The sequence below is a fragment of the Nonomuraea sp. NPDC050536 genome, assembly GCF_044457685.1.
Taxonomy (GTDB): domain Bacteria; phylum Actinomycetota; class Actinomycetes; order Streptosporangiales; family Streptosporangiaceae; genus Nonomuraea.
In genome coordinates this window covers 504,230-554,716 of the sequence record NZ_JBITHD010000005.1, presented here as the reverse complement: position 1 = coordinate 554,716, position 50,487 = coordinate 504,230, and the positions used below count along the sequence as shown (strand labels likewise).

General features: G+C 70.2%; 44 protein-coding genes and 1 tRNA gene (1 of these 45 running past the window's edge). 19 read left to right on the top strand and 26 right to left on the bottom strand.

What is annotated here, in order from left to right; genetic code table 11:
- Together ACIBHX_RS18590 and xerC are read left to right on the top strand one after the other, a co-directional pair.
- Positions 1-839: transposase (locus ACIBHX_RS18590; protein ID WP_397068322.1), on the top strand; the 839-nt coding region annotated here is incomplete at its 5' end.
- Positions 840-3,116: 2,277 nt separating this feature from the next.
- Positions 3,117-4,682, top strand: coding sequence for a tyrosine recombinase XerC (gene xerC, locus ACIBHX_RS18585; RefSeq protein WP_397068321.1), 1,566 nt, complete (start codon positions 3,117-3,119; stop codon positions 4,680-4,682).
- 208 nt (positions 4,683-4,890) lie between these two features.
- On the opposite strand, the gene ACIBHX_RS18580 is transcribed toward xerC, so the two are convergent.
- A tRNA-Arg gene (locus tag ACIBHX_RS18580) sits at positions 4,891-4,964 on the bottom strand.
- 231 nt (positions 4,965-5,195) lie between these two features.
- On the opposite strand from ACIBHX_RS18580, the gene ACIBHX_RS18575 reads away from it, so the two are divergent.
- From ACIBHX_RS18575 to ACIBHX_RS18565, 3 genes are all read left to right on the top strand, one after another.
- Positions 5,196-5,978, top strand: a complete 783-nt coding sequence (locus ACIBHX_RS18575; protein WP_397068320.1) for a phosphotransferase — start codon at positions 5,196-5,198, stop codon at positions 5,976-5,978.
- A 139-nt stretch (positions 5,979-6,117) separates the two neighbouring features.
- The gene (locus ACIBHX_RS18570) at positions 6,118-7,032 is read left to right on the top strand and encodes a cobalamin biosynthesis protein (protein WP_397068319.1); all 915 of its coding nucleotides are present in this window, start codon (positions 6,118-6,120) and stop codon (positions 7,030-7,032) included.
- A 237-nt stretch (positions 7,033-7,269) separates the two neighbouring features.
- Positions 7,270-8,892 (top strand): long-chain fatty acid--CoA ligase, encoded by a 1,623-nt coding sequence (locus ACIBHX_RS18565; RefSeq protein WP_397068318.1) that lies wholly within the window; start codon positions 7,270-7,272, stop codon positions 8,890-8,892.
- Between the two features lie 3 nt (positions 8,893-8,895).
- On the opposite strand, the gene ACIBHX_RS18560 is transcribed toward ACIBHX_RS18565, so the two are convergent.
- The gene (locus tag ACIBHX_RS18560; RefSeq protein ID WP_397068317.1) at positions 8,896-10,422 is read right to left on the bottom strand and encodes a hypothetical protein; all 1,527 of its coding nucleotides are present in this window, start codon (positions 10,420-10,422) and stop codon (positions 8,896-8,898) included.
- A 126-nt stretch (positions 10,423-10,548) separates the two neighbouring features.
- Entirely contained in the window at positions 10,549-11,418 is an 870-nt protein-coding gene (locus ACIBHX_RS18555; RefSeq protein WP_397068316.1) for a DNA-3-methyladenine glycosylase family protein, read from the bottom strand.
- 253 nt (positions 11,419-11,671) lie between these two features.
- On the opposite strand from ACIBHX_RS18555, the gene ACIBHX_RS18550 reads away from it, so the two are divergent.
- Complete coding sequence (locus ACIBHX_RS18550; protein ID WP_397068315.1) at positions 11,672-12,961, top strand: NAD(P)/FAD-dependent oxidoreductase; 1,290 nt, start codon at positions 11,672-11,674, stop codon at positions 12,959-12,961.
- Here ACIBHX_RS18550 and ACIBHX_RS18545 read toward each other — a convergent pair.
- Positions 12,958-15,453, bottom strand: a complete 2,496-nt coding sequence (locus tag ACIBHX_RS18545) for an ATP-binding protein (protein ID WP_397068314.1) — start codon at positions 15,451-15,453, stop codon at positions 12,958-12,960. The two genes, ACIBHX_RS18550 and ACIBHX_RS18545, sit on opposite strands and share 4 nt — an antisense overlap.
- Positions 15,454-15,526: 73 nt before the next feature.
- Here ACIBHX_RS18545 and ACIBHX_RS18540 point away from each other — a divergent pair, with 73 nt between their 5' ends.
- On the top strand, positions 15,527-16,639 hold the full coding sequence (locus ACIBHX_RS18540; protein WP_397068313.1) for an MFS transporter: 1,113 nt from the start codon (positions 15,527-15,529) through the stop codon (positions 16,637-16,639).
- Here ACIBHX_RS18540 and ACIBHX_RS18535 read toward each other — a convergent pair.
- Positions 16,591-17,217 carry a hypothetical protein gene (locus tag ACIBHX_RS18535; protein WP_397068340.1) on the bottom strand — a complete coding sequence of 209 codons (627 nt, stop codon included), beginning with the start codon at positions 17,215-17,217 and terminating at the stop codon, positions 16,591-16,593. The two genes, ACIBHX_RS18540 and ACIBHX_RS18535, sit on opposite strands and share 49 nt — an antisense overlap.
- Positions 17,218-17,237: 20 nt before the next feature.
- Here ACIBHX_RS18535 and ACIBHX_RS18530 point away from each other — a divergent pair, with 20 nt between their 5' ends.
- Complete coding sequence (locus tag ACIBHX_RS18530) at positions 17,238-17,405, top strand: hypothetical protein (RefSeq protein ID WP_397068312.1); 168 nt, start codon at positions 17,238-17,240, stop codon at positions 17,403-17,405.
- Here the strand turns inward: ACIBHX_RS18530 and ACIBHX_RS18525 are convergent.
- The gene (locus tag ACIBHX_RS18525; RefSeq protein ID WP_397068311.1) at positions 17,381-18,952 is read right to left on the bottom strand and encodes an ABC transporter substrate-binding protein; all 1,572 of its coding nucleotides are present in this window, start codon (positions 18,950-18,952) and stop codon (positions 17,381-17,383) included. The two genes, ACIBHX_RS18530 and ACIBHX_RS18525, sit on opposite strands and share 25 nt — an antisense overlap.
- A 210-nt stretch (positions 18,953-19,162) precedes the next feature.
- Between ACIBHX_RS18525 and ACIBHX_RS18520 the strand changes: the two genes are divergently transcribed.
- Positions 19,163-21,016 (top strand): nitrate- and nitrite sensing domain-containing protein, encoded by a 1,854-nt coding sequence (locus tag ACIBHX_RS18520; protein WP_397068339.1) that lies wholly within the window; start codon positions 19,163-19,165, stop codon positions 21,014-21,016.
- Complete coding sequence (locus ACIBHX_RS18515) at positions 21,009-21,377, top strand: DUF742 domain-containing protein (RefSeq protein WP_397068310.1); 369 nt, start codon at positions 21,009-21,011, stop codon at positions 21,375-21,377. Before ACIBHX_RS18520 ends, ACIBHX_RS18515 begins: the two co-directional genes overlap by 8 nt.
- On the opposite strand, the gene ACIBHX_RS18510 is transcribed toward ACIBHX_RS18515, so the two are convergent.
- A complete protein-coding gene (locus ACIBHX_RS18510) occupies positions 21,355-22,719 on the bottom strand; it encodes an MFS transporter (protein ID WP_397068309.1) in 1,365 nt (454 codons plus the stop codon). The two genes, ACIBHX_RS18515 and ACIBHX_RS18510, sit on opposite strands and share 23 nt — an antisense overlap.
- Positions 22,720-22,789: 70 nt before the next feature.
- Between ACIBHX_RS18510 and ACIBHX_RS18505 the strand changes: the two genes are divergently transcribed.
- Positions 22,790-23,254: a MarR family winged helix-turn-helix transcriptional regulator gene (locus tag ACIBHX_RS18505; protein WP_397068308.1), complete on the top strand. Its 465-nt coding sequence runs from the start codon at positions 22,790-22,792 to the stop codon at positions 23,252-23,254.
- Here ACIBHX_RS18505 and ACIBHX_RS18500 read toward each other — a convergent pair.
- Genes ACIBHX_RS18500 through ACIBHX_RS18470 form a run of 7 tightly spaced genes read right to left on the bottom strand, consistent with a single transcriptional unit; the run spans position 23,247 to position 30,902 of the window.
- Positions 23,247-24,122, bottom strand: a complete 876-nt coding sequence (locus ACIBHX_RS18500) for an ABC transporter ATP-binding protein (RefSeq protein ID WP_397068307.1) — start codon at positions 24,120-24,122, stop codon at positions 23,247-23,249. The two genes, ACIBHX_RS18505 and ACIBHX_RS18500, sit on opposite strands and share 8 nt — an antisense overlap.
- Positions 24,119-24,856 (bottom strand): ATP-binding cassette domain-containing protein, encoded by a 738-nt coding sequence (locus ACIBHX_RS18495; RefSeq protein WP_397068306.1) that lies wholly within the window; start codon positions 24,854-24,856, stop codon positions 24,119-24,121. The genes ACIBHX_RS18500 and ACIBHX_RS18495 overlap by 4 nt, the downstream gene beginning before the upstream one ends.
- On the bottom strand, positions 24,853-25,695 hold the full coding sequence (locus ACIBHX_RS18490; RefSeq protein WP_397068305.1) for an ABC transporter permease: 843 nt from the start codon (positions 25,693-25,695) through the stop codon (positions 24,853-24,855). Before ACIBHX_RS18490 ends, ACIBHX_RS18495 begins: the two co-directional genes overlap by 4 nt.
- On the bottom strand, positions 25,692-26,708 hold the full coding sequence (locus ACIBHX_RS18485; protein WP_397068304.1) for an ABC transporter permease: 1,017 nt from the start codon (positions 26,706-26,708) through the stop codon (positions 25,692-25,694). Before ACIBHX_RS18485 ends, ACIBHX_RS18490 begins: the two co-directional genes overlap by 4 nt.
- Before the next feature lie 3 nt (positions 26,709-26,711).
- Positions 26,712-28,313 carry an ABC transporter substrate-binding protein gene (locus tag ACIBHX_RS18480; RefSeq protein ID WP_397068303.1) on the bottom strand — a complete coding sequence of 534 codons (1,602 nt, stop codon included), beginning with the start codon at positions 28,311-28,313 and terminating at the stop codon, positions 26,712-26,714.
- Positions 28,314-28,335: 22 nt separating this feature from the next.
- Positions 28,336-29,850 (bottom strand): hydantoinase/oxoprolinase N-terminal domain-containing protein, encoded by a 1,515-nt coding sequence (locus tag ACIBHX_RS18475; RefSeq protein WP_397068302.1) that lies wholly within the window; start codon positions 29,848-29,850, stop codon positions 28,336-28,338.
- On the bottom strand, positions 29,847-30,902 hold the full coding sequence (locus ACIBHX_RS18470; RefSeq protein WP_397068301.1) for a DUF917 domain-containing protein: 1,056 nt from the start codon (positions 30,900-30,902) through the stop codon (positions 29,847-29,849). The genes ACIBHX_RS18475 and ACIBHX_RS18470 overlap by 4 nt, the downstream gene beginning before the upstream one ends.
- 132 nt (positions 30,903-31,034) lie before the next feature.
- On the opposite strand from ACIBHX_RS18470, the gene ACIBHX_RS18465 reads away from it, so the two are divergent.
- On the top strand, positions 31,035-32,279 hold the full coding sequence (locus ACIBHX_RS18465) for a hypothetical protein (protein ID WP_397068300.1): 1,245 nt from the start codon (positions 31,035-31,037) through the stop codon (positions 32,277-32,279).
- A gap of 172 nt (positions 32,280-32,451) precedes the next feature.
- Positions 32,452-33,315, top strand: a complete 864-nt coding sequence (locus ACIBHX_RS18460) for a hypothetical protein (protein ID WP_397068299.1) — start codon at positions 32,452-32,454, stop codon at positions 33,313-33,315.
- A 10-nt stretch (positions 33,316-33,325) separates the two neighbouring features.
- Here ACIBHX_RS18460 and ACIBHX_RS18455 read toward each other — a convergent pair whose 3' ends face one another.
- Positions 33,326-33,661, bottom strand: a complete 336-nt coding sequence (locus ACIBHX_RS18455; RefSeq protein ID WP_397068298.1) for a YbaB/EbfC family nucleoid-associated protein — start codon at positions 33,659-33,661, stop codon at positions 33,326-33,328.
- 47 nt (positions 33,662-33,708) lie between these two features.
- Positions 33,709-34,080 carry a hypothetical protein gene (locus tag ACIBHX_RS18450; protein WP_397068297.1) on the bottom strand — a complete coding sequence of 124 codons (372 nt, stop codon included), beginning with the start codon at positions 34,078-34,080 and terminating at the stop codon, positions 33,709-33,711.
- A gap of 184 nt (positions 34,081-34,264) precedes the next feature.
- Here ACIBHX_RS18450 and ACIBHX_RS18445 point away from each other — a divergent pair, with 184 nt between their 5' ends.
- From ACIBHX_RS18445 to ACIBHX_RS18435, 3 genes are all read left to right on the top strand, one after another.
- Positions 34,265-35,425: an amidohydrolase gene (locus ACIBHX_RS18445; RefSeq protein WP_397068296.1), complete on the top strand. Its 1,161-nt coding sequence runs from the start codon at positions 34,265-34,267 to the stop codon at positions 35,423-35,425.
- A gap of 168 nt (positions 35,426-35,593) precedes the next feature.
- A complete protein-coding gene (locus ACIBHX_RS18440) occupies positions 35,594-38,188 on the top strand; it encodes a Tex family protein (RefSeq protein ID WP_397068295.1) in 2,595 nt (864 codons plus the stop codon).
- Between the two features lie 58 nt (positions 38,189-38,246).
- The gene (locus tag ACIBHX_RS18435) at positions 38,247-39,167 is read left to right on the top strand and encodes a hypothetical protein (protein ID WP_397068294.1); all 921 of its coding nucleotides are present in this window, start codon (positions 38,247-38,249) and stop codon (positions 39,165-39,167) included.
- 222 nt (positions 39,168-39,389) lie between these two features.
- On the opposite strand, the gene ACIBHX_RS18430 is transcribed toward ACIBHX_RS18435, so the two are convergent.
- The 6 genes from ACIBHX_RS18430 to ACIBHX_RS18405 all read right to left on the bottom strand — a co-directional run bounded on the left by ACIBHX_RS18430 (position 39,390) and on the right by ACIBHX_RS18405 (position 45,329).
- Positions 39,390-39,821 carry a hypothetical protein gene (locus tag ACIBHX_RS18430; protein ID WP_397068293.1) on the bottom strand — a complete coding sequence of 144 codons (432 nt, stop codon included), beginning with the start codon at positions 39,819-39,821 and terminating at the stop codon, positions 39,390-39,392.
- A 96-nt stretch (positions 39,822-39,917) separates the two neighbouring features.
- Positions 39,918-40,292 carry an STAS domain-containing protein gene (locus ACIBHX_RS18425; protein WP_214323117.1) on the bottom strand — a complete coding sequence of 125 codons (375 nt, stop codon included), beginning with the start codon at positions 40,290-40,292 and terminating at the stop codon, positions 39,918-39,920.
- Between the two features lie 41 nt (positions 40,293-40,333).
- Positions 40,334-41,311, bottom strand: coding sequence for a phosphotriesterase (locus tag ACIBHX_RS18420; RefSeq protein ID WP_397068292.1), 978 nt, complete (start codon positions 41,309-41,311; stop codon positions 40,334-40,336).
- 326 nt (positions 41,312-41,637) lie between these two features.
- Positions 41,638-43,272: a class I tRNA ligase family protein gene (locus tag ACIBHX_RS18415; RefSeq protein WP_397068291.1), complete on the bottom strand. Its 1,635-nt coding sequence runs from the start codon at positions 43,270-43,272 to the stop codon at positions 41,638-41,640.
- Between the two features lie 313 nt (positions 43,273-43,585).
- Positions 43,586-44,818, bottom strand: a complete 1,233-nt coding sequence (locus ACIBHX_RS18410; RefSeq protein ID WP_397068290.1) for an APC family permease — start codon at positions 44,816-44,818, stop codon at positions 43,586-43,588.
- A 52-nt stretch (positions 44,819-44,870) separates the two neighbouring features.
- Positions 44,871-45,329 (bottom strand): universal stress protein, encoded by a 459-nt coding sequence (locus tag ACIBHX_RS18405; protein WP_397068289.1) that lies wholly within the window; start codon positions 45,327-45,329, stop codon positions 44,871-44,873.
- 87 nt (positions 45,330-45,416) lie between these two features.
- Between ACIBHX_RS18405 and ACIBHX_RS18400 the strand changes: the two genes are divergently transcribed.
- On the top strand, positions 45,417-45,782 hold the full coding sequence (locus ACIBHX_RS18400) for a hypothetical protein (RefSeq protein WP_397068288.1): 366 nt from the start codon (positions 45,417-45,419) through the stop codon (positions 45,780-45,782).
- A 29-nt stretch (positions 45,783-45,811) separates the two neighbouring features.
- Here the strand turns inward: ACIBHX_RS18400 and ACIBHX_RS18395 are convergent, their stop codons facing one another.
- Positions 45,812-46,438: a DUF998 domain-containing protein gene (locus ACIBHX_RS18395; RefSeq protein ID WP_397068287.1), complete on the bottom strand. Its 627-nt coding sequence runs from the start codon at positions 46,436-46,438 to the stop codon at positions 45,812-45,814.
- A 237-nt stretch (positions 46,439-46,675) separates the two neighbouring features.
- Between ACIBHX_RS18395 and ACIBHX_RS18390 the strand changes: the two genes are divergently transcribed.
- Positions 46,676-47,044, top strand: coding sequence for a MerR family transcriptional regulator (locus tag ACIBHX_RS18390; RefSeq protein WP_397068286.1), 369 nt, complete (start codon positions 46,676-46,678; stop codon positions 47,042-47,044).
- On the top strand, positions 47,022-47,996 hold the full coding sequence (locus tag ACIBHX_RS18385; RefSeq protein WP_397068285.1) for an aldo/keto reductase: 975 nt from the start codon (positions 47,022-47,024) through the stop codon (positions 47,994-47,996). Before ACIBHX_RS18390 ends, ACIBHX_RS18385 begins: the two co-directional genes overlap by 23 nt.
- Here the strand turns inward: ACIBHX_RS18385 and ACIBHX_RS18380 are convergent.
- The 3 genes from ACIBHX_RS18380 to ACIBHX_RS18370 form a co-directional block, all read right to left on the bottom strand.
- Positions 47,966-49,129 carry a low temperature requirement protein A gene (locus ACIBHX_RS18380; RefSeq protein WP_397068284.1) on the bottom strand — a complete coding sequence of 388 codons (1,164 nt, stop codon included), beginning with the start codon at positions 49,127-49,129 and terminating at the stop codon, positions 47,966-47,968. The genes ACIBHX_RS18385 and ACIBHX_RS18380 overlap by 31 nt on opposite strands.
- A gap of 10 nt (positions 49,130-49,139) precedes the next feature.
- Positions 49,140-50,066, bottom strand: coding sequence for an anti-sigma factor RsbA family regulatory protein (locus ACIBHX_RS18375; RefSeq protein WP_397068283.1), 927 nt, complete (start codon positions 50,064-50,066; stop codon positions 49,140-49,142).
- Positions 50,067-50,144: 78 nt separating this feature from the next.
- A protein-coding gene (locus ACIBHX_RS18370; RefSeq protein ID WP_397068282.1) for an FAD-dependent oxidoreductase crosses the window boundary here: on the bottom strand, positions 50,145-50,487 show its 3' end. 797 nt of this gene lie beyond the right edge of the window; 343 of the gene's 1,140 nt are visible here — the last part of the coding sequence; the start codon falls outside the window, past its right edge; its stop codon occupies positions 50,145-50,147.

Here is a 50,487-nt window from a genome sequence, read left to right as displayed (position 1 = left end):
TGTGGAACGGCTACAAGGTGCACATCAGCGAAACCTGCCACCCCACCACCGACACCGCCTATGCCCAAGCCGCCCTCACCGACGACGGCATCCGCGACCGCACCGGCACGACGCCGAACCTGATCACGAACGTGGCCACCACCGACGCCACCGTGCCCGACACGGCGATGACCCAGACCATCCACCAGCACCTGGCCCGACGCGACCTGCTACCCGCCGAGCACTACCTGGATGCCGGCTACGCCTCCACCGAACTCATCGTCGCCGCCCGCGAGCAGCACCAGATGGCATTGATCACGCCACTGCGGACCGACAACTCCGTCCAGGCCCGCACCCGCAACGGCTACGACCGCACCGCCTTCACCATCGACTGGGACCACCAGCAGGTCACCTGCCCGCAAGGACAGACCAGCACCTCCTGGACACCCTGCCGACAGAAGAACAGCCCAATGATCGTCGCCGCCTTCCCGCTCAGCACCTGCCGTCCCTGCCCGGTGCGGACCCTATGCACCAGCGCCCAGCGCAGCGGCCGCCACCTCACCCTGCATCCACGAGCGATCCAGGAAACCCTCGACGCGGCCCGCGTCGAACAGACCACCCCCGCCTGGCGCGACCAATACGCCATCCGGTGCGGCATCGAGGCCACCATCCACCAAGCCGTCACCGTCACCGGCATGCGCCACGCCCGCTACCGAGGCATCAAGAAAGTCCACCTCGAACACATCGTCTCCGCCATCGCCGTCAACCTGATCCGCCTGAACGCCTGGTGGAACAGCCACCCTCTGGACCGCAAACGCACCAGCCACCTGGCCCGACTCGAACCAGCCCTGGCCGCATGAGAATGAGTTAACCAGCAGGGTCCTGTAGGGCGTCAATACTTACGCATGTGGTTTGAGCTGGGGTTTCTTCGACCGAGCTATGCGGCTCGGCGGTACTCGTCAATCACCCCTCCGAGTATTTCGTGGCGCTCAATCCGACCTTCCATCTGCACCACCACATTGCGCCTGCCGAAAACTACATCCATGCACGTCAAGCAGGCTGCGCATCACATCCGAGACCAACTGCAAGGAGCCCTCGCTCGGGGACGGAAATCGACGGCCGAGGCTGCTCGGCGGTTGCTCGTACGCGTTCGATCTACGTCGACCACTCGGGCCTCATCACGAGAGCATGGTCCTAGGCAGCAGTCCCGCAAGGGACGAATAGCACAGAATGCCGATGGTCAAGCGCGCATGGTTGCTCGGTGATTGCTCGCGTGAACGCGATACGGCGCGGCACACGTCGACGCTGGCCGGCACGACGACGGGGAGAATCCCGGCCACGGCGATACAAAGCAACACCCGATGACACTGAGCGATATCAATCGAACCGACTCATAATCCGTAGGTCGAAGATGAAGATCATCTAAGCACCGCTACCGCCATCGATCGGGCTATCGCGCCCTCCCTGCTCAATTTCCACAGAGTCGCCAGCACTGCGGCCGCCAGAATAGTCATGGCCCAGCCGCCCTCCGGACGTCCGACACATCAACCATGCACCGGACGCCCAGCAGCTACATCCCGCCGCCGGCCGAGGCGCGGCAGCCCCTCTTTGGCTCTGCCACCCACTTCAGGTCCCTGACCTCAATTGGATGTCATCCATAACCGCCACCGCCGTTTCACTTCCCGCAGATCGCTAACAGTGCCCGTATGCACGGTCCCCGCAAGTGGTTCGGCCAGCTGACGCGGTGCGATGTTTGCTCGCCGGTTACTCGGATGACGCGTAGGGCGGTGGGAGGACATGACACGTGACAGCACCGAGTGTCGCGCTGCCGAGAAGCGACGGCATGGAGCGATAACTTGCGCGGTCTGGCGCGCGGCGCGGCATGCCGCTAACTCTCAATCAGCGGGTACTTTTCAGCCGGAAACGCTCGACAACAGTCAGCTCATAACGTGCGAGGACATTGGGGCTTAGACTAGCTGCCCATCTGTGCTGCACCCCGCCGAAGGCCCACACTAAACGAGCACTGCCGGGCCCCAGCGCCTCTTAGTCAGCAATCAGGGGGCGAACTGGGGCATTCTTGATGGTCAAGGGCTCGCCATGCGGTAGCAGGCTGCCGGGGAACGCGGCGTTCCGTGCTCGTCGCGCGCTTTTCGGACAGCGGCACGCGTAAACACGGACTGACATTCATGGGCATTCCATGCGCGACAATAGCCGGACATATAGATACAACTGAATACGTTTAGATAGTGGGGGACAAAAACCCTGCGACTTTTAATCCGCAGGTGCCAGCTTTCAACGCGTCGTCGTTGGTGCCTCGCATGCCACCGGGACCGTTGCCTCCTCACGACCGAGCCGGTCTACCGGCGCTAGGACACTGAGCATTCTCCGGAGACGCCTACTTTGCCCGGTCACCAGGGCCAAATCTTTGCTTCGCCTGCTGCCCTGATCCGGACCTGGGCACAGGTATTTAAAGAGGTGACAGGGATCAGGTGGCCCGGGTGAATTGGGCCGCACCAGCGTGACGCCATCGCACCACAGCGCAACAAGACCGAACCACATCATCCGCCGCACAACGCCGGCCGCGGTGCCATACCGTCCAGCAGGGCCGATGGCTCCCGCTTCCTGCCCGATGGGAGGCATCGGCAGTGACCGAGGGCTGGTTGCCGGCCTGCGTGCTGGACCTCGCCCTCTCGTCTCGCCCACACCGAGATCGGTGCGTATCTGCTCGGGAGAGCCGCCCTTACGCTGCGCCTTCCCGACAAGCGATGCTCGCCGATAACCGCGAGAGCGTGCGGACAGCGCCGGTGCCCCTGTCCGGCGTTGACCGTCGGATTCGGCCTTGACCGTCGCCATCCAGGTGGGCGTCGATACGCCCTGTCCGGCACGGCCATCGATGTGGCGGGTGACGACCACGGGCGTGCTCGCCCGATCACGCCCCACCACATCGGCCGCACCGGACGGGAACACGACGACCCGGGCACTTGGCGTCGTACGGACGGCGGCACGCGCGACAGGACCGCCGTGCGCCCGTGATCAGCGATCACCGCAGCAACCCTGCGCCGAGCGCCACACACTTCGCCCCTGTTCACCACCGCATCACCCCTACCAACAGCACCAAAGAAGGAGGACGACACACGATGGCCGAGGGACGCACGTTCAAACGCTGTTCCTGCCGCAACAGCAACGGCAAGGAACTCGGGCAGAAATGCCCCAAGCTCCGCCGCTCCGACGGCGGATGGAGCTACCGGCACGGCATCTGGAACTACCAGATCGAACTCCCACCCGGACCCGACGGCAAGCGGCGCGGGCCGCTGCGCCGCGGCGGCTTCGCCAACCAGGACGCAGCCAAGGACGAACTCGGCCACGTGCGCGACCTGCTCGCACTGGCAGACCCGCGCGAGCCCGCCACCCGCACCCAAATCGCCGACCTGATCAAACGCACGCTGGCCGAGACCGACACACTGCCGGACGCGGAGACCATCCGCCGAAAGATCAAGACCGGGCAGCATCTGACCCAGGAGATCACCGTCGAGCAGTGGCTGGTCGAGTTCCTCAACCGCAAGCGGAAGATCGAGGAGACCACCCGCCGCTCCTACGAAGGCCATATCCGCCTCTACCTCACCCCCTATCTGGGACAGTTGCGGCTGGATCAGCTCAAGGTCAGCGACATCGCGCTCATGTTCGAGCAAATCGAAGAGTTCAACGACACCATCACCGAACACCGCACCGACTCCGACCCGCAGGTGCGGGCGAGCGTCAAATACCGGCGGCCGATCAGCATCGCCACCATGCACAGCATCCGCGCCACCCTCCGACACGCCCTGAACATGGCCATGCGGCAAGACCGGCTCATCGACTTCAACCCCGCCGCCGTCCTGGAGATGCCCGCCAAAAACCGGCCCAGACCGCTGGTGTGGACCGACGACAGGGTCCGCGCCTGGCAAGAAGACTTCCGCGCCTACCGGCAGGCGGAAAAGCAACGCCGGGGCGGGCGGCGGGTCGATCCCATCAACGCCTACACCAGCGCGCCGCGCCCCTCCCCCGTCATGGTGTGGACGCCAGCACACACTCGCCTGTTTCTCGAAGAGGCACGGCGGCATCGTCTGTCCGCCCTCTACCAGTTGATCGCGCTGCGCGGCCTGCGCCGCGGGGAGGCGTGCGGGCTGCGCTGGAAGGAGGTCGACCTGGATGGCCAGGCCCTGACGGTGAACTGGCAACTCGTGCAACTGGCCTGGCAGGTCCACGAGGGAACGCCGAAAACTGACGCCTCGGTGCGCACCATCGCGCTGGACAGCGATACCGTCCAGGTGCTGCGCGCCCACCGGCAGCAGCAGCTCCAGGAACGGCTGGCAATGGGCGAGGCGTGGACCGACAACGGGTTCGTCTTCACCCAGCCCGACGGCAGCCGCCTGCATCCCCAACACGTCTCCGACCAATTCCTCTGGCTGGCCTACCTGGCCGGGCTACCGCCCGTCCGACTGCATGACCTCCGCCATGGCGCGGCCTCGCTGATGCTGGCGGCCGGAGTGGAGATGAAGGTGGTGCAGGAAACGCTAGGCCACACCTCCAGCGCCTTCACCGCCGACACCTACACCTCCGTCTACCCACAGGTAGCAACGGCCGCGGCCGAAAAGACCGCAGCCTTGCTGTTCGGCGAGGAAGACCAGGCCGCACCCGGGAAACTCCTCTCACTGAGAAACTGACCGTCGGATTATGCATCCGGCTCCGCACTCGCCGCCTCTTCCGGGCGAGGCGGGGCCGCTGCTCTTCCCGCAGCAGCCGGACACGGTGAATGGATCATGGTGTGTGCGGGGTTGGTGCGCGCGAGCACGTACGGAGCAAGCAAGCGCTAGACGAAAGTTCTAGAACGCATCCGATCCCGCATAACCGCAGGTCAGAACATGATCAAAGCGCGCCCTGCAGGATTCGAACCTGCGACCGTCGGATTAGAAGTCCGATGCTCTATCCAGCTGAGCTAAGGGCGCTCCCGCCTTATTGTGCATGATCCGGCGGCGTGTCATGCACACGTTTTCGACGTGTCAGGTCGTGAGGGTACTCGACCAGGCCAGAAGGGTGGGTTTGGGGGGCGGGGAGCTGCTTGGTTGCTCAGCGCTTGGGAGTGGTGGGTGGTGCGGGATGTACGGCGGGCCGTGCTTCCAGGGGCGGGGGACAAACCGTAAGCGATCTCCCTGGGGATGGGTCTAAGCTCTCGTTGCATGGTCGCCACGCTCCTGCACGAGATTCCCCTGCAGGGCGGGGACGTGACGGACGGGGTGGTGCGTGTCGGTGACACCGTGCGCAGGCCGGTCAAACCGTCGACGCCCGCCGTGCACGCGTTGCTACGCCATCTGGAGTCCGTAGGATTCCGGGGCGCGCCGCGCGTTGCGGGGTTCGATGAGCTGGGGCGGGAGATCATCACCTATGTGCCTGGCACGTCCGGGTTGACGGTGGCCAGCTCGGGGGATGCGGCCCTGGCGGGGTTGGCGGGGTTGCTGCGTGAGTATCACGACGCCACCGCGGGCTTCCCGCTGGATCTCGAGGGCTGGGCGGGCGGGTCGAATGATGACGCACCGGCTGAGGTCATCGGTCATTGTGACTTAACCCCGAATAACGCGATATTTCGAGGGGAAACGCCGGTGGCGCTGGTCGACTTCGATCTGGCCAGGCCGACGACCAGGCTGTTCGACATCGTCACCACGCTGCGCCACTGGGCCCCGATCGCCGACCCGATCGACCGGCCGCCGCTGCAGCGCTCGGTCGATGTCGGCGCGCGTCTGCGGCTGTTCTGCGACGCGTACGGCGTGCCGGCCCGTGACCGTCGCCGCCTGGTTCCCCTGGCCCGTCTCCGCTTCGACCGGTCGTACACGCTGATGCGTCGCCGCGCCGCCATCGACGGCAGCTGGGCCCGTATGTGGGCGAGCGGCGCAGGCCAGCGCATCCGCCGGGCGGCCGCCTGGCTCGACGACCACGAAGACGTCCTCCATGCGTATTTGGTCTGACCGCAAGTCGCCCCTTCGGGGATCACGCACTGGCCGGAGATCGGTCCTTCGGGGATCACTCTTTTTCGCGAGATCAACCCTCCGGGGATCGCTCTCTGACGAGTCCCTTCAGCGAAGGGGAACGAGCTGGAGGTCACCAGTGCCGGACAATGCTCGGGCGGCCGGGATCGCGCTTGGCGTGGCGGTCGACGCGGTGATCGGCGACCCGCGTACCGCGCACCCGGTGGCCCTGTTCGGCAGGGCCGCGGCGGCTCTGGAGCGCAGGATCTACCGTGATTCCCGGGCGAGCGGCGTCCTGCACGTCGCCCTCTGTGTAGGCGCCGCCGGAGCGCTGGGCCTGCTGGTGGAACGATCGAAGAGCCAGGCGGTCAGAACCCTGGCGACCGCCGCCGCCACCTGGGCCGTCCTCGGCGGCACCACTCTGGCCAAGGAGGGCGCCTATCTGGCCGACGCCCTGGAGGAAGGGGACGCGGAGCGCGCCCGCGAGCGGATCCCGCACCTGTGCGGCCGCGACCCCAAGCACCTGGACGAGGCAGGCATGGCCAGGGCGACGGTGGAGTCCCTGGCGGAGAACGCCTCGGACGCCGCGGTCGCGCCGCTGTTCTGGGGCGCGGTGGCGGGCGTACCGGGGCTGCTGGCCTACCGGGCGATCAACACGCTGGACGCGATGGTGGGCCACAGGTCGCCGCGCTACGAGTGCTTCGGGTGGGCGGCGGCCCGCCTGGACGACGCGGCCAACTATATCCCCGCCCGCATCACGGGGCTGCTCGCCGCGGCCGCCGGGCCTGACCGGGCGGGCGCGCTCGCCGTACTGCTCAGAGACGGGCACAAGCATCCCAGCCCCAACGCGGGCAGGTGCGAGGCCGCGTTCGCGGGCGCGCTGGGTGTCACGCTGGGCGGCACGAACGTCTACGGCGGCAGGACCGAGCATCGCCCGACGATGGGCGACGGTCCGGCCCCGCGCGTGCGCGACATCAGGCGAGCGGTACGGCTGACGCGGACCGTCACGCTGGCCGCCGCCGCCCTGGCCGTGCTGGCGTCCCGCCAACGATGATCTTCCTGTCCGCCGAGCCACCCCACCGCCACACTGGCGGTGCTGGCGTCTCGCCGACGAATGATCTTCCTGTACGGCGAGCCGCCCCACCGCCGCCCGCCGCACTTCGGCAGCGGCCTCCAGGGAGACGCTCGCTGACCGGATGACGGTCGCCCGCCGCAACGACGCACGGAAAGCATCAGAGCGGGACCCGCCCCGCATCTGGACATCGGGTCCCAGCGGACGGATCATCGCGTCGTGTTGAGCACGATGCAGGACGTCCCGCTCAACGTGTCGCAGATCCTGCGGCACGGCTCGGTGATCCACGCCGCCTCCCGGGTGATCACCTGGACCGAGTCAGGGCCGCGCGAGCGAACGTTCGCCGAGGTGGGCGCGCGGGCCACGCGGCTCGCGCACGGGCTGCGCGAGCTGGGCGTCCGCGGCGACGAGCGGGTGGCCACGCTGATGTGGAACAACGCCGAGCACCTGGAGGCCTACCTGGCCGTGCCGTCCATGGGTGCGGTGCTGCACACGCTCAACCTGCGGCTGCCCGCCGACCAGCTCGCCTACATCGTCAACCACGCCGACGACCGGGTGATCGTCGTCGACGCTTCCCTGCTGTCCGTGCTGGAGCCCCTGCTTCCCGCCGTGCCGGGGGTGGAGCACGTGGTGGTGGTCGGTGGCGGGGAGTTGGGTTCGGTACGGCCGGCCGTACATGCCTACGAGGACCTGATCGCGGGACGTCCGGACGATTTCGACTGGCCGGAGCTGGACGAGCGGACCGCGGCGGCGATGTGCTACACCTCGGGGACCACCGGGGAACCCAAGGGCGTCGTCTACAGCCATCGGTCGGTCTATCTGCACGCGATGCAGGTCAACATGGCCAGGGTGCTGGGCTCCGGGCCTGAGGACACGACGCTGCCGGTCGTGCCGATGTTCCACGTGAACGCCTGGGGGGTGCCGCACTCGTCGTTCCTGGCGGGGGTGAACCTGCTGCTGCCCGACCGGTTCGCGCAGCCGGGGCCGCTCGCGGAGATGATCGCCACCGTGCGGCCGACGCACGCGGCCGGGGTGCCGACCGTGTGGCAGGGGCTGCTCACGGCCGGGCCTGGCGACCTGTCGAGCCTGCGTTCGCTCGTGATCGGCGGCTCGGCCTGCCCGCCTGCGCTCATCCGCGCCTTCGACGCGCTTGGCGTGCGCGTCAACCACGCCTGGGGCATGACGGAAATGTCGCCCCTCGGCACGGTCGCCGAGCCGCCGCCAGGGCTGCCCGCTGAGGAGGAGTACGACTACCGCGTCACGCAGGGCAGGTTACGGGTGGGCGTGCAGGCCCGTCTGGTGGGGCCGGACGGCGAGATCCTGAGGTGGGACGGCCGCAGCGTCGGCGAGTTGGAGGTGCGCGGGCCGTGGATCGCCGCGGCCTACTACGGCGGGACGTCGGCGGAGCCGCTGCGGCCCGCGGACCGCTTCAGCCCCGACGGCTGGCTGCGCACCGGCGACATCGGCACGATCACCCCCGACGGGTACCTGACGCTCACGGACCGCGCCAAGGACGTCATCAAGTCGGGCGGCGAGTGGATCTCGTCGATGGCCCTGGAGAACCTCCTCATGGACCACCCGGCCATCGCGGAGGCGGCCGTCGTCGCGGTGCCGGACGACAAGTGGGGCGAACGCCCTCTGGCGGCGGTCGTCGTGGCGGAAGGCGCGCAGGTCACCTTCGAGGAGCTGCACCGCTTCCTCGCCGAGCGGATCCCCCGCTGGCAGCTGCCCGAGCGCTGGACCAGGATCGACGCGGTGCCGAAGACCTCGGTCGGCAAGTTCGACAAGAAGGTGCTCCGCCGGCGCTACGCCACTGACCAGCTCCCCGTGACCCGCCTGTAGCGCCTAGGTGTAGGGAGCCAGGCCGGCTGCGAGGGCGCCGTAGTGGGTGGACAACCCCGGTTGCTGCGTGACCGAGCGGGCGGAGATCGGGACCAGCGCGTCCACCATGGCCCTGACGGCGCCGGCCCGGCGCTTGGCGTCGGCCGGGGTCTCCTGGCCGGACAGGCGGTGCAGCGCCTTCAGGGCCACGGCGACGCCCCTCGGCAGGCCGATGCGGTACTCCTCCACCTTCTGTGTGGACAGACCTGCCGGTTCCGCGGCGACCAGCGCGAACTTCCTCCACAGCGCGGCGAGGCCGTCGAGGGTGGCCAGGTCGAGGCCGACCTGGGCCCTGCTCCAGTCGGCGGCGGTCGGCGCCACGGCGGGCATCTCCTTGAGCTGACCGGCGATCCCCAACACCTGGCCACGCTCCTGCGGCCGGTCATGGGTCGTGAACAGGTCCACCAGGGTGCCCCTGGATGAGGCCAGCTTGGCTGGGACGGCGGACGCGGCGACCATCGTCCGCGCGATGCGGTTGCCGAGGTCCAGCGGAGGCGTCGCGGCGAGACCGTACGGGATCCGGAGTTCGTCGGCGCCGGCGTCGTACACCAGATCCGCACCGGCCGGGAGGAGTATCGGCTGCAGCCGCTTCAGCGCGTCCTTGATGCCGGAGAACAACGCGGCGAGGGCATCGGTCGTCACCCGGTCGTCGTCGCTCAGCGTGACCTTGAGCGCCCCGGCCCTCTCGCCGATGACCTTGCTCTCCTGGAGGGAGGTCTCGATGTCGAAGAGTCTCGACTGGGCGGACGGATGACTCTCCCACTCCTTGACCAGGTTGGACCAGGCGACCGTTCCGTCGACCCGCCTGCCGAAGTCCCGGTAGTCCTCGGCGCGCAGCCACGCCCTGTTGATCACGATGTCGGCCCAGGCCATCGCCGGTCCGACGGTGATGCCGGGCATCGAGCGGAGCGCCTCGCGCTGGGCTTGCAGCCGCCCGATCTCCCTGTAGTACCCCGGCGGCTTCCCCTCGATCGTCTCGGCGAGCCGTGCGGCGGCCTCGGCGTAGGTGTCGGCGTTCTCGGTCCCGACCGCGCGGGCCAGGCAGCCCTGCGCCCAGGTGTGCCGGTAGGTGTAGTCCCTGACGGGGAAGGCGTCTTTCTCCAGGAGCGTGTGTGCCACCTCGTGCATCAGGTCGATGGCCCGGACGGTCCGCGAGACGGGGTTGGCGGCGCTGACGAACTCCGCGCGCACGTCGATCCGCGCGTAGAGCTTGCCTGAGTCGTCGGTCCCGGTGGCGGCGTTCGCGCCCATCGTCGCGGGGAGCGTGTCGTCCACCACGATCATCTTGGCTGCCGTCAGCTCGTCCAGCCTCGCGGACAGCCGCATGAACCGCTGGTGGAAGTCCTTGTAGTCCAGCGGGTCAGCACCCCAGCCGTTCAGGATGCCCGTGGCGGTCAGCGCCTGCAGGTCGCCCGCGGCGACGATCTCCGTGACCTTGCTCCGCACCACCGCGAGCTCGATGCCTTCCTCAGTGGTGAGTCCCCGCCCCATGACCGTTTCCCTTCGTCGTCCGCCACGCCCCACCGATGAAAGACGCGCCACCGAACCCGGTCAAGATCGCACGACTTCCGGGCGAGGCAGGGTCGAGGAAACGGTCCTCCGCAAAGGCTCGGGGGGTCACTTCGAGTAGGTGGTGGCGCGGAAGAGGAAGGACGCCCAGGAGCGGTAGGGGCGCCACGAGTCCGCCAGCCGGCGGTAGGTCGCGGCGGGCGAGTCGGGCGGCAGGCCGTACTGCTCGCGGAGGATGGCGAACAGGCGCGGCTCGTCGCCGGGGAAGGCGTCGGGGGCGCCGGCGCCGCGGATGAGGATGAGGCCGGCCGAGAAGGGGCCCACGCCGGGCAGGGCGCGCAGTTCGGCGAGGGCGTCGGCGGAGTCGAGGGAGCGCAGGTGCTCGGCGGTGAGGGTGCCGTCCAGGGCGGCGCGGGCCAGGGCGCGGATCCACTCCTCCTTCTGCGCGGGCAGGCCGAAGCCGTCGGCGTCCGCGAGCGCGATGGGCGCGGGGAAGGCGGCGAAGGAATGCCCGTCCACGGTGACCGCGGCACCGAAGCGGGAGGCGATGCGCTGCTTGATGCGGGAGGCGATGAGCATCGAGGAGCGCTGCACGATGACCGCCCAGCAGGCCGCCTCCCACGGGCTCCAGAAGCACACCGGCCGCAGCCCGAGGCTGTGGCGCTGCAGGTCTCCGAGGACCGGGTCCGCCTCGCCGAGCTTGGCGAAGCCCGCTCCGTCCACGTCCAGGGAGAGGATGCGCGCCACCTCGCCCCTGATCCCCGGTCCCGCGGGGCGCGTCGTGGTGACCGCCACACCGCCTGGCGCGCCCGTCACGGTGACGCCGATCGGCCGCCAGTCCGTCTCGGCGCAGTACGCGAAGCGCAGCGCCCGCCCGTCGGAGTGGGACAGCGCGCCGGTGGCCGGCCAGTCCTCGACGAAGCGCAGCGCGGCCCCGAAGTCGAACGGCCCCTCGGCGGTCAGCGTGAATCCGCTCATGCGCGCCATCGTAGGACCAGCAGCAGCGCGGGGAGCGCGGCCAGGGCGGTCATGACGACCGCCACGGCGGCCAGATCGCCCGTCGCCAGCATTGGCGCCGCCAGCGCCGCGCCCAGGGGCGGGTGGCCTGCAGGAAGGTCCGCAGCACGCTGAAGGCCCTGCCGCGCAGCGTTCTTCCGGGCGGCGAAACCGTGGGTCTAGCACCGATCGGACATCCACGATTGCGACGGCTGGGCAGGGGAAGGCCTCACAAATGGCACGAATCGCGATCGTGGGGAGCGGGTTCGCCGGATACGGCTGCGCCCGGCACCTGGAACGGGCCCTCAGGCCGGCCGAGGCGGAGATCGTCCTCATCACGCCGATGGACTACTCCCTCTACACGCCGCTGCTGCCCCAGGTGGCGGCCGGCGTGGTGCAGCCGCGCTCGATCGTGGCCCCGCTGCACCGCAAGCTGCACCGCACCAAGCTGCTGCCAGGCGCCGCCCGGAGCGTCGATCTGGACGCCCGCGAAGTCGAGGTGACCAAGCTCTGCGGCGACCACGTCAAGGTCCCCTTCGACGTGCTGGTGCTGTGCCCCGGCAGCATGACCCGCACCTTCGACATCCCGGGCCTGGCCGAGCACGCGCACGGGCTGAAGACCCTGTCGGAGGCGGTGTACCTGCGTGACAGGGTGATGCTGCAGCTCGAGCTGGCCGCCTCCACCGACGACAAGCAGGAGCGGGCCTCCCGCTGCAGTTTCCTGGTGGTCGGTGGCGGCTACACGGGCTCGGAGACCGCGGCCTGCCTGCAACTGCTGACCAGCAAGGCCATGCGGCGCTTCCCCGAGCTGCGCGGGCTGCTGCGCTGGACCCTGGTCGACGTCGCCGCCAAGCTGCTGCCCGAGCTGGGCGACCATCTGGGCGAGGCCACCGAGCGCATCCTGCGCAAGCGCGGCGTGGACGTGCGGCTCGGCGTGACGGTCGACAAGATCTCCGCCGACTCGGCCGAGCTGACCGACGGCACCACGCTGCCGACCAGCACCGTCATCTGGGCGGCCGGGGTGACGCCGCGGCCGGTGGTGTCCAGCCTGGGCACCGAGACGGCCAAGAGCCGCCTGGTCGTGGGCACCGACCTGCAGGTGGCCGGGCATCCGGGGGTGTTCGCGCTGGGTGACGCGGCAGCCGTACCGGATCTGACGCGCGAGCAGGGGGCGGTGTGCGGGGCGACGGCGCAGCACGCGACGCGGCAGGCCGAGACGGCGGCCAGGAACGCGGTCGCGACGCTGCGCGGCACGGCGCTGAGCGAGTACCGGCACCAGGATCTGGGCTTCGTGGTCGACCTCGGCGGCCTGCAGGCCACGGCCGACCCGCTCGGCGTGAAGCTGTCGGGTCCGATCGCGCAGCTGGTGACGCGCGGCTACCACCTGCTGAGCGCGCCGTCCGGCCGCGCCAAGGCCAGGGTGTCGGGCGACTGGCTGATCAACGCGCTCACCGGCGACGACCTGATCAGGCTCGACTTCCTGCAGGACTCCAGCGGCACCCTGGCCGAGCTTGAGCGAACCTAGATCAGCCGGGTACGGCGGGCCAGCGCGGCCGCCTCGACGCGGGAGCTCACGCCCAGCTTGGCCAGGATGTTGGACACGTGCACGCCCGAGGTCCTGGCCGAGATGAACAGCCGCTCGGCGATCTGCTTGTTGCTGAGCCCCTCGGCCACCAGCGACAGCACCTCCAGCTCGCGCGCCGACAGCGCGGGCTCGCCGGTCAGGCTGGTCCTGGTGGCGCCCGCGGCGGCGGTCACGGCCGCGCGCAGCGGCTCCGACCCGATCTGGCCGGCCAACGCGGCGGCCTCGCTGAGCAGCTCGCGGGCCCGCGCGGGCTGCTGCTCGGCGTGCCGGACCAGGGCCTGTCCCAGCGCGTACGGCTGGCCGACGACCCGCCACGCGGCCGCCGCGTCCGCCCATGAGCCGCCGGTCTCGGCCTCGAACGTGGCCCGGTAGGCCTCCTGCACCCGCCCGATCGTGGGGACACCGCCGGGCGCGGCGGACACGAGTCCGGCTCGGGCGGCCAGGGCCAGCAGCGGCCAGGAGTAGCGGCAGCTGAGCGTCAGGTCGTGGGCGGACATGACGTGGCCGACCAGCCCGGCCAGCCGCTCGCCGTCGCCCGCGGCCTCGGCCAGGCGGCATTCCAGCAGGTCGGGCTCCAGGCAGGAGTCGTAGCCGCGTGACCTGCCGCGCATGAGCGGCCTGGCCTGCCGGACGATCCCGGCGGCCTCCTCCAGCGCGCCCTCCCCGACGGCGACCGTGCCCAGGACCAGCAGCAGCCAGGCGCGGATGATCGGCGGCGGGTCCAGGGTCAGCGCGGCGCCGATGACCTCGCGCGCCTCCTGCCAGCGGCCCTGCGAGGCCAGCGGCTCGGACAGGTTGGCGGCCAGGTGCGCGCCGCGGGAGCGGGCCAGGCCCACCCGCCCGGCGTGGGCGATGCCGGTGCGGGCGGTCGCCTCGGCCCTGGCGTGCTCGCCCGCCGCCTCCAGCACGTCGGCCTCGCTGGCGTAGGCCACCAGCACGGCGTCGTCGTCGGGCGCCTCGGCCCTGGCCCTGGCGTACAGCGTGGCCGCGGTTGCCAGGTCGCCCTCCAGCGCGGTCAGCGCGGCCAGCGGGGTCAGCGACCTGGTGTCGCCCAGCGCCAGCGCCTCCTCGGCCAGCTGGCGGGCCTCGCCGTACTGGCCGATCCAGGTCAGCGTGTTGGCCAGGGAACCGATCAGGCGGGCCTCGCGCGGCGCCAGCCGTACGGCCTCGCGCAGGTCGTCCAGTCCCTCCTCGCCGAGCAGGTCGCGGATGGCCACGCGCAGCTCGAGCAGGTGGGCGGCGCGCAGCGGGTCGCTCACCTCGGCGAGCGCGGCGCCGGCCAGTTCCTCGGCGCGGCTGGCCTCGCCCGCGTGCAGCGCGTCGCGGGCGGCCAGTTCGAGGACCTGGGCGTGATCCTGGCCGCTGGAGTGTTCCCACAGCTCCAGGACGCGGTCCCAGCGGCGGGCCTCCCAAGCGGCCTGGAACGCCTTGGCCCGCTCCCCCGCGGCGTACCAGTGATCGGCGGCCAGTTCGGGCTGAGTCTCTGCGCAGCGGGCGTGCAGGCGCCGCCGCTCCCCCGGCAGCAGGTCCTCGTAGACGGCCTCGCGGATGAGCGTGTGGCGGAAGGCGTACCCGTCGCCGTCGACCAGCAGCAGCCGCGCCTTCACGATCGGCCGCAGCGCCTCGTCCAGCGCCAGCTCCTCCAGGCCGGACGCCCGCAGCAGCACCTCGTGCGGGATGCGCCGGCCCGCCACCGCGGCGACCCGCAGCACGCCCAGGCCGGCCTCGCCGAGCCGTTCGGCCCCGGCCAGCAGCAGCTCGCGCAGCGAGGCGGGGGTGGCCGTGCCCGCGTCGGCCAGCGCCTCCACGAACAGCGGGTTGCCCTCGCTGCGGGCCAGGATCTGGTCCACGTCGGAACGGCCGAGCAGCCGCGCCACCTCCGCGCGTCCCAGCGGCGGCACCCGCAGCACCTCGACTCCGGGCAGCCGCAGCGGCTCGCGGGAGGTGAGCACGACCAGCACGCCTGGCCGCATCAGGTTGCGCAGCAGGAACGCCAGCAGGTCCCGGCTGGCCTGGTCGGCCCAGTGCAGGTCCTCCAGCACGAGCACCACCGGCCGCCGCTCCGCCGCGCCCTCGACGAGCAGCAGCACCTCCTCGAACAGCCGGGCCCTGCCCAGGTCGCTGCTCTCCTCGACCTCGCCCAGCTCGGGCAGGAGCCGTGCCAGGCCCCTGCTGCCGCCGCCGGGCACGAGCCGCGCGCCGTACTCCCTGACCAGGCGGCGCAGCACGGGCACGAACGCCGCGTAGGCCGTCGCGCCCGGGTCGGCGCCGCCCTCGGCGACCAGCGCGTCCGTGCGGGAGGCGAACTCGCCGACCAGGCTCGACTTGCCGATTCCCGCCTCGCCGACCAGCAGCACCGCGGCGGGCGCGCGCAGGCTCGCGTCGGCCAGCTCGGCCAGGGCGGCCAGCTCGGCCTCTCGTCCGACGAACACGTACTCATTATGAAGAGGCGGCTAAGCATGATGCCCGATGTGCCTGAGTCGTCCGCTTGGGAGCGTGATGGGCATGATGAACCGCTCGATGACGCTCATGATGGCCGCCACGGTCAGCGGGATGCTCGGCTTCTACCTGCTGTTCTCCACGGTCCCGCTCTATGCCGCCGCGGGCGGCGCGGGTGGGTTCGGCGCCGGGCTCGCCACCGGCGCGATGATGCTGTCGACCGTACTGCTCGAACTGGCCGTGCCGTGGCTGCTGGCGCGTTACGGCTACCGCGCCGCGCTGGCGCTCGGGCTGGTGCTGCTGGGCGTGCCCGCGCTGGTGCTGCCGCTGTCGTCGGCGCTGCCGGTGGTGCTCGCGGTGAGCCTGCTGCGCGGCGGCGGGCTCGGCATCCTGGTCGTCACCGGCACCGCCCTCACCGCGGAGCTGGTCCCCGCCGAACGGCGCGGCGAGGGCCTGGGCGTGTACGGCGTGGCGGTCGGGATCCCGTCGGTGATGGGCCTGCCGCTGGGGCTGTGGGCGGCCGGGGCGCTCGGGTTCACCCCGGTGTTCCTGGTGGCGGCGCTGGTGCCGCTGGCCGGGCTGGTGGCGGTGCCCATGCTGCCCGCGCTGAAGGCGCGTCCCCAGGCCTCGTCGTCGTCCGAGCACGTGTCAGGGCTGGCGCGGCCCATACTGATCTTCGCCTCGGTCACCGTGGCCACCGGCGTGCTGGTGACGTTCCTGCCGCTGGCCGTGTCGCCGTCGCTGGCCTCCGTGGCGCTGCTGGTCCAGTCGATCTGCACGCCCGCGGCCCGTTGGTGGGCGGGGCGGTTCGGCGACAGGCACGGTTCTGCCAGGCTGCTGCTGCCAGGGTTGGCACTCGGTGCCGCCGGGATGGCCCTGCAGGTGTGGCCGGGCGGCGTGATCGCCGGGATGGTGCTGTTCGGCATCGGGTTCGGGCTGCTGCAGAACGCCACGCTCGCGGTGATGTTCGAGCGCGGCGCGGTCGGCCGGGTGAGCGCGCTGTGGAACCTGGCCTACGACGCGGGGATGGGCGTGGGAGCGGTCGGGTTCGGCTTCCTGGTGGGGGCGACCGGGTACGGGCTGGGGTTCGTCCTGGTCGCGCTCGTCATGGTGGCCGCGCTGCCCCTGGTTCACCGGGTCAGCTCGACCCCCACGGTGATCTCGTCGCCCAGCTTGTAGCCCTCCAGCAGGTCCAGCTCGTCGCCGCTCCAGAACCTGCCCGGGTCGTACCAGTTCGGGCGGCGGCCGGCGGGCAGCAGGCCCATCGCCTCGTAGGTCACGGCCACCACCTCGGCGCAGTAGGCGCTCTCCAGCGTGCGGTCGCGCAACCTCCTGCGCAGCTGCGGCACCCTGCCTCTGGCCCAGCGCGCCGCCAGCCGCGCGGTCGACGGGAACGGCGTGCCGTCCAGCCTGGCCACGGTCCTGAGCGCGGCGTCCTCCATCTCCGTGGTGGCGGTGGGCTCCAGCTGGCGCAGCCAGGCCCGCTGGCCGTAGCGGTCGGCCCAGACGGTCACGGCGTCGCGCAGGTCGTGCAGCTGCACGCCCCGGTGGTGGGTGCCCGACCACAGGTCGAGCAGCGACTTGCCGAGCTCGGCGTGCCACATCATGGGCGGCATGTCCTCGACCACGACGGCCATGCCCACGTGGTTGACGGGACTGTTGGTCATCGTCTGGATCGCCCGGTCGGGAACGGACCGCCCGCGGAACACCCAAAGGTCGCCCGTTCTGGTCAGCTCGACCGCCTCATCGAGAGTCAGCACACCGCTAGCCTAAGCAGATGCGACGCTGGTGGAAGATTCTCGGGCTCGCCGGAGTGGCAGGGGTCGCCGCTACGGGAGTGGCCATCGCACGGGCCGAGCGCCGGCGGCGCGCCTACACCCCCGACGAGATCCGGGTACGGCTGCGCGGCCGCGTCGAGCCTCAGCCCGAGGGCCGCAGTTCGTAGACGAACACCACGTCCGGGTAGGCCGGGTTGTCGTCGTAGCCCTGGATGCCGCCCAGGTAGGCGCGCTGGTAGTTGACGACCCACGGCAGCGCGGCGACCGAACGCTCGTCCAGCAGCCGCGTGGTCAGCCGTGCGAAGGCGCGCTGCTCCGCCTCCTTGTCGGTCACGGCGAGACCGGGCAGCGAGTCGATGAGGCCGTCGGTGCCGGAATCCCTGAGATACGTCAGGTTGAACACCACCGGGTTCGCGCTGCGGAAGACGTTGACGAACCAGGAGAAGCCATCGGCGTAGTCGGGCCACCAGTACATGACGAAGATGTCCTGGCCGCGCTTCTTGCCCAGCTCCCACTGCGCGTTCCAGGGCATCGCCCGGTAGTCGAGGGTGACGTTGAGCGGCTTGAGCGCCATCTCCAGCCGGGTGGCGAGCAGGCGCTCGTCGGTGTCGCCCTCCGCGTAGGTGAGCGTGAGCCGCAGCGGTTTGCCGCCAGGGCCGTAACCCGCCCGCCGCAGCAGCTCCGTCGCGCCCGCCAGGTCCTGCTTCAGCGCCCGTTCGGGCACGTATCCCGGCAATCCTTCCGGCACGATGCCGCTGGCCGGAGACGCGGCGCCGTGCAGCGCCTTGATCAGGCCCTCGTAGTCGACGGCCTTCTGGACGGCTCGCCGGACCCGCAGGTCCCGCATCGGGCCGGAGGCGGTGTTGAAGAGCATCATCATGGTCTGGAACGACGCGCGCTGCGAGGTGCGCACGCCCGGCGTGGCCGCGGCCCTGGCGTACAGGCGCGGATTGAGCCGGTGCACGAAGCTGGCTTCGCCGCGCAGCAGCAGGCGCCAGGCCCGGTCGGGGTCGGGGACGACGCGGTACTTGACGGTCTGGTAGTGCGGCTGGTCCCAGCCGCCCCAGTAGTCGTCGAAGGCCTTCAGCGTGAGCTCGTCCTCCTTGCCCTTCCGCCAGCTCGCGACGGTGTAGGGCCCTGACCCGGCGTCCCTGCCCTGGGCGAACCACTTCTTCAGGTCGGGGGCGGCATGGGTGTCGTAGACATAGCCGGCGTAGGAGGAAGAGGCCGCCACGTCCAGGGGGACCGGGTACTTCAGCGTGAAGCTCACGGTGAGCGGGTCGTCGACGCGGATGCCGGAGACCGCGTCCCAGATGTAGTAGGCGCCCTGCCTGAGCTTCATGGTCCGCTCGATCGCCGCCTTCACCGCGGTGGCGTCGACGGGCCTGCCCGTGTGGAAGGTCACGCCGGAACGCAGCGTGAACGTCCACGTCTTACCGTCGGCCGAGGAGTGCCAGGACGTGGCCAGGCGGGGGGCGGCCCGCTTGGTCACCGGGTTCCAGACCGTCAGCGTCTCGTAGACGTTCTGCATGGCGATGATCTCGTTGGAGAACGAGCTGCCGGGATCCCAGTCCGTGATGACGTCGAGGTTCTCGACGTAGACGAAGGTGGACTCGCCCGCAGGGGCCTGCCGTACCCCTGAGGTGGGGGGTGCCGTCGCGCAGGCGGCGACGAGCAGCAGGAGCGCGGCGACCGCGGCGAGACGACGGCGCAACGCATCTCCCTCTGTAACCGGATGTATGGCGAAACCTACTCCAAGATCGTAACTGTGAGCCCAAAAGTCCCGAAAAATAGGGAAATTCGGAGATCGACTTGCTATTCTCATTCCCTGTCCCGTCCGGGGTTGCCAGCAGGGGACCGACCGGAATGAGGTGCCATGGCCCGCAGCCGAACAATCCGATTGAAGATCATCGGACTGTTGCTGGTGCCTTTGGCCTCCATGGTCGTCCTGTGGGGGATCATCACCGCGGTCACCGCCTCGGAGAGCCTCCAGCTGCGCCAGTACAAGACGCTCTGGACGAACCTCCGTCTTCCCGCCTACAAGGTGATCAACGAGCTCCAGCGCGAGCGGCTCGACTCGGCCCGCCTGCTGCGGACCGGCGCCCAGGGCGTCAAGGCGGCCACGATCGAGCAGCGCACCCGCACGGACGCCGCGGTCGAGGAGTTCCGCCAGAAGTCCGGCCTGACCAGGGACATCTCCGAAGACATCCGCGGGCAGGTGGACACGACGCTCACGCAGCTGAACAGGCTCGACGTGATCAGGGGCGAGGTCGACGCCGCCGTCTCCAACCGGATGCAGATGGTCGACTCCTACAACCGGATCACCGACGCGCTGTTCGGCCTGCACCGGCGGGTCGCCTTCATCGACGACATCCCGATCTACGAGCAGTCGCGCGTGGTGATCGACACCGGCTACGCCAAGGAGCTGCTGACCAGGGAGCAGGCCGTCGCGGCCGGACCCACGACCGAGGCCGAGCGCAACTACTTCACCCAGATGGTCGGCAACCGGCGCTTCCTGATCGACCAGGCGCTGAGCGAGCTGGACCCGAACCTGCGTGACACGCAGGTGGCGTTGATCACCTCCCCCGCCTATCAGCGGATGCGCGTGATGGAGGACCAGATCATCGCCGGCGGCACGCCGCGCTCCTGGCTGCGCGCCTCCGCCACGATGGTCAACTCCTTCGACTCGGCGCAGATGCAGGCCAGCTCGCTGCTGTCGGTGCGGGCCGAACCGGTCGCCGACTCGGTGCTGAACCGGGCGTTCCTGCTGGCCGGCGCCTGCTTCCTGCTGGTCATCGTGTCGATCGCGTTCTCGCTGCGGATGGGCACGCGCCTGTCGAAGGAGCTGGGCGCGCTACGGCAGGCCGCGCTCGAGGTGGCCCAGGAGCGGCTGCCGCAGGTCGTGGCCAAGCTGCGCCAGGGCGAGAAGGTGGAGGTGCCCGAGCTGTCGGTGCCGACCACCACCGCCGAGATCGACGACGTGGGCCAGGCCTTCTCCACCGTCCAGCAGACGGCCGTCGAGGCCGCCGTCGGGCAGGCACAGCTGCGTGACGGTGTCGGCCACGTCTTCCGCAACCTGGCCAGGCGCAGCCAGACGCTGCTGCACCGCCAGCGGATCCAGCTGGAGGGCATGCAGCACCGCACGACCGACCCGCACGCCCTGGACGACCTGTTCCGCCTTGACCACCTGACCACCCGGATGCGCAGGCACGCGGAGGGCCTGATCATCCTGTCCGGGGCCACCCCCGGCCGCGGCTGGAGCAAGCCGGTCCCCCTGCTCGACGTGGCGCGCGGAGCCGCCGCCGAGGTCGAGGACTACCAGCGGGTCACTGTCGAGCCGATGCCCGGGCAGCGCCTGGCGGGGCCGGTCGTCGGCGACGTGATCCACCTGATCGCCGAGCTCATCGAGAACGCCACCGTCTACTCTCCGCCGCACACGCCTGTCTCGGTGCGCGGCGAGGTGGCGGCCCGCGGCTTCGCCATCGAGGTCGAGGACCGCGGACTCGGGATGACCAAAGAGGAGCTGGCCGACTTCAACGCGCGGCTGGTCAGCCCGCCGGAGTTCGACCTGGCCGACAGCGACAGGCTCGGCCTCTTCGTCGTCTCCCGCCTTGCCGCCAGGCACGACATCCGCGTGACGTTGCGCGGTTCACCATATGGAGGGACCACCGCCATCGTGCTGATCCCGGCAGAACACGTGAGCGACCCGCCGAGGGAGTCGGACGGGCACGCCAAGGACCCCGGTGCTCGTCATGTGCGGGTGGTGCCCGGTGAGTGACGAGTACAAGAACGAACGCTGGCTCGACGAGGACGCGGGCCCCATCGTCCCCGCGTACCTGCTGACCCGTGGCCGGACCATCCCCGCCAGCGAGGCCATCGACCTGATCGCGGTGATCATCACCGCGGGCGGGCTGGCACCGCCCGTCGGGCTCGGGCCCGAGCACCTGATCATCCTGCAGAAGTGCACGAAGCCGACCCGGCTCGTCGACGTGGCGGCGGAGCTCAACCTGCCCATCGGCGTGGTGCGCGTGCTGGTCGGCGACCTGCACGCGCAGAAGCTGGTCCAGGTGGAGCTGCCGCCGCCCGCGCCGGACGCCAGCGTGCTGCTCGAGGTGATCAGCGGCCTGAAGGCACTGTGACGGGCTCCCTGCCGGCGGCCCGCCTGTTCAGCATCCCGGACAGGCCCGCCGCCAGGGCGCTCAGCAGCGACCCCAGGGCCGCAACGGCGAACACCCACACGTAGCCGCCCTCTCCCGGCACGGCCGAGACGATGGCCGCCAGGGCCGTGCCGGCCGCACTGCCGCCCACGATCCGCACCAGCGCGTTGATCCCGGCCGCGGCCGCGGTCCTGTCGGCGGCCACGTGCTCGACCGCCATCGTGCCCAGCGCCGAGTAGCCCAGCCCGAGCCCGAGTCCCAGCAGCGACGAGCCGATGTAGATGTCGGCAGGGCGGACGTGCTCCAGCGCCAGCCACAGCGCGCCGAGCGCCACCACCACCGAGCCGGCCGCCACCACGAACGAGGCCGAGTACCTGGCCACCACCCGCCCGATGAACAGCGAGAGCACCAGCATGAACAGCGTGGTCGGCAGCAGGTAGACGCCCACCTGCAGGGTGGAGGCGCCCATGTCGGCCTGGGCGTAGTTGGAGATCGCCGTCATGCAGAGGAAGAAGGAGAAGCCGATCAGGGCCGAGGCCAGGGTCGCGCCGACCGAGCGCCTGTCGGTCAGCATCGACAGCTGCACCAGCGGCTCGGCCGTCCGCCGCTCCACCAGCACCCACGCCACCGCCAGCAGCACGGCGCCGGCGAAGGCCCCGATCGTCGCGGCGGACGTCCAGCCCCAGACCCTGCCCTGGCTGATGCCCAGGAGCAGCAGCACCAGCCACCCGGTCAGGAGCGCCGCCCCTGCCAGGTCGGGGCGCCCCTGCGCGGGCGCTCGGCCGTCATGGACGAAGATCAGCACGAAGGCGCCGGCCACCACGGTGATCGCGGCCGTCACCCAGAACACGCCGTGCCAGTCGCCCACCACTCCGGCCAGGATCATGCCGAACCCGCTGCCGAAGCCCATCGTGGCGCTCAGCACCCCGACACCTGTCGCCAGCTGGTTGCGCGGCAGCACGTCCCTGACCAGCCCCACGGCCAGCGGGAACAGCGCCGCCACGAACCCCTGCAAGACCCTGCCCGCCATCAGCCACGCGTACGAGGGCGCCCAGGCGGCCACCACGGACCCGGCCACGAGCAGGACGAGCGCGGTCACGATCATGCGCTGCCTGCCGTACATGTCGCCGAAGCGGGACATCAGCGGGGCGGCCACGGCGCTGACGAGCAGGCTGATCGTCAACGTCCACGTGGCGGCGGGCAGCGAGATGTCGAGATCCTTCTGGAGGACGGGCAGCAGCGGAACGACGGCCGTGTTCTGCAAGGCCGCGATCGAGGCGGCCAAGGACAGTGCCACCACCCCCGGCCAAGGACTTCTCGCCATGACGACTCCTTAGGTAACTTAGGTAAGTAACAGGCGAGATATTACATACCTAGGTTAGGTAAGCAAATAGATGGACGGGCGGCTCACGAGCACGGTGGCGGTATTCCGCCAGCTCATCGCCACTCTCAGGCGCGAAAAAATGGCAGGCGGGCTCGGCAGGGCGGCGGGCATGCCGCTCGACCAGCCCGACGTGCAGGTGCTGGTCTACCTCCTCGACGCCGGCGAGCCCCGCAGGGTCGGCGCGATCGCCGAGGGCCTGCAGGTCGCCGGCCCGCACGTGACCAGGCACGTGGCGGCCCTCGAGGGCCGGGGACTGCTGGAGCGTGTGCGCGACCCCGACGACGGGCGCGCGTGGCAGATCGCCCTCACCTCCGAGGGCGACAGGCTCGCCCGGCAGTGCGTGGAGTTCACCACCGGCTGGTTCGGCACGGCCATGGCGGACTGGCCCGAGTCCGACCGCGACGAGCTGCTCCGGCTGCTGACCAAGCTCTACACCGACGTGACCGAGCACATCCAGCGGCGCCAGGTCAACTGACCAGCACGTCCTCCGCGCGGTGGCAGGCCACCCGCCGGCCGTCGAGCTCTCTCGGCTCGGGCGCCCGCTCGCACTCCGGTACGGCCAGCACGCACCTGAGCCGGAACGCGCACCCCGTCGCGGCCGGTCTAGCCTCGGTCTTTCCCGAGGCCGCCGGAGGCTGCCCGCCCAACCTGGGCACCGCGTCGCGCAGCGCCCGGGTGTAGGGGTGGGCGGGGGTCTCCAGGATCTGCTTGGTGAGGCCCGACTCGACGACCCGCCCCGCGAACATCACGTGCGAGGTGCGGCACAGGCGGTCCACCACGGCCAGGTTGTGCGTGATGAGCAGCCGTCCCGTGTCGAGACCTGCCAGCAGGTCGAGAATCCTGGCCTGCACGGTGACGTCGAGCGCGCTGGTGGGCTCGTCGAGGATGAGCAGGCTCGGGTCGACCGCCAGGGCCCTGGCGATGACCACGCGCTGGCGCTGGCCGCCCGACAGCTGGTGCGGCTTCCTGGAGGCGAGCTCGGGGTCCAGGCCGACCTGGGTGAGCAGCTCGGCCACGCTTCCGCCGGCCGGGTTGAGCGCCAGTCCCTCGCCGATCGAGGCGGAGACGCGCATGCGCGGGTCCAGGGATTCCGCCTGGAACACGGGCTGGACGTCCCTCCGAAAGGCCCGCATGTCCACATTTTTCAGGTCTTGCTCGCCGTACCAGATATTTCCGGACATGGGGCGGAGGAGGCCGAGGAACGCCCGGGCGAGCGTGGTCTTGCCCGAGCCGCTCTCCCCGATCAGCCCCACACCGCCCTCGACGATGTCCAGGGTGACATCGTGGACGACCGGCGTCCTGCCGTACCCGATGGTGACCCGCTCGGCTCGCAGGCTCGTCACGGCAGGGCCTCCAGCAGCTCGCGGGTGTAGGGATGGGCGGGGTCGGCCAGCACCTCGGAGGCGGGACCCGTCTCGACGACCTCGCCGTCCTTCATGACCAGCACCCGGTCGGCGATCGTGGACACCAGCGCCAGGTCGTGCGAGACCAGCAGCAGCGCCAGGTCCCGCTCCTCGCGCAGGCGGCGCAGCACGCCCACCACCTCGGCCTGCACGGTCACGTCCAGCGCGCTGGTGGGTTCGTCGGCCAGGATCACCTCCGCGCCGAGCGCGATGGCCAGCGCGATCGCGAAACGCTGCGCCTGGCCGCCGGAGACCTCGTGCGGGTAGCGCCGCAGGATCGCCGGATCGAGCAGGACCGCCTCGACGGCCTCGCCCATGACCCGGTCGTCCGATGCCACGCCGTGCAGCTTCAACGCCCGCCTCATCAGTGTGCCCAGGCGGGTCGTCGGGCTGAGCGCGGCCTGGGGCGACTGCATCACCAGGGCCACCCGGGCGCCGCGCAGCTCCCTGAGCCGTTTCGCGGGCGCCGTCAGCACGTCGACCCCGCAAACCCGGATATTTCCGGAAACCTCCGCGCCTTCGGTCAGGCCGAGCAGCGACAGCAGCGTCGTCGACTTCCCCGAGCCGCTCTCCCCCACGATCGCCACGCACTCCCCCGCGCCCACCTCGAGGGCCGGGACGCGGGCCACCGTACGCCCGCCGTAGGAGACCCTGAGGTCCCGCACCGAGATCACTTGACCGCCCTTCGGGGGTCGAGGGCGTTGCGCAGCCCCTCGCCCAGCACGTTGAAGGCGAAGGCCGTCACCAGGATGGCCAGGCCGGGGAAGGCCACCACCCACCAGTCCGTGGTGAACAACGACTGGCCCTGCTCCACCATCAGCCCCCACTCGGCCGTCGGCTCCTGCGCGCCCAGCCCCAGGTAGGACAGGGCGGCCGCGGTGAGGATCACGCCGCCCGCGTCCAGCGAGACCTGCACCAGCACCGGCGTGAGCGAGTTCGGCAGCACGTGCCGCAGGATGATCTTGGGGGCGGGCACGCCCAGGCAGCGCGCGGCGTCGACGTAGCTACGCGTGGAGATCGAGGCCGCCATCGACGCCCCGAGCCGGGCGTACCAGGGCCACCAGGTCACCGCGATGGCCAGGATGATCGTGGTCACGCTCGGCTCCAGCACCACGGCCAGCGCCAGCGACAGCAGCAGCGCGGGGAAGGCCAGGAACACGTCCGTCACCCGCATGATCACATCGCGCACCCAGCCGCCCACGTACCCGGCCACCATGCCCAGCGTCACGCCCACCAGGGAGGCCGTCACCAGCACGGCCACGGCGATGAACAGCGAGGTCCGCCCGCCGTACAGCACCCGGGTGAAGACGTCGCGGCCGACCTGGTCGGTGCCGAACCAGTGCGCGCCGCCCGGGGCGAGGAGGCTGTCGACCGGCTTCACCTCGTCGACCGGGTAGGGCGCGATCAGCGGCGCGAACACCGCCGCCAGTACCACCAGCACGATCAGCACCGCGCCGACCGCGGCGAACCTGTCGGGGATCCTCGGCAGGGTACGGCGAAGCTGTACGGTCACCGGGCCCTCGCTCTCGGATCGACCACCCCTTGCAGCAGGTCGACCACCAGGTTGGCCAGCACGTACACCAGCGCGACCAGCAGCGTCACGCCCGCGATGGCCGGGGTGTCCAGCGACCGGATCGACTCGGCGGCGTATCGCCCGAGCCCCGGCCAGTTGAACACCGCCTCGACCAGGAACCCGTTGACGATGGCGTAGGCGAAGACGAGCGCGATCAGCGACAGCACCGGGTTCAGCGCGGGCCGCAGCGCGAAGCGGGTCAGGATGGACGTCTCGCCGAACCCCAGTGCCCGCTCCAGCCGCGCATGGTCCTGCCCGGACTCCTCGATCAGCGCCGCCCTGGTCATCTGCGCGACCACACCCGCCGGGTAGGCGGCCACGACCAGCGCGGGCAGCACCAGGTGCTGCAGCGTGCTGGTGAAGATCGGCCAGTTGCCGGTGATGAGCGCGTCGACGACCGTGATGTTGGTCCACAGCGTGAGCGGGCTCGAGGTGTCCAGCGACGAGTCGTACTCACCCGCCACCGGGAACCAGCGCAGGTTGCTGGCGAAGACCGTCTGCAGCGTCAGCGCCAGCCAGAACACCGGCACGGACACCGCCAGCATCGACGTCATCCGCACCCCGAAGTCCGGCAGGCGCGTCCGGAATCGGGCGGCCAGCACCCCGGCCGGGATGCCCAGCACGACCGCGATCACCAGCGCCGAGCCGACCAGCTCCAGCGAGGCGGGGAAGGCCAGGTAGAGGTCGTCCAGCACGGGCTGGCGGGTGTGCAGGCTGGTCCCCCAGTCGCCGCCGGCCAGGTCGCGCACGTAGTTCCACAGCTGGACGGGGATCGGCTCGTCCAGCCCGAACCGCTCGCGCGCCGCGGCCAGCTGCTCCGGCGAGGCCTTCGGCCCGGCGAAGGCCACCGCGGGATCGCCGGGCACCAGCCGCATGATGACGAAGGTGAGCACCACCACGCCGGCCACCACCAGGAGCGCCTGGAGCAGCCGGCGGGTCAGGTGACGCAGCATGGGTCAGCCGGCGGACTTGAGGTCGTAGAAGAAGACCACGTTGGGATAGGCCGGGTTGTCCGCATAGCCCTGCACCTTGGCCGACAGCGCCCGCTGGTAGGTCTGCACGTACGGCACGGCCACCGCGGCCTGCTCGTCGATGATCTTCTTCTGCAGGTCCGAGTAGGACATCTCGGCCTTGGTCCTGTCGGTGGCCGTCAGCTGCGGAAGCGCGTCGATCTCCTGGTCGATGCCGGCGTCCTTGAGGTAGGACAGGTTGAACTGCGGCTTGTCCGCGCTCCTGAACACGTTGAGGAACCAGGAGTAGGCGTCGGCGTAGTCCGGGTACCAGTACATGACGAAGATGTCCTGGCCCTGCTTCTTGCCCAGGTCCCACTGCGCGTTCCAGGCCATGGGCTTGGCCTGCAGCTCCACGTTGAGCCTCTTGAGCTGCTCGCTGAGCAGCGTGACCAGCAGCTTCTGGTCGTCGTCGCCCTGGGCGTAGGTCATCTTCAGCTTCAGCTGCGGCAGGTCGGGGCCGAAGCCGGCATCGGCGAGCAGTTGCTGCGCCTTGGCCAGGTCCTGCTTGGGCTCGAGCCCGGGAGCGTAGCCGAGCAGGCCCTCCGGGACGAGCCCGCTGGCCTTGGTACCGGCGCCCTTGAGAGCCGCGTTCAGCCCGTCGTAGTCGATGGCGGCCTGCAGCGCCTGCCGTACCTTGACGTCCTTGGTCGGGCCGGAGGCGGTGTTGAACAGCAGCAGCAGGTTCTGGAACGAGGGCGTCTGCGAGGTCTGCACGCCCGCCGTGGTGCCCGCCTGGGCGAACAGCTGCGGGTTGAGCCGCTCGACGAAGCTGACCTCGCCGCGCTGGAGGAGCTGCCAGGCCGTGGTGATCTCCGGGGTCACCCGGAAGGCGACCTTCTTGTACTGCTCCGGCTTCCAGCCGCCCCAGTAACCGTCGAAGCCCTTCAGCGTGAGCTCGGTCTCCTTGCCCTTCTGCCAGGTGTCGATCGTGTACGGGCCGGTGCCGCCGTCCTTCTTGCCGTCCTTGTCCACGCCGTCGGGGTCGTAGATGTAGGCGGCGTAGCCGGAGGAGGCGATCAGGTCCATCGGCGCCGCGTACTTGAGCGTGAACTTCAGCGTCTGCGGGTCCGGCGTGTCGATCGTCTTGACGGCGCCCCAGATGTAGGCGGCGCCGGAGTTGGCCTTGATCGTCCGCTCGATGGCCTTCTTGGCGATCGTCGAGTCCAGCGCGACGCCGGTGTGGAACTTCACGCCCTGGCGCAGCTTGAACGTCCACTCCTTGCCGTCGGCCGAGGAGGTCCACTCGGTGGCCAGGCGCGGCTCAGGCTTCTGGATCTGGGCGTTGTACCTGGTCAGGCCCTCGTAGATGTTCTCCATCGCGATGATCTCGTTGGAGTACGAGGTCGCCGGGTCCCAGTCGGTGACCACGTCGAGGTTGGGCGCGTAGACGAACGTGGCGTCGTTGGCGCTCGCGCTCGTGCTGGTGCTGTTCGTGGGCTTGGGAGTGCCGCCCGCGCCGCGCACCTGGCCGCCCGCGCACGCGGATGCGGTCAAGGCCACGGCACCGGCCACCCCGGCGACGAGCAGACGCTTGTGCCAGCGCATGTGGGGGGATCCTTTCGAGTTGTCACCGGGCGAGAGGTCCGGCGGCTTTGACGTGTACCCGAACTGCGGGCTCGGAGAGGTAGCTGAGCGGCACCTCCAGCAGGTCGACGATCTCGACCTTCTCCGGATCCGCGCCCGCCGCCACGGCCCGGGCCGCCGCCTCCTCCTTGGCCCTTTCGATCGCTTTTGATCGGGTTTCGCCCGCAGGCAAGATCGTATCGACTCTGCCACTCGCCAGCGCGATGGCCGCGCCGACGGCGTTGGCGACTTCGGCGTGCTCGGGGCGGATCACACCACTCACGCCGGGGATCTCGCCGGGCAGCAGGAACGCGCCGCCACCCACCGCGACCAGCGGTCGGTCAGTCCTGCCGAGCGCGACCCTGTCGACGGCGTCGATCACCATGTCGTCGGCGAGGGCTACCGCCCTTTCCAGAGTGTCGCGGATTCCTTCCGATATGTCGGGCACATTCCATGCGCTGGTACGGCCGGCGTACGCGGCGGCGTCGGTCATCGTGGGAGTCGTGCCCCCGAACACGAGCGCCCGATCGACGATCTCGTAGCCGACGGAGTCGGGTCCGATCCCCCGCGGCCTGACGACGGTGCCGCCGCCGAGCGCGATCGCCAGGATGTCCGGCATGCGGAAGTTGGTGAGCACGCCGCCGATCTCCACGGCCGCGGCAGACTCGCGCGGGAAGCCGCCGGTCAGCACGCCCAGGTCGGTGGAGGTGCCGCCGACGTCGGCCACGATGGCCTCGCGCACGCCCGACAGGTAGGCCGCGCCCCGCAGCGAGTTGGCGGGTCCCGAGCCGATCGTGGAGACGGGCAGCTTCCTGGCGTGCTCCAGCGTCATCAGCGTGCCGTCGTTCTGAGCCAGGTACGGCACGGCCGGCAGCCCCCGCTCGGCCAGCGCGCCGACCAGCGCCTCGGTCACCTGGGTGGCCACGCCGTACAGGGCGGCGTTGAGCACGGTGGCGTTCTCGCGCTCCAGCAGGCCGAGCGAGCCGATCTCGTGGCTGAGGCTGACCGATAGGCCGTACTCGCTCTTGACCAGGTCGGCGACGGTGAGCTCGTGCTCGGTGTTGGCCGGGCTGAAGACGCTGGTGACGGCGACGGCCTCGGCATCCGTTCTGTCGAGAAAACTCCGGATCTCGTCGAGGTCGGGGGCGTTGATCGGGCGGCCGTCCACGTAGTGCCCGCCACGGACGATCACCTCCCCCGCCGACACCGTCGCACGCAGGTCACCGGGCCAGTCCGACAACGGCGGCACCGAGGTGGTGGCGGGGGCACCGAGCCTGATGACCGCCACCCGGCCGAGGTTGCGCCGCTCCAGGATGGCGTTCGTGGCGTGAGTGGTGCCCAGCATCACCCGGGTGACCCGATCGATCGGGATCTCCCGGATCACCGCGTCGAGCGCCTGTTCGAGGCCCTCGGTGACGTCCGGCGTCGTGGGACGCTTGGCCTTGGCCAGCACCCGGTCGGCGTCGTCGAGGACGACCGCGTCGGTGTTGGTCCCGCCGACGTCGATCCCGATCCTCATGCAAGCTCCTCGATCGGCACGTAGTCCAGGTCGTAGCCGAAGGCTCGCGGGCCGGCCGTCTCCAGGCCCTCGGGCGTGCGCCACAGAGGGTCGCAGGGCCAGGCCAGCACGCTCACCCGCTGGCCGTACCGCAGGCCCTCGGTCTGTACGGCCGTGGCCGCCTCGGTGTCCACCACGGTGATCAGGTCGGGCACCATGGCCCTGACGCGGTCGTCCTCGACGGCCACCAGGTTCTCGTTCTGCAGCTCCAGGGTCAGCGTGCGGCCCTTGTCGGCGCCGGTGCCCTCGATCCTGGCGGTGCCCCTGACGAAGCCGCCGGTGGTACGGCGCTCGACGTCGGTGAGCTTGCCGGTGATCAGCCTGGTGGCGTTCAGCGTCCTCCGCAGGCCCTCGAGCGGCTCGCGGGTGTGCTCGGTGGAGCGGCCGACGGTCAGGGCACGGGTGACCGTACCCTCGATGACCGCGCCGCGCGCCTGGGCGGCGGTCAGGACGTAGTCGGCCATCAGCGCGCTCGACCCCATCGCCACGCACACCGCCCGGGCGATGCGTTCCGACCACAGGCCGTCTATCGGGCGGATCGTCGTGACGTTCCCCGCCACGTCCGACATGATCACCAGGTCGGCGGGCAGCCCCGCGACGTACATCGAGACCATCTGGACCTCGGGAAAGGCCCTGCCCATGCCGTCGGCGTCGAGCAGCGGCAGGCCGAGCTGGGCGGCCCAGGCCACGGGGGCGACGCCGTTGGAGCCGCCGATCTCGGACGACATGACCGCGGAGGGGCGACGGCCGAAGATCCGCTCGATCTCCTCGGCGATGCGCAGCGGCTCGTCCTCGCTGTGGATCATCTCGTGGCTGACCGTGGGCGCCCCGATGCCCGACAGCGGCACCACCAGGGCGTCGTCGTCCAGGTCCGCCAGCTCGATCAGCGGCACAGGGCCATGGATATCGATCGCCCGCACGGCCGCCAGCGCGCCGGCTCGGACGTCACCGCCTCCGCCGGTGCCTAATACCGCACAACCTCGGGCAAGCGCGGAAATATCGTCTCTTGTCATCTCCATATGGCGTCACAACCAAGCACAAGCCACCTCATTCCGCTAGCCCGGCAATTGTTGTGGACCCGACTTATCCCCGTGAACTGCCGTTTCTCTGTGTCGAGCGGGTGTGCGTTGCGATGCTTGGAGCCCATGTCCGACGCTCTGGAGGCGTTCCGCCGCGTTTCGGCGCTCGCCGCGGAACATCGTGCCGACCTCGACGCCGCCACCCTCCTCATGTCCGCGCACGCCTGGGTCGGCGGCGGCGCGCCGCACTTCGCCGCCTCCCTCGCCACGCAGCGCGGCTCCGTCCAGTCGGCGCTGGCCGTCGCGCTGTCCTGTCTCGCGCGCGAGGCGGTACGGCAGGGCGACCCGGCACCCGCGTTGCCCGACCCGGCCGCCCCCGTCGCGAGCGCTCCAGCGATGTCGCGCGGCGTCGAGGCCGGAGCGGTGGCCGATCTGGTCGCCGCGCTCGAGGCCGCCGCGCCGCGGCTGTCCCACGTGGGCGCCCGGGTGTGCGGCGAGCTGGCCGCGCTGTCGCTGCCCGCCTCACCCGGCTGGACGATCTCCCGGGCCGGCCAGTGGGCGGCCACCCAGGCTCCCGATCTCCGGCGGCGGCTGGCGAAGCTGCGGGCCGCCTGGATTCCCGCCGACGTGGTGGCCTTCGACCTGTTCGGCGCCTATGCCGCGCCCGGCGATCCCGACGTGCTGCTCGCCAGGGTGGCGCGCGGGGACGCGGGATCGCTGGAGCAGTTGCTCGGCATGCGCGACGCGGCGCTGCCCGCCCGGGTCAACGGGTGGTGGCGCGGGTTGCCCTCCGCCGTGCGTCAGCGGTTGCCGTCCATGCCGGGGTTCGGGGCACTGAACGGGCTGCCCTCGGCGGTGCGCGATCAGGCGAACCGGGCCTTCCACGTGGTGGAGCTTCCCGTGCTCGTGCTCGGCTTCTCCGAGCGCCTGGTCGTCTCCTGGGGCGATCCGGACACGGCCGACGTCACGATCACCTATGTGCCTGGGTCGGACGATCTCGCGCGAGCGCGGCTGCTGTGGGAGCGGACGCGGGCGGTCGCCGGGTCCCGTACCGTCGCCTCGGTCGCCTGGCTCGGCCGTACCTCGGGCGTCGGCTCCGTCGAAGGCGACGCCCAGGAGCTGGCGGCCTTCACCGACGCGCTGGCGGTCGTCCGATCGGCGGGACGGCATGTCATCCTCGGGCATGGGCCGGGCTGCCCGGTCGTGGCCAGGGCGGCGTTGCTGCGGCCGGGGAAGCTCGCCGACGACCTCGTCTTCGTCGGCGGATCCCAGGGCACCGCCCCCGGTCACTGGGTCCCGCACTCCGCCTCCCTGCGCGACCTCGGACGCATCATCATCGGCGACCGCCAGGTGCCCGTCGAGCCGTTCTGACCGCCCCTGGCCTCCACCGTGGGAGGCATGCGGATTTCCGTGGCGGCTGACAGCCTGGACGGCGTGGCCGAGCAGGTGGCGGTCGAGGCTAGCAAGGATGCGGCGAATCGTGCCAATATCGAGCACATTGTGAGGCTTTAAAGTTTCCAGTTAATCCGGTAGGTCTTACCGGATGGCGCTGACTCGTATAACGGCCTACCCGCTGGGCACCATGGGCGTTTCCGCCTTCGTCCTATGGCAACTGCTCGAGAAGATGCCGGATGGCGATCCCGACGAGATCCGAGAGGCCGCCAGGGTGTGGCGCCGGATCGCCGACAGGATCGACCAGAGCGGCCACGACATGGGCATCGTGGCCACGGACATGCTCAAGGACAACAACGCGACGGGCTTCGCGAGTTACTGGAAGGAGAACTTCGCGCCGTTCCCCCCGCACGCGTCGGCCTACATCCGCCGCCTGGCCAAGGCTCTGGACGACTATGCCGAGCTGCTGTGGCACACCCAGAAGACGATCATCGAGATGGCCATCATCTCCTGGCTGGAGATGATGATGTTCATGGCCTGGCCGGAGATCGGCGGGCCCATCAAGTGGGCCGCGGAGCGGCTCAAGAAGAGGGCCAAGGCGAAGCTGCTGAAGAAGATCCTCGAGCGCTACGCCGTGTCGATAGTCGGCAGCGCCTTCTTCGCCGTCGCCGACCAGGTCATCGTGGACGGCGTGAAGCTGGCCTCCGGCGAGGACCTGGACTCGTGGGGCGACCAGTTCAAGAGGACGGCCAAGAACTTCGCCGCCTGCATGGTGTTCTACGGCGTGGACCAGGAGAAGCTGAAATTCCTCACTAAGGTGCTGCCGAAGAGTGAGCAGTGGAACAAGTACGGGGAGTTCCTGCTCGGCTCGGTCGCGTTCACCTTCGCGGGGAACCTGGAGGACCACCCCGGCGACATCACCCATCCCTGGGACCTGCTGCCGACGTGGCAGCAGATGATCAGCAAGTTCGTCGTAGGAGCCGGTCAGCGCGGCAAGGGCTGGAGCCGCCCCTGACCGGCTCGTTTCACGACAGGCCGTCGAGGAAGCGGCCCGCCTGGTCCACGTAGGGGGCCATCGCCTCAGACATGCGTTCCGTCACCTTGGCCGTCACGTCGGTGGCGGCCAGGGTGGCCGCCTCGACGATCGCCTCCGCCAGCGCGTCCGCGCCCATCCGTAGCGCCCGCGGGTCCAGCCGCAACCCCGCCAGCGCCCCGTTGGGCAGCGCCTCCGCCCGCACCTGCCCGCCCGCCGCCTCGCCGTGCCCGCGGATGGCGGCGACCTCTTCCTGCAGGTCGTCCAGCGGCCTCACCTCGTCGCGGAACTCGTCCAGCAGCCGCCCGAACTCTCCCTCGAAGTCCATCCCACTCCTTCACCTTGGCATGGTTTACCGCTAGGTAATGTAGGTATTTAGAATGTCATGGTGCCGTCTCCCGCGGAGAATTCGGGCCCGTTGTCGGGGACCTTCGGCAGTGCGGTCATGGTCGACCAGTTCGCCAGGTCGACACTCACCGTCATCAGGCGCAGCCGCTCGGTGATCCCCTTGTAGGCGTCCTCGATCGCGTGCACGAAGGACTTCGCGTTCTTCTCGGCCTTCCCGTACCCCTCCTTGAACCTCTGCCCGGTCTCGTCGCTGCCGACGATGTCGCCGAGGCGCTCCAGCACGTGGAACAGGGCGTCGGCATCGGCGGTGAAATGCATATTTTCCAGGTCGAAGTGCTTGGCGGCATCGGTCAGGACACTGTTGATCTGTCTGAGTTCCTCGTCATCCCTCGGCGCCATCGGGACCCCCTCCGGGTCGTTCCTCCCAAATGGGAGGTTTGTCAGCTTAGAGCGTTGTATATCGCTAATCTCTTACATTGACCATCGTCACTTGTGAACAACACGTCACACGACTTGTCCGATCGGTTTCCGCACTCGAGTCGGCCGAGGGAAATCGTCGGCGGCGCCGTCTATGGTTCTCGACATGAACGACGTGGTCCTGCGCGGCGGCACCCCGTGGGGGCTCGGCGCGCCCGCTGACATCCTCGTCCGCGACGGCCTGATCGCCCGCGTCGAAGCCGGCGTCGACGCCCCCGGCGCGCGCGAGATCGACCTCTCGGGCGACCTCGTGCTGCCCGGCCTCGTCGAGGCTCACTGCCACCTCGACAAGACGCTGTACGGCGGGCCGTGGGTGCCCCACTCCGCCGACGACACGCTGGCCGGCCGTATCGGCAACGACCTGCGACGCCGTGGCGAGCTCGGCGTGCCCAGCGTCGAGCGGATCTCCGCGCTGCTGGAGACCATGACCCGATTCGGCACTACCCACGTCCGCACGCACACCGACATCGACCCCGAGGTGGGGCTGCGCGGTGTGGAGGCGGTCCGCGAGGCGGCCTCGCGCTCGCCCGCCGACGTGCGGCAGGTGGCCTTCCCGCAGCACGGCGTGCTGATCAACCCGGGCACGGCCGAGCTGCTCGAGGAGGCGCTCAAGAGCGGCGTCGAGGCGATCGGCGGGCTCGACCCGGCCGGCATCGACCGTGACCCCGTGCGCCACCTCGACCTGATCTTCGGCCTCGCGGAGCGCTACGGCGCCCACGTCGACATCCACCTGCACGACGGCGGATCGCTGGGCGTGTGGGAGCTCGAGCTCATCATCGAACGCACCCGCGTCCTCGGCCTGGGCGGCCGCGTGACGGTCAGCCACGCCTACGCCCTCGACGACGCCGCTGCCGCCCGGCTGGCGGACGGCCTCGCCGAGGCGGGCGTCGCGCTGGCGACTGCGGCCGTCTACAGCTTCCCCGTGCCGCCGGTCAAACGGCTGCGGGCGGCGGGCGTGACGATCGCCTGCGGCCACGACGGCATCCGCGACCTCTGGGGCCCCTACGGCACGGGCGACATGCTCGAGCGGGCGATGCACCTGGCCTACCGCAGCACGTTCCGTCGCGACGAGGACATCGAGCTGGCCCTGGAAGCCGCCACCTACGGCGGCGCCCGCGCCCTCGGTCTCACCGACTACGGCCTCACCCCCGGCAACCCGGCCGACCTCGTCGCCATCCCCGCCACCACCCCTGCCCAGGCCGTGGTCACCCACCCACCCCGCACTCTCGTCATGAAAAACGGCATCCCCCTCCCCTCAACCCCCTGACCCTCATGCCCAGCCGGTTCGGTCTGGCGCACGGCGCGGCGCTACGAACTGGGCGGTTGGCGGGCCGTACGCTCGCTGGGCCGGACAGCGCGACCTGGTGAGGTCGGGTCGTGAGTGGCGGCGGGGTCCTGCACAATTGACCGGCGGGGACCATCGAAAGGCAGGCAAGTGCTCTCTATTCACCAGCGGATCGCGGAAGAGCTGGGCGTGCGCGAGGGGCAGGTGGGAGCGGCCGTCGAGCTGCTCGACGGCGGCGCCACCGTGCCCTTCATCGCCCGATACCGCAAGGAGGCCACCGATGCGCTCGACGACGTGCAGCTGCGCACGCTCGAGGAGCGCCTGCGCTATCTGCGCGAGCTCGAAGAGCGCAGGGCGGCGATCCTGGAGTCGATCGAGTCGCAGGGCAAGCTCGACGACGAGCTGCGCGCGCAGATCATGGCGGCCGAGACCAAGGCCCGCCTCGAAGACATCTACCTGCCCTACAAGCCCAAGCGGCGCACCAAGGCGCAGATCGCCCGCGAGCTCGGCCTGGAGCCGCTGGCCGACCAGCTGCTGGCCGACCCGGCGCTCGACCCGGTCGCCACGGCCGAGGGGTTCGTCGTCGAGGGCGTGGCCGACGCCGGCGCGGCGCTGGAGGGCGCCAGGGCGATCCTGATCGAGCGCTTCGCCGAGGACGCCGACCTCATCGGCGGCCTGCGCGAGCAGCTGTGGAACCGCGGGCAGCTCGTGTCGAAGGTGCGCGAGGGCAAGGAGGAGGCGGGGGCCAAGTTCTCCGACTACTTCGAGTTCGGCGAGCCGTTCACCAAGCTGCCGTCCCACCGCATCCTGGCGATGTTCCGCGGCGAGAAGGAGGAGATCCTCTCCGTCTCGCTTGAGCCCGACGACAGCCCCGATTACGAGATGCGCATCGCCTCCCGGTTCGGCGTCGCCGACCTGGGGCGCCCGGCCGACAAGTGGCTGAACGAGACCGTGCGGTGGGCCTGGCGCACCCGCATCCTCGTCCACCTCGGCCTCGACCTGCGGATGCAGCTGTGGCAGGCGGCCGAGGACGAGGCGGTCAGGGTCTTCGCCACCAACCTGCGCGACCTCCTGCTCGCCGCTCCGGCGGGCACCAGGGCGACCATGGGTCTCGACCCCGGCCTGCGCACGGGTGTGAAGGTGGCCGTGGTCGACGCCACGGGCAAGGTCGTCGAGACCAGCACGATCTATCCGCACGAGCCGAAGCGGCAGTGGGACCAGTCGCTCGCCGTGCTGGGGGCGCTAGCGCAGCGGCACGGGGTGGAGCTGATCGCCATCGGCAACGGCACCGCCTCGCGCGAGACCGACAAGCTGGCCGGTGAGCTGGTCAAGCACATGCCGTCGGTCACGAAGATCGTGGTGTCGGAGGCGGGCGCCTCGGTCTACTCCGCCTCGCCGTACGCCTCGCAGGAGTTGCCCGAGCTGGACGTGTCGCTGCGCGGGGCGGTGTCGATCGCGCGCAGGCTGCAGGATCCGCTGGCAGAGCTGGTCAAGATCGACCCCAAGTCGATCGGTGTCGGGCAGTACCAGCACGACCTGGCCGAGACCAAGCTGTCCCGCTCGCTCGACGCGGTGGTCGAGGACTGCGTGAACGCGGTCGGCGTCGACGTCAACACGGCCTCCGCGCCGCTGCTGACCCGCGTGTCGGGCATCGGCTCGACACTGGCCGAGAGCATCGTGCGGCACCGCGACACCAACGGCCCCTTCCGTACGAGGAGCGCGCTGAAGGATGTGGCGCGGCTGGGCCCCAAGGCGTTCGAGCAGTGCGCGGGCTTCCTGCGCATCCCCGGCGGCGACGACCCGCTGGACGCCTCCAGTGTGCACCCCGAGGCGTACCCGGTGGTGCGGCGCATCCTGAGCTCGGTCGGCGCGGACATCAAGGTGCTGATCGGCAACACGGCGACGCTGCGGTCGATCAAGCCCGATCAGTTCACGGACGACACCTTCGGGCTGCCCACGGTCACGGACATCCTGCGCGAGCTGGAGAAGCCCGGGCGTGACCCGCGTCCCGCGTTCCGGACGGCGACGTTCAAGGAGGGCGTGGAGAAGATCTCGGACCTGGAGTCCGGCATGATCCTCGAGGGCGTGGTCACCAACGTGGCCGCGTTCGGCGCCTTCATCGACATCGGGGTGCACCAGGACGGGTTGGTCCACGTCTCCGCCATGTCCAGGAACTTCGTCAAGGACCCCCGCGATGTCGTCAAGTCCGGCGACATCGTGCGGGTCAAGGTCCTGGACGTCGACATCCCCCGCAAGCGCATCTCCCTGACCCTCCGCCTCGAGGACGAGACCGAGGCGCGCGGCGAGGGCCGCCCCCGCGGTGGCGGCGCCGAGTCCGGCGGACGGGGTGCCGAGTCCGGCGGACGGGGTGCCGGGGCTCGTGACCGCCGGGACGGCGCGCAGGGTCGCGGCAACGGCGGGCCGGGCGGACGCGCCGGCGACGGGCAGCGCGGCCGGGGCGACAGCGCTCGGGGCGACAGCGCTCGGGGCGACAGCGGCCGGGGCGACGGCGGCCGGGCAGCACGCGCGGACGACGGGCAGCGCGGACGGGGCGATCAGCGAGGCGATGGCGGTCGCGGGCGTGACGGCGGGCGGCGCGATGGCCAGGGCGGCCGCAGCGGAGAACGTCGTGACGGCCAGGGCAGCCGGGGCGGAGACCGTCGTGACGGCGGACGCCGGTCGGCTCCCATGGGCGGCGCCATGGCCGAGGCGCTGCGCAAGGCGGGGCTCACCGACGACTCGTGAACCTCGACGATCTCGGGTCCCGGGTTCTCGCACCCGGGTCCCGGGGTAGCGTCGGAGCGTGAGTAGTGAAGTGGTGGGCACGGCGATCACGCAGGCGCGCGACCTGCTCAGGTGGCGTTCCCCGTTGCGGACCGAGCTGTGGGCGTCCCGCCTGACCACGACGTGGGGTCAGGACGACGGCGAGGACTTCGTCGAGCGGCTGGAGCAGGCCGGCAGGCCCGAGAGCAGGCTGGCGCTCGCGGCGCTGGCCGCCGTCGAGGCCATCCCGAGCCGCGAGGACCCGGACGTGCCTGACTGGGCGCTGCGGATGGGGCGGGTCGGGTGCGAGGGCGCCTGGTACGGCAAGGCCGACCCGTACGGCGAGCAGGTCCTGGGCGCGCTGGCCTTCCGCTACGCGAACGGCAAGGAGCCGCACGTCCTCGTCGTGGGCATCGACCAGGTCCACGGCGGCCTGGCGGTGGACGCCGTGGTGGAGGAGCCGAAGTTCCTCGACGATCTGAACCTGGAGCCCGCCTCGCCCGCCACGGTGGCGGCCAGGATCCTGGAGGCGTTCCGGCGGACGGACAGCGTTCTGGGGGCCGAGGTGGCCGAGACCTTGCCCGCCGTACGGCATCTGGCGCTCGCGCGGGCGCGCTCTGTCCCGGCTGACGGCGCCAGAGATGATGACATTTCAGGGTTCGTGCCGCCCGAGGTGCCGGGAGCGCGGGAGGCGTTCGAGGCGCTGAAGGAGTTCCTGGGGGATCGTCCGTTGTGGTGGAGTCCCGATCGGGTCAGCCGGTTCCTGACGTCGTGGCTGCCGCGGGAGGTGATCCTGAGCGACGCGGCGATCGCCGCGATGCCGGAGGTGCTGCGCGCCTGGACGGGCGACAGCCCCGAGATCCTGCGCCGGATCGACGCCGACGCCACCAGGCTGCCCGAGCTGATGGCCGACGAATCCCTCGCCGGACTCCGCAAGCGCCTGACTCAGCAGCAGAGGTAGGGACCGAACGGTCCGGCAGGACGGCTATGCTGCGCAGTGGCATGTGTCGCGGCCCGGATCGGGCGTTCAAGGGAGATCTGCAGGATGTACAAGGAGTTCGCTGTCGAGGCCGTGGTGTGGATCGTCCCGGTCGCTGTGCTCATCGGCCTCGCCCTGATGATCACGGCGTAACGAGAGCACGAGGACGAGAGGCCGGGTGCGGCCGACCCCCTGGGCAGTGGATCAGCGGTAGTACTTGTAGTACACCGACACGGCGGCGTAGGGGCGCCACTGGCTCAGTTCACCGGCCTCCCACCGGTCCCAGTATCTGGCGAGCTTGGCGGTGTGCACCGTGCAGGAGGCATTCCGCACGCGATGCGCGCGAAGACTGCCGACCCAGCCGCTGCAGCGACCCATCTTGTGCCCGTTCACGTAGAGCGTCGCGCGGAGGTTCATGCTGAAGAGGTTCTTGCCGGAGATGTTGGAGATACGCACCTTGATCCGGCAGGTGCTCGGGCACCGGTTTTTGTAGATCTTGGTGCGAATGTAGCCCCGCTGCGCCTCGGCCACGGCGGCCGCTTTGACCGTACCGGCCTGAGCGGGTGCCGGCGCCACGAACGCGATGGACGTGGCCGCCGAGGCGATCGCGAGCGTGCTGACTAAACGGTTGACCATGCTGCCCCCAGTGCGCAGAACAGCCGCTTCCCCCTGTGAAAGCGGCACTTCCGATTTACCATCAGGAAAGCGACAAGGTCAACAATCTGCGTACGGCTAGTGGGAGTACGGCTCCTCGTTGAGCTCGGCGATGGCCAGCTCGGCGGTGGTGCGGATGTCGAAGAACTTGTCCAGCGCGGTGATCGCGAACAGGTGCTTGCACCGGCCGTTCAGCCCGGACAGCAGCAGCCGCCCGCCCGAGGCGGTCACCGCCTTGTGCAGATACACCAGCACGGACAGGCCGGAGGAGTCGCAGACGCTGACCGCCTGCATGTCGATCACGAGTAGTGGGGGCTGGGTCAGGTCAAGGGCCTTCGTGACGCGGTCGCGCACCTCGGCCGCCGAGCCGAAGTCGAAGTCCCCCGTCAGCCTCGCGATGACGCACGGACCCTGGAGACCGAGACTTATCGACAAGGCTTGCTCCGAAGTCACCCAGCTCCACCTACCCGCGTCGCGCGTTTGATCCCACCACTTTACGAGAAGTAGCGTCTCGGGTTGAACACCAGCATCCGGTCAATCTGCTCAGCGGTCACACCCGACTCCCTGAGGGCGGGAAGGACGTCGTCGTGGATGTGATCGTAGCGCCAGTTCGGCGCCGTCGCCCCGACCGCGTCGTCCCAGGCGCCGCCGAAGTAGTCCATGAAGCAGGCGGCGTCGTGGCTGAGCACCATCCGATCGGCGTAGCCACGCTCACATAGTGCGGCGATCGTCGCCACGCGCTGGGCGGTCGGGTTGTAGAGGTCGAGCCCGAAACGGTCCATGCCGAGGATGGCGCCGGTGTCGGCCAGCCGCATCAGGTAGTCCAGGTCGTTGCTGTCGCCCGCGTGCCCGATGACGACCTTGGTCAGATCCACGCCCTCCTTGGCGAACAGGTCCAGCGCGATCACGCCGCTCTGCGTGAAGGAGTTCGTGTGCACGGTGATCGGCGCGCCGGTGCGCACGTGGGCCTGCGCCACGGCCCGGCAGATCCGCTCGACGCCGGCGGTCAGGCCGTTCTGCTCGACCACGCACTTGAGGAAGGCCGCCTTGACCCCGGTGTCGGCGATGCCGACGGTGAGGTCGCGCACGAAGTCCTCGGCCATCGGCTCGGGCATGTCCAAGACCAGGCCGGGGCCGCGGTGCTCGTACTGGTGCGGGAGCTCGTCGTAGCTGTAGATGCCGGTGGCGGGGATGATGTGCAGATCGGGCACCTCGGCAGCGATGCGCTGGATGCGCGGGATGTACCGTCCGAGCCCCCACACCGTCGGATCGACGATCGTCCTGACGCCCTTGGCGGCCACGGCGTTGAGCTTCCTGATCGCGTCGGCGACCCGGAACTCCTCGTCCCACCAGGCGCCCCGGCCATAGTTCTCCAGGTGCTCAGTGGCCACGACGAACACGTGCTCGTGCATCAGCGTCTGGCCCAGCGCTTCGACATCGACGGGACCGCGAATGGTGCTGACGGTGGGCATAGTCGCCTCCCATACCGGCTGGTCGGTTTGCGCCAACGTACCTCGCCCCCCACCAGAAGAACATCCGTGCGGCTTCTCTTGTGGAAAGACCTTGCTCGTGTACGGCAAGCCGCCCCACCCGCCACCCGCCGCAAGTAGCGCGCCACCGCCCTCGGCGACACGCAAGATCGGTGAGGTCACCCGCCGCCACGACCCTCAAAACCCCTCACACACGGAAACCCCACGGCCCCCTTCCCGCCACGCCCCTCGAAACCCATCACGCAGGGAAATCGGAGGCTCTCGTGATCCGGCGCGGATAGAACTGCGGGAGCTGCGTGGGGAGATCGCTATGGCTTTCGGTGAGGTGTGAGGCGGGGGAACAGGGGTTGGGGTGGCGGGAGCCGTACTCCTGAAACGGCCGCGCTGACCTTGGCCGCCGCGGATGGCAGGAACGGGGCCAGTTCCTCGGCCAGCACCCGGCAGCGCTGGACGAGCGCGGCGAGCGTGGCGGACCTGGCGGCGGGCGGCTGCTTCCAGGGCTGGGTGAGCTCGATGAACCGGTTGGCCTCCTCCACGATCGACCACACGGCTGCCGTGGCCCGCCGGAAGTCGTACTCCTCGAGCGCCTGGTGCACCCGCTCCCCCACGCCACCGGCGCCAGCACCCACAGCCCCTACACCGCCCTCGGCTTCGCACCCCAGCCCGCCCTCGACTCCCGACCTCAGCCCGCCCTCGACTCCCGACCTCAGCCCGCCCTCGACTCCCGACCTCAGCCCGCCCTCGACTCCCGACCTCAGCCTGCTCTCGACTCCCGACCTCAGCCTGCTCTCGACTTCCGACCTCAGCCTGCTCTCGGCTTCGGATCTCAGCCTGCTCTCGGCTTCGGATCTTGGGGCGTCCTCGGGGACCAGGCCGTTCTCGAAGCGGTGGATCATGGTGGTTACGCGGTTGACCAGGTTTCCGATGCCGTTGGCCAGGTCCTCGTCGGCGCGGGCGACCAGCCGTTCCTCGGTGAAGTCGGCGTCGCCGACTCGAGGCACCTCGCGCAGCAGCCACCACCGCACCGCGTCGACCCCGTACGTGGACACCAACGCCAGCGGATCCACCGTGGACCCAGACGATTTGCTGATCTTCCGCCCGTTCGCGGTCAGGTAGTCGTGCACGTAGATCTCCGTCGGCGCCGGCAGCCCGGCCGACAGCAGCATCGCAGGCCAGTACACGGCGTGGAACCTGATCACCCCCTTGCCCACCAGGTGCACGCGGCGCGGCTCCCTGACCCACCAGCGCTCGTAGTCGTCGAGCCCGGTGACATAGTTGGGCAGCGCGTCCCACCACACGTAGATCACCTGCTCGGGGTCACCGGGCACAGGGATGCCCCACCCGCGGGCGCGTTCGGCGGAGCGGGACACGCTGATGTCCTCCAGCCCCGCCTCCAGGAACGCCAGCACCTCGTTCCTCCGCACGACCGGCTCGATCCGCAGCCTCCCATCGCGGATCAGATCGAGCAGTTCGTCCCGGTATCGGGAGAGCCGGAAGAACCAGTTCCGCTCGGACACGAGCTGCAGCTGCGCCTCGTGCCCCTCCGGACACGGCCCTTCCGGGTAGAACTGCTCGCACCCCACGCAGTACAGCCCCTCGTAGTGCCGCTGGTAGAGATCGTGCCTGGTCGCCTCCCAGATCCGCTCGACCCCGGCCCTGTGCAGCGGATCCCGGCTGGTCCGTACGAACGAGTCGAAGGACAGATCCAGCGGCCCACGCAGCGCCTCGAATGCGGCCGCGTTCCGATCGACCAGCTCACGCACGGCGACGCCCTCGGCCTCCGCGGCGAGCACGTTCTTCAGCGAGTTGTCATCAGTCCCGGTCTGGAACCGTACGGCCTCGCCGCGCCGCCGATGATGCCGAGCCAGCACATCGGCCTGCACGATCTCCAACGCGAACCCCAGATGCGGCCGCGCGTTCACATACGGAATCGTCGTCGTCACGTACACGGGAACCTCCCAGGGGCCCCGCCCACAAGAAGAGGCCCCGATCAACAGGGCCTCCACGGTCAAGACATCGCGACGAGAGCCCTCACGGGCCCATCATCACCACGCTCACCGAAATCACCCTCCCACCCTACCCACCGCCCCCATCCCCCACCTCCCCTTTTCCACCCCCCAACACCGGCGCCGCCCGACATACCGGTCCGCCACAGACAGACCACGACCCCAGGCACGTATTCGCCCGCGGACCGGTACCCGGCTCGCGCAGGGTTCACCGCGGCCGGTCGTAGAGCACGCGATAATGCATCGCGCCTCAGCGGAGGCGGGACCGTACCGCCCAGATCGTCACGCCGATGGCGAAGACCGCGAGTCCGGACAGGACCGAGGAGAGCGGCAGGCTGCAGGCGAGCAGCACGCACAGGACGAAGCCGAGAACCGGGATCCAGCGGGGCGGGGCTCCCTCCTCGCGGGTGAGGGTGAAGGCCGAGGCGTTGGCGACCGCGTAGTACACCAGCACGCCGAAGGACGAGAAGCCGATCGCGCCGCGTAGGTCGGCCACCAGCAGCAGGGCGACCACGGCGACGCCGACGGCCACCTCCGCACGCCGGGGTACGCCGTCGCCGACGATGGCCAGCGCGGCGGGAAGGTCGCGTTCGCGGGACATGGCCAGGACCGTGCGGGAGATGCCGAGCAGTAACGCCAGCAGGGCCCCGAGCGCGGCCACCGCGGCGCCGACCCCGACCACGGGCACGAGCCAGCCGGCCCCTGACGCGCGGGCGACGTCGGCGAGCGGGGCCTGCGACATCGCCAGGCGGAGCGGGCCGAGGGCGTGCAACGCCGAGACGGCGACCAGCGCGTAGACCGCCAGCGCGATCGCCAGGGCGATGCCGATGGCGCGCGGGATCGTCCTGGACGGATCGCGGACCTCCTCGCCGAGCGTGGCGATCCTGGCGTATCCGGCGAAGGCAAAGAAGAGTAACCCGGCTCCCTGCAACACCCCCAGCACGCCGACATCTCGCGAGAACGCGGCATAGGCGGCCGCATTCCCGCCGGCGAGGCCCAGACCTGCCAGCGACACCGCCACCAGGACGGCCAGGACGAAGGCCACGAGGACTCGGGCCACGCCCGCCGAGCGTTGGACGCCGAACAGGTTGAGGACCGTCAGGGCGACCACCGCGCCGATCGCGAGCGGTCTGGCCAGGGCGGGAGCCACGTAGGCGCCGAAGGTCAGGGCCATCGCGGCGCACGAGGCGGTCTTGCCGATCGCGAAGCCCCATCCGGCCAGGTATCCCCACAGGTGGCCGAGACGCCGCCGGCCGTACACGTAGGTGCCGCCGGATTCCGGATAGAGGGCGGCCAGGCGCGCGGAGGAGGTCGCGTTGCAGTACGCCACGAGGGCGGCCAGCGCCAGCGCGGCCAGCAGCCAGGACCCGGCCGCCCGCGCGGCGGGCGCGAGCGCCGCGAACACCCCGGCGCCCACCATCGCGCTGAGCCCCACGACGACCGCGTCCACCGTGCTCAGCCGCCGTGACAGCCCCTCGGCCACGAACCCTCCTCAGAAAGCCGGGCACCACTCTGCCCTACGCCACCGACAGTGGCTACTGCTCGGCCTCCCGGGCGGGAACGACGAGGACGGGACGGCCGGCGTGGTGGAGGACGCGGTCGGAGGTGCTGCCGAGCAGGAACGACTTGACCCCACCGAGCCCCCGCGTGCCCGTCACGATCAGCGAGGCGTCGAGCTCGGCGGCCAGGTCCACGATCGTCGACCAGACCGCGATGGAGTCCGTCTCGCAGCGGGCCGTGGCGTCGAACCCGGCCTTCCTGGCCAGCTCGGCCCCCTGCTCGGAGAGCCTGGTCATGGCGTCATGGATGGCCTGGTCCTCCTGGGGCGAGGGCTCGGCGGGCACCATCATCCCGATCGAGGCCCGGGCCGCGGTCATGGACACCCGCTCCCACACCGTGAGCACCACCGCGGGCTGGGGCTTGATGTGGTCGGTGAGGAAGTCGATGGCCGCCCTGGCATCGTCCGAGCCGTCATATGCGATCAAAATGGTCATTAAGGCCTGCCCTAAAGTCGTGGTCGCGTTCCCTACCTCTTTCCCCACAAGGCCGTTTCACGCCTGAGGAACGGGTAGGCGGGAACCATGACCGTTACCCAGTTTCAGGACCTGCCACTGGCCGACCGCGACCGTGAGTGGGATTCGGCGGCGGCCGACCGGCGCGTGCGGAAGTGGGCGGGGGCCGAGGACAAGCCCAACGAGAAGTACCGGAATGCGCACCTTTGGTACGACGCCTCCCAGGCCGACGAGTTCGGGGCCTACAAGCTGCCGATCGCGGACGTGGTGAACGGCGAGCTGAAGGCGGTCCCGCGCGCCATCATGTCCGCCGGCGCGATCATGGACGGCGCCAGAGGCGGGGTCGACCTCCCCGAGGACGAGATCGGCCGGGTGAAGTCCCACCTGGCCAAGTACTACGCCAAGATGGGCGAAACCCCGCCCTGGGAGCGCTGAGCTCCAGAACGGGGTCGACCACGACCGCCTCAGGCGAGGCTGGGGGCGACGGCGCGGCTGCGCTGGACGGCGCTCTTCATCAGCGACAGCCCGGCCAGTGCCAGCACCCCGAGTTCGGTGACGACCACGACCCGCTGCGTGAGCCCGGCGGGGATGTCATCGTTGCCGAGCGGGATGCCGAACATCCGCACCACATAGGGGACCACGACGAGCAGCAGCGCCCCGAGGGCGACCGACGACAGCACCCGTACGGCCCGCGCGTATCGGATCCGCGCCTTGGCCAGCAGCAATCCCGCGATCGGCATCGCCAGGAAGGCGGCGAAAGCGGCGTACCTGTGAATGCCACCTGACAGCGAGAGCGGCACACCGGGCCGGTCCGTGGGAAAGGCGCCGATGAGGAACATGCTCGCCCCCCAGGCCACCAGCAATGCCACGATCCACCTGCCGGCGCCCACCCGCCGCAACGCCTCGGCCATGAACGCCGAGCCGATCGCGAACAGCGTGAGCGAGGTCGGCAGCAGCCAGCCGTTCGGCGCCCACGCGTACTCGCTGATCACGCTGTGCACGGGGTCGAGCCCCGCTTCGAGCTGAAGATCGAGCATGGCGACCGTACCGGTGCCGATGGCCGCGAACCCGCTGACAAGCAATCCCTTCATGCCTCCAAGCTCGTGGAACGCGGGCTTGCGGAGTATCGGAGATCAACCCGAAGGACCCCTGATCGGTCCCTTAATACCTTGGTCGTAGGAGCTTGGTCACCGCCCGGATGACCTGCGAGGGGACGACCCTGGGTAGTGCTGACCTCATCAGGGTCCCTCCCCTGAGCCCCACCCCGGGTACGGCAGGCCGGGGTGGCGATTTGACTTGGAGCGCGCTCTAAGGGTGACCCTGGACCTATGACGATCCAGGAGGCGGCCCGCCGGTCCGGTCTGAGTGCCTACACGCTGCGGTATTACGAGCGTATCGGCCTGATCCACTCCGTGGGCCGCGACGGCAGCGGCCACCGCGACTACGCCGAGCGTGACCTGGCGTGGCTGGGGTTCCTGACGAAGCTGCGCTCCACCGGCATGCCGATCGCCGACATGTGCCGCTACGCCGAGCTGGCCCGGATGGGCCCGCACACGGGCCGCCAGCGCCGTGAGCTGCTCGAGGCCCACCGCGAGAAGGTCAGGGCCAGGATCGCCGAGCTGACCCAGGACCTCGAGGTCCTGGACTACAAGATCGAGTCTTACAGGGGACGGGATGAACAAGCGCACACTCGGTAATGGCGGCCCGGAGGTCTCCGCGATCGGCCTGGGCTGCATGGGCATGTCGGAGTTCTACGGCCAGGGCGACGAGCAGGAGTCCATCGCGGTCATCCACCGCGCCCTCGACCTAGGTGTGAATTTTCTGGACACGGCCGACATGTATGGCAGCGGGCACAACGAGGAGCTGGTGGGCCGCGCCATCAAGGACCGCCGCGACGAGGTCGTGCTGGCCACCAAGTTCGCCGTCCGCCGCGACGGTGGCGTCCGGTCGATCGACAACAGCCCCGAGTACATCAGGGCCGCCTGCGACGCCTCGCTGCAGCGTCTCGGCGTCGAGCACATCGACGTGTACTACATGCACCGCTTCAACAACGAGGTCCCGATCGAGGAGTCGGTCGGCGCGATGGCCGAGCTCGTCCAGCAGGGCAAGGTCCGTCACCTCGGCCTGTCGGAGGTGGGCGCACAGACCCTGCGCAGGGCCTCGGCCGTGCACCGGATCGCCGCGCTGCAGAGCGAGTACTCCCTGTTCACCCGCGGGCTGGAGGATGCGATCCTGCCCACGGCCAGGGAAGTGGGCACCGCCCTGGTGGCCTACTCGCCGATCAGCCGCGGCTTCCTGACGGGCACCGTACCGCCCGCCGAGCAGCTGCCGGACGACGACTTCCGCAAGTACAGCCCGCGCAACATCGGCGAGAACGCCGCGCACAACGCCAAGCTCGTCGAGCAGGTCAAGCGCATCGCCGACGAGGCTGGCATCACCGCGGCCCAGCTCGCCCTGGCCTGGGTGCTGGCCCAGGGCGACGACGTCGTGCCGATCCCCGGCACCAAGCGGCTGAAGTACCTGGAGGAGAACGCCGCCGCCGCCGACATCACGCTGACGGACGAGCAGCTGGCCGCGCTGGCGGCAGCCGTACCGCCCGGCGCCGTGCGGGGCGAACGCTACCCGGACATGTCGCGCATCGAGGACTGACGTGATCTGACCGCGCTGGTGACGCCCACCAGCGCGGCCATCACGACCGCGATCACCTCGACAGGGGCGGGAGTCAGTACGGCCAGCAGCACCAGAGCCGTGGCCACCAGGAAGGCCGCGGTGTCGGCGGCGCCGAAGCGATGCGGGCGCACGTGCAGCAGCCAGACCATGAACAGGAACGTGGCGATCGGCACGGCGATGGCCAGCGCCGCCTGGTAGGCGGGCAGTTCCGTCGTGCCGGTCTTGAAGTCGATGCCGACCTCGATGCCCGCGCTGAACGCGCCGAGCGAGGCGAAGATCAGGTAGTGGCCGTAGCCCCAGGGGATGGCGCGCCGGTTGGAGTCGAGGATCTCCGGGGTCTCGGGCGCGAAGTAGATCCACCACAGCGAGAACGCGATCACCAGCGTTCCCGCGGCCAGCCCGATCAGGCCGATGCTGACGCCCTGCGTGCTGGCGCTGTGCTGCACGGCGACGGTGGCGGCCAGCACGTTCTCGCCGATCATGATGAGCACGAACAGCCCGTAGCGCTCGGCGATGTGGTGCGGGTGCCACGGCGTCGGCCGCCGCCGCTCGGCCACGATCGGCACGGACAGCTCGAGCACCACCCCGGCCGCGAAGACCACGATCCACCACTGCCCCGGCACCAGCAGCAGGGCGATCCAGGCGATCTGGGCGACGCAGATGCCCCCGGCGTACCGCAGCGCGGCGGCCCTGCCTGCCGGGTCGCCACTGGCGGCGCGCAGCCACTGCGCGACCATCGCCACCCGCATGATCACGTACCCGAGGAAGACGATGCGGAAGTCGTGCTCCTCGAACGCCCGCGGCACGCCGGCCGCCAGCACCAGCACGCCGGACATCTGCACCAGCGTCATCAGCCGGTAGAGCCAGTCGTCGGTGTCGTAGGCGGAGGCGAACCACGTGTAGTTCATCCACGCCCACCAGATCGCGAAGAACGTGGTCAGGTAGCTCAGCAGGCCGGTGCCCAGGTGGCCCTCGCTGATGGCGTGGTGCAGCTCCGATCCGGCGAAGGAGACCGCGACCACGAAGAACAGGTCGAAGAGGAGCTCCAGCGTGGAGGCGACGCGGTGCGGCTCGTCGCTGTCACGCGCCACCATCGGGCGCAAGGCGGTCATACGCGATTGTCTACCCTGCGGCGATGTCGAAGTACGCCCTGACCACCGTGGAGCCGGCGGTGGTGTGCATCCTGACCAGGTCGCTGAGCAGGTTGACGATGAGCAGGCCGCGCGAGCCGGCCTGCGCGGGGTCGACGAGCTTGCGCCCCACCAGCGGGTCGGTGATGTGGCCCGCGTCGCTGACCTCGCAGACCAGCCGCCCGTCCTCGGTCCAGACCCTGATCGTGCCCGTGCCGCCGCCGTGGTCGAGGCTGTTGGCGCCCAGCTCGGCGATGACCAGCCGGATGTCGTCCAGCTTGCCGTCGAGGATGCCGAGCGCCCGGGCGCGTTCCGCGGCCAGCTCGCGGGCGGCCGCCAAGTTCGTGGCGTCGAAGAGGAGCTCGGCGAACCGCTCGGGCTCGCCGAGCGGTTCGTTGTACACGCTGACGACCCGGTCGGGGGCGTAGTCGGGGCTGGCCCACTCGCGTCCCGCCTCGCGCAGCACCGGGTGGGTGCGCTCCGCCTCGCGCAGCACCGGCGTGGACAGCTCGGCCGCGTCGTAGGGGCACAGGATCGTGGCGTGGCTGCCGCGGAAGGCGTAGTTGATCAGCGCCTCGTGCTGGACGCAGGCCGGGTACTCGGTGGCCGAGCGGCCGGGCCACATCGGCTCGCCGATGATGCGCACCCGCTCGTCCGGGTGGCGCTCGGCGAAGTCGCGCAGCACCGCGGGGATGATGCGCCCGGGATTGCGGCCCGCCAGCGCCATGTCGACGAACGACACCTTCTCGGCCGCCGCCCCGAGCCCGGACCTGATCAGCGCGAGGTTGCGAGCCGGGACCGCGACGGCCACCGGCTCGCCCGCGTCCAGGCCTTCACGGATGAACGCGGTTGTCGTGTCGACGTACTCCCGCTCGCCTCGGTAGAAGAGCGCCGGATGTACGAAGGGGTCAGCCAGCATCACCTCTCACGCTACCCCGGAGGGAGAATTCATGACGATGTCGTGGGTATCTCTACGGTGTGAAGAAGCTACAGATCGTCAAGCGTCCGTTAGTCCCCCGCCGGCCGCTCCCCCTCGATCTGCGAACCCCATCCGGCCGTCCACTTCCCTTCTGAGGTAGCTGCTGGCCGTGCGCAGCCAGGCGGTGTACGCACGGGTCGCCATCCTGTCGGAGAACAGGGACACGGTCGGGTTCTGCACGTTCGTCATCTCCGTCGCCGCGAGCAGGGCGGGCCTCCTGGCGATCCTGGCCCGCCGCCGCTCATAGGCCCGCAGGTCGCCGCCGATCGAGCGCGACAGCGCCCAGGCGTCCTCCAGGGCCTGGTTGGCGCCCTGGGCCATGGTCGGCGGCATGGTGTGCGCCGCGTCGCCCGCCAGCGTG

Excerpts from the sequence above, each read along its gene's own strand:
- ACIBHX_RS18555 (WP_397068316.1), bottom strand. The coding sequence starts at position 11,418 with ATGAGCGGATTCACGCTGACCGCCGAGGGGCCGTTCGACTTCGGGGCC.
- ACIBHX_RS18560 (WP_397068317.1), bottom strand. The coding sequence starts at position 10,422 with ATGGGGCGGGGACTCACCACTGAGGAAGGCATCGAGCTCGCGGTGGTG.
- ACIBHX_RS18575 (WP_397068320.1), top strand. The coding sequence starts at position 5,196 with ATGGTCGCCACGCTCCTGCACGAGATTCCCCTGCAGGGCGGGGACGTG.
- ACIBHX_RS18480 (WP_397068303.1), bottom strand. The coding sequence starts at position 28,313 with ATGCGCTGGCACAAGCGTCTGCTCGTCGCCGGGGTGGCCGGTGCCGTG.
- ACIBHX_RS18540 (WP_397068313.1), top strand. The coding sequence starts at position 15,527 with ATGATGAACCGCTCGATGACGCTCATGATGGCCGCCACGGTCAGCGGG.
- ACIBHX_RS18420 (WP_397068292.1), bottom strand. The coding sequence starts at position 41,311 with ATGCCCACCGTCAGCACCATTCGCGGTCCCGTCGATGTCGAAGCGCTG.
- ACIBHX_RS18445 (WP_397068296.1), top strand. The coding sequence starts at position 34,265 with ATGAACGACGTGGTCCTGCGCGGCGGCACCCCGTGGGGGCTCGGCGCG.
- ACIBHX_RS18380 (WP_397068284.1), bottom strand. The coding sequence starts at position 49,129 with ATGACCGCCTTGCGCCCGATGGTGGCGCGTGACAGCGACGAGCCGCAC.
- ACIBHX_RS18485 (WP_397068304.1), bottom strand. The coding sequence starts at position 26,708 with ATGCTGCGTCACCTGACCCGCCGGCTGCTCCAGGCGCTCCTGGTGGTG.
- ACIBHX_RS18375 (WP_397068283.1), bottom strand. The coding sequence starts at position 50,066 with ATGCTGGCTGACCCCTTCGTACATCCGGCGCTCTTCTACCGAGGCGAG.
- ACIBHX_RS18455 (WP_397068298.1), bottom strand. The coding sequence starts at position 33,661 with ATGGACTTCGAGGGAGAGTTCGGGCGGCTGCTGGACGAGTTCCGCGAC.
- ACIBHX_RS18405 (WP_397068289.1), bottom strand. The coding sequence starts at position 45,329 with ATGACCATTTTGATCGCATATGACGGCTCGGACGATGCCAGGGCGGCC.
- ACIBHX_RS18470 (WP_397068301.1), bottom strand. The coding sequence starts at position 30,902 with ATGACAAGAGACGATATTTCCGCGCTTGCCCGAGGTTGTGCGGTATTA.
- ACIBHX_RS18510 (WP_397068309.1), bottom strand. The coding sequence starts at position 22,719 with ATGGCGAGAAGTCCTTGGCCGGGGGTGGTGGCACTGTCCTTGGCCGCC.
- ACIBHX_RS18385 (WP_397068285.1), top strand. The coding sequence starts at position 47,022 with ATGAACAAGCGCACACTCGGTAATGGCGGCCCGGAGGTCTCCGCGATC.
- ACIBHX_RS18550 (WP_397068315.1), top strand. The coding sequence starts at position 11,672 with ATGGCACGAATCGCGATCGTGGGGAGCGGGTTCGCCGGATACGGCTGC.
- ACIBHX_RS18460 (WP_397068299.1), top strand. The coding sequence starts at position 32,452 with ATGGCGCTGACTCGTATAACGGCCTACCCGCTGGGCACCATGGGCGTT.
- ACIBHX_RS18400 (WP_397068288.1), top strand. The coding sequence starts at position 45,417 with ATGACCGTTACCCAGTTTCAGGACCTGCCACTGGCCGACCGCGACCGT.
- ACIBHX_RS18530 (WP_397068312.1), top strand. The coding sequence starts at position 17,238 with ATGCGACGCTGGTGGAAGATTCTCGGGCTCGCCGGAGTGGCAGGGGTC.
- ACIBHX_RS18390 (WP_397068286.1), top strand. The coding sequence starts at position 46,676 with ATGACGATCCAGGAGGCGGCCCGCCGGTCCGGTCTGAGTGCCTACACG.
- ACIBHX_RS18475 (WP_397068302.1), bottom strand. The coding sequence starts at position 29,850 with ATGAGGATCGGGATCGACGTCGGCGGGACCAACACCGACGCGGTCGTC.
- xerC (WP_397068321.1), top strand. The coding sequence starts at position 3,117 with ATGGCCGAGGGACGCACGTTCAAACGCTGTTCCTGCCGCAACAGCAAC.
- ACIBHX_RS18450 (WP_397068297.1), bottom strand. The coding sequence starts at position 34,080 with ATGGCGCCGAGGGATGACGAGGAACTCAGACAGATCAACAGTGTCCTG.
- ACIBHX_RS18505 (WP_397068308.1), top strand. The coding sequence starts at position 22,790 with ATGGACGGGCGGCTCACGAGCACGGTGGCGGTATTCCGCCAGCTCATC.
- ACIBHX_RS18465 (WP_397068300.1), top strand. The coding sequence starts at position 31,035 with ATGTCCGACGCTCTGGAGGCGTTCCGCCGCGTTTCGGCGCTCGCCGCG.
- ACIBHX_RS18395 (WP_397068287.1), bottom strand. The coding sequence starts at position 46,438 with ATGAAGGGATTGCTTGTCAGCGGGTTCGCGGCCATCGGCACCGGTACG.
- ACIBHX_RS18430 (WP_397068293.1), bottom strand. The coding sequence starts at position 39,821 with ATGGTCAACCGTTTAGTCAGCACGCTCGCGATCGCCTCGGCGGCCACG.